This is a genomic window from Clostridium rhizosphaerae, assembly GCF_016765585.1.
In the GTDB taxonomy this organism is placed as follows: domain Bacteria; phylum Bacillota; class Clostridia; order Clostridiales; family Clostridiaceae; genus Clostridium_AT; species Clostridium_AT rhizosphaerae.
The window spans coordinates 1,384,114-1,441,784 of record NZ_JAESWC010000002.1 but is presented as its reverse complement, the minus strand read 5'-3'; the positions used below and the strand labels follow the sequence as shown (position 1 = coordinate 1,441,784).

Annotated in this window: 55 protein-coding genes and 1 riboswitch (2 of these 56 only partly in view); of the genes, 44 read left to right on the top strand and 11 right to left on the bottom strand. The window is 32.4% G+C overall.

Translation table 11 applies throughout. The annotated features are described in order from the left end of the window. From JK636_RS09815 to JK636_RS09760, 12 genes are all read left to right on the top strand, one after another. On the top strand, positions 1-831 hold the 3' portion of the coding sequence (locus JK636_RS09815; protein ID WP_202748642.1) for a 3D domain-containing protein. The gene continues 207 nt to the left of window position 1, outside the view; 831 of the gene's 1,038 nt are visible here — the last part of the coding sequence; the start codon falls outside the window, past its left edge; the stop codon is at positions 829-831. Between the two features lie 107 nt (positions 832-938). After that, entirely contained in the window at positions 939-1,475 is a 537-nt protein-coding gene (gene rnmV / locus JK636_RS09810; RefSeq protein WP_202748641.1) for a ribonuclease M5, read from the top strand. 10 nt (positions 1,476-1,485) lie between these two features. Next, on the top strand, positions 1,486-2,325 hold the full coding sequence (gene rsmA / locus JK636_RS09805; protein ID WP_202748640.1) for a 16S rRNA (adenine(1518)-N(6)/adenine(1519)-N(6))-dimethyltransferase RsmA: 840 nt from the start codon (positions 1,486-1,488) through the stop codon (positions 2,323-2,325). A 125-nt stretch (positions 2,326-2,450) separates the two neighbouring features. Continuing rightward, entirely contained in the window at positions 2,451-3,809 is a 1,359-nt protein-coding gene (locus tag JK636_RS09800; protein ID WP_202748639.1) for a DUF7922 domain-containing protein, read from the top strand. A 273-nt stretch (positions 3,810-4,082) separates the two neighbouring features. Continuing rightward, a complete protein-coding gene (locus tag JK636_RS09795) occupies positions 4,083-4,670 on the top strand; it encodes a PsbP-related protein (protein WP_202748638.1) in 588 nt (195 codons plus the stop codon). Between the two features lie 105 nt (positions 4,671-4,775). Beyond that, positions 4,776-5,552, top strand: coding sequence for a prolipoprotein diacylglyceryl transferase (locus JK636_RS09790; RefSeq protein WP_202748637.1), 777 nt, complete (start codon positions 4,776-4,778; stop codon positions 5,550-5,552). A gap of 19 nt (positions 5,553-5,571) precedes the next feature. Next, positions 5,572-6,423, top strand: coding sequence for a YhfM domain-containing protein (locus JK636_RS09785; protein ID WP_207751708.1), 852 nt, complete (start codon positions 5,572-5,574; stop codon positions 6,421-6,423). A gap of 126 nt (positions 6,424-6,549) precedes the next feature. Next, positions 6,550-7,824: an efflux RND transporter periplasmic adaptor subunit gene (locus tag JK636_RS09780; RefSeq protein ID WP_202748636.1), complete on the top strand. Its 1,275-nt coding sequence runs from the start codon at positions 6,550-6,552 to the stop codon at positions 7,822-7,824. Further along, positions 7,821-8,513, top strand: coding sequence for an ABC transporter ATP-binding protein (locus JK636_RS09775; protein ID WP_202748635.1), 693 nt, complete (start codon positions 7,821-7,823; stop codon positions 8,511-8,513). Before JK636_RS09780 ends, JK636_RS09775 begins: the two co-directional genes overlap by 4 nt. A 50-nt stretch (positions 8,514-8,563) precedes the next feature. Then, the gene (locus JK636_RS09770) at positions 8,564-9,754 is read left to right on the top strand and encodes an ABC transporter permease (RefSeq protein WP_202748808.1); all 1,191 of its coding nucleotides are present in this window, start codon (positions 8,564-8,566) and stop codon (positions 9,752-9,754) included. A 117-nt stretch (positions 9,755-9,871) separates the two neighbouring features. Beyond that, positions 9,872-10,714 (top strand): Mrp/NBP35 family ATP-binding protein, encoded by an 843-nt coding sequence (locus JK636_RS09765; RefSeq protein ID WP_202748634.1) that lies wholly within the window; start codon positions 9,872-9,874, stop codon positions 10,712-10,714. Between the two features lie 135 nt (positions 10,715-10,849). Further along, positions 10,850-11,038 carry a ferredoxin gene (locus tag JK636_RS09760; RefSeq protein ID WP_034568349.1) on the top strand — a complete coding sequence of 63 codons (189 nt, stop codon included), beginning with the start codon at positions 10,850-10,852 and terminating at the stop codon, positions 11,036-11,038. A gap of 58 nt (positions 11,039-11,096) precedes the next feature. Here the strand turns inward: JK636_RS09760 and thiT are convergent, their stop codons facing one another. The 5 genes from thiT to JK636_RS09735 form a co-directional block, all read right to left on the bottom strand. Then, entirely contained in the window at positions 11,097-11,780 is a 684-nt protein-coding gene (gene thiT, locus JK636_RS09755) for an energy-coupled thiamine transporter ThiT (RefSeq protein ID WP_202748633.1), read from the bottom strand. A gap of 97 nt (positions 11,781-11,877) precedes the next feature. After that, positions 11,878-11,978: riboswitch (TPP riboswitch) on the bottom strand. 55 nt (positions 11,979-12,033) lie between these two features. Further along, positions 12,034-12,213 (bottom strand): hypothetical protein, encoded by a 180-nt coding sequence (locus JK636_RS09750; RefSeq protein ID WP_202748632.1) that lies wholly within the window; start codon positions 12,211-12,213, stop codon positions 12,034-12,036. Beyond that, positions 12,213-12,368 carry a hypothetical protein gene (locus JK636_RS09745; protein ID WP_202748631.1) on the bottom strand — a complete coding sequence of 52 codons (156 nt, stop codon included), beginning with the start codon at positions 12,366-12,368 and terminating at the stop codon, positions 12,213-12,215. Before JK636_RS09745 ends, JK636_RS09750 begins: the two co-directional genes overlap by 1 nt. 109 nt (positions 12,369-12,477) lie before the next feature. Further along, a complete protein-coding gene (locus JK636_RS09740; RefSeq protein WP_202748630.1) occupies positions 12,478-12,933 on the bottom strand; it encodes a PadR family transcriptional regulator in 456 nt (151 codons plus the stop codon). Between the two features lie 4 nt (positions 12,934-12,937). Then, positions 12,938-13,783 (bottom strand): DegV family protein, encoded by an 846-nt coding sequence (locus tag JK636_RS09735; RefSeq protein WP_202748629.1) that lies wholly within the window; start codon positions 13,781-13,783, stop codon positions 12,938-12,940. A gap of 344 nt (positions 13,784-14,127) precedes the next feature. Between JK636_RS09735 and JK636_RS09730 the strand changes: the two genes are divergently transcribed. After that, positions 14,128-15,228, top strand: coding sequence for a sensor domain-containing diguanylate cyclase (locus tag JK636_RS09730; RefSeq protein WP_202748628.1), 1,101 nt, complete (start codon positions 14,128-14,130; stop codon positions 15,226-15,228). A gap of 310 nt (positions 15,229-15,538) precedes the next feature. On the opposite strand, the gene JK636_RS09725 is transcribed toward JK636_RS09730, so the two are convergent. Continuing rightward, on the bottom strand, positions 15,539-16,039 hold the full coding sequence (locus JK636_RS09725) for a flavin reductase family protein (RefSeq protein WP_202748627.1): 501 nt from the start codon (positions 16,037-16,039) through the stop codon (positions 15,539-15,541). A 231-nt stretch (positions 16,040-16,270) separates the two neighbouring features. Here JK636_RS09725 and JK636_RS09720 point away from each other — a divergent pair, with 231 nt between their 5' ends. The 12 genes from JK636_RS09720 (at position 16,271) to JK636_RS09665 (ending at position 33,295) form a co-directional block, all read left to right on the top strand. Continuing rightward, positions 16,271-17,485 carry a sugar ABC transporter substrate-binding protein gene (locus tag JK636_RS09720; RefSeq protein ID WP_202748626.1) on the top strand — a complete coding sequence of 405 codons (1,215 nt, stop codon included), beginning with the start codon at positions 16,271-16,273 and terminating at the stop codon, positions 17,483-17,485. 70 nt (positions 17,486-17,555) lie between these two features. Continuing rightward, entirely contained in the window at positions 17,556-18,491 is a 936-nt protein-coding gene (locus JK636_RS09715) for a carbohydrate ABC transporter permease (RefSeq protein WP_202748625.1), read from the top strand. Positions 18,492-18,493: 2 nt separating this feature from the next. Then, complete coding sequence (locus tag JK636_RS09710; protein ID WP_202748624.1) at positions 18,494-19,390, top strand: sugar ABC transporter permease; 897 nt, start codon at positions 18,494-18,496, stop codon at positions 19,388-19,390. Between the two features lie 97 nt (positions 19,391-19,487). Continuing rightward, the gene (locus tag JK636_RS09705) at positions 19,488-21,449 is read left to right on the top strand and encodes an amylo-alpha-1,6-glucosidase (protein ID WP_202748623.1); all 1,962 of its coding nucleotides are present in this window, start codon (positions 19,488-19,490) and stop codon (positions 21,447-21,449) included. Positions 21,450-22,415: 966 nt separating this feature from the next. Further along, a complete protein-coding gene (locus JK636_RS09700; RefSeq protein ID WP_202748622.1) occupies positions 22,416-23,114 on the top strand; it encodes an MgtC/SapB family protein in 699 nt (232 codons plus the stop codon). A 472-nt stretch (positions 23,115-23,586) separates the two neighbouring features. Then, the gene (locus tag JK636_RS09695) at positions 23,587-25,755 is read left to right on the top strand and encodes a sensor histidine kinase (protein ID WP_202748621.1); all 2,169 of its coding nucleotides are present in this window, start codon (positions 23,587-23,589) and stop codon (positions 25,753-25,755) included. A gap of 17 nt (positions 25,756-25,772) precedes the next feature. Further along, positions 25,773-27,353 carry a DUF3369 domain-containing protein gene (locus JK636_RS09690; RefSeq protein WP_202748620.1) on the top strand — a complete coding sequence of 527 codons (1,581 nt, stop codon included), beginning with the start codon at positions 25,773-25,775 and terminating at the stop codon, positions 27,351-27,353. A 152-nt stretch (positions 27,354-27,505) separates the two neighbouring features. Then, positions 27,506-28,513 (top strand): ABC transporter ATP-binding protein, encoded by a 1,008-nt coding sequence (locus tag JK636_RS09685; protein WP_202748619.1) that lies wholly within the window; start codon positions 27,506-27,508, stop codon positions 28,511-28,513. After that, positions 28,510-29,337, top strand: coding sequence for an ABC transporter permease (locus tag JK636_RS09680; RefSeq protein WP_202748618.1), 828 nt, complete (start codon positions 28,510-28,512; stop codon positions 29,335-29,337). Before JK636_RS09685 ends, JK636_RS09680 begins: the two co-directional genes overlap by 4 nt. Before the next feature lie 232 nt (positions 29,338-29,569). Then, a complete protein-coding gene (locus JK636_RS09675) occupies positions 29,570-30,364 on the top strand; it encodes an ABC transporter permease (RefSeq protein WP_202748617.1) in 795 nt (264 codons plus the stop codon). A 243-nt stretch (positions 30,365-30,607) separates the two neighbouring features. After that, positions 30,608-32,041, top strand: a complete 1,434-nt coding sequence (locus JK636_RS09670) for an aspartate ammonia-lyase (RefSeq protein WP_202748616.1) — start codon at positions 30,608-30,610, stop codon at positions 32,039-32,041. A 24-nt stretch (positions 32,042-32,065) separates the two neighbouring features. After that, positions 32,066-33,295 (top strand): NAD(P)-dependent malic enzyme, encoded by a 1,230-nt coding sequence (locus tag JK636_RS09665; RefSeq protein WP_202748615.1) that lies wholly within the window; start codon positions 32,066-32,068, stop codon positions 33,293-33,295. Positions 33,296-33,326: 31 nt separating this feature from the next. On the opposite strand, the gene JK636_RS09660 is transcribed toward JK636_RS09665, so the two are convergent. Beyond that, a complete protein-coding gene (locus tag JK636_RS09660) occupies positions 33,327-34,319 on the bottom strand; it encodes a DUF3048 domain-containing protein (RefSeq protein WP_202748614.1) in 993 nt (330 codons plus the stop codon). A gap of 232 nt (positions 34,320-34,551) precedes the next feature. Between JK636_RS09660 and nrdD the strand changes: the two genes are divergently transcribed. The 7 genes from nrdD (at position 34,552) to lpdA (ending at position 43,587) form a co-directional block, all read left to right on the top strand. Further along, positions 34,552-36,675, top strand: a complete 2,124-nt coding sequence (gene nrdD / locus JK636_RS09655) for an anaerobic ribonucleoside-triphosphate reductase (RefSeq protein ID WP_202748613.1) — start codon at positions 34,552-34,554, stop codon at positions 36,673-36,675. Positions 36,676-36,723: 48 nt separating this feature from the next. Beyond that, positions 36,724-37,245: an anaerobic ribonucleoside-triphosphate reductase activating protein gene (gene nrdG, locus JK636_RS09650; protein ID WP_202748612.1), complete on the top strand. Its 522-nt coding sequence runs from the start codon at positions 36,724-36,726 to the stop codon at positions 37,243-37,245. A gap of 235 nt (positions 37,246-37,480) precedes the next feature. Then, a complete protein-coding gene (locus JK636_RS09645) occupies positions 37,481-38,386 on the top strand; it encodes a C40 family peptidase (RefSeq protein ID WP_202748611.1) in 906 nt (301 codons plus the stop codon). A gap of 182 nt (positions 38,387-38,568) precedes the next feature. Further along, complete coding sequence (pdhA, locus tag JK636_RS09640) at positions 38,569-39,654, top strand: pyruvate dehydrogenase (acetyl-transferring) E1 component subunit alpha (RefSeq protein WP_202748610.1); 1,086 nt, start codon at positions 38,569-38,571, stop codon at positions 39,652-39,654. 1 nt (position 39,655) lies between these two features. After that, positions 39,656-40,633, top strand: coding sequence for an alpha-ketoacid dehydrogenase subunit beta (locus JK636_RS09635; protein WP_202748609.1), 978 nt, complete (start codon positions 39,656-39,658; stop codon positions 40,631-40,633). Positions 40,634-40,897: 264 nt separating this feature from the next. Continuing rightward, positions 40,898-42,190, top strand: a complete 1,293-nt coding sequence (locus JK636_RS09630) for a dihydrolipoamide acetyltransferase family protein (RefSeq protein WP_202748608.1) — start codon at positions 40,898-40,900, stop codon at positions 42,188-42,190. A 14-nt stretch (positions 42,191-42,204) separates the two neighbouring features. Beyond that, positions 42,205-43,587, top strand: coding sequence for a dihydrolipoyl dehydrogenase (gene lpdA / locus JK636_RS09625; RefSeq protein WP_202748607.1), 1,383 nt, complete (start codon positions 42,205-42,207; stop codon positions 43,585-43,587). Between the two features lie 42 nt (positions 43,588-43,629). Here lpdA and JK636_RS09620 read toward each other — a convergent pair whose 3' ends face one another. Both JK636_RS09620 and JK636_RS09615 read right to left on the bottom strand, forming a co-directional pair. After that, the gene (locus JK636_RS09620) at positions 43,630-44,067 is read right to left on the bottom strand and encodes a MarR family winged helix-turn-helix transcriptional regulator (protein ID WP_202748606.1); all 438 of its coding nucleotides are present in this window, start codon (positions 44,065-44,067) and stop codon (positions 43,630-43,632) included. Positions 44,068-44,092: 25 nt separating this feature from the next. Then, entirely contained in the window at positions 44,093-44,638 is a 546-nt protein-coding gene (locus JK636_RS09615) for a glutathione peroxidase (RefSeq protein WP_202748605.1), read from the bottom strand. A 173-nt stretch (positions 44,639-44,811) separates the two neighbouring features. Between JK636_RS09615 and JK636_RS09610 the strand changes: the two genes are divergently transcribed. Continuing rightward, complete coding sequence (locus tag JK636_RS09610; protein WP_202748604.1) at positions 44,812-45,153, top strand: hypothetical protein; 342 nt, start codon at positions 44,812-44,814, stop codon at positions 45,151-45,153. Then, positions 45,134-45,763 carry an NUDIX hydrolase gene (locus JK636_RS09605; protein ID WP_202748603.1) on the top strand — a complete coding sequence of 210 codons (630 nt, stop codon included), beginning with the start codon at positions 45,134-45,136 and terminating at the stop codon, positions 45,761-45,763. The genes JK636_RS09610 and JK636_RS09605 overlap by 20 nt, the downstream gene beginning before the upstream one ends. Before the next feature lie 51 nt (positions 45,764-45,814). On the opposite strand, the gene JK636_RS09600 is transcribed toward JK636_RS09605, so the two are convergent. Further along, a complete protein-coding gene (locus JK636_RS09600) occupies positions 45,815-46,807 on the bottom strand; it encodes a lipoate--protein ligase (protein ID WP_202748602.1) in 993 nt (330 codons plus the stop codon). A gap of 219 nt (positions 46,808-47,026) precedes the next feature. Here JK636_RS09600 and JK636_RS09595 point away from each other — a divergent pair, with 219 nt between their 5' ends. Continuing rightward, the gene (locus JK636_RS09595) at positions 47,027-49,246 is read left to right on the top strand and encodes a Mur ligase family protein (RefSeq protein WP_202748601.1); all 2,220 of its coding nucleotides are present in this window, start codon (positions 47,027-47,029) and stop codon (positions 49,244-49,246) included. Between the two features lie 89 nt (positions 49,247-49,335). Continuing rightward, positions 49,336-49,695, top strand: a complete 360-nt coding sequence (locus tag JK636_RS09590; protein WP_202748600.1) for an ArsR/SmtB family transcription factor — start codon at positions 49,336-49,338, stop codon at positions 49,693-49,695. A 23-nt stretch (positions 49,696-49,718) separates the two neighbouring features. Here JK636_RS09590 and JK636_RS09585 read toward each other — a convergent pair whose 3' ends face one another. Continuing rightward, the gene (locus JK636_RS09585) at positions 49,719-50,357 is read right to left on the bottom strand and encodes an MBL fold metallo-hydrolase (RefSeq protein ID WP_202748599.1); all 639 of its coding nucleotides are present in this window, start codon (positions 50,355-50,357) and stop codon (positions 49,719-49,721) included. Positions 50,358-50,610: 253 nt separating this feature from the next. On the opposite strand from JK636_RS09585, the gene JK636_RS09580 reads away from it, so the two are divergent. From JK636_RS09580 to JK636_RS09545, 8 genes are all read left to right on the top strand, one after another. Beyond that, positions 50,611-50,919 carry a PTS sugar transporter subunit IIB gene (locus JK636_RS09580; RefSeq protein ID WP_202748598.1) on the top strand — a complete coding sequence of 103 codons (309 nt, stop codon included), beginning with the start codon at positions 50,611-50,613 and terminating at the stop codon, positions 50,917-50,919. 23 nt (positions 50,920-50,942) lie between these two features. Beyond that, complete coding sequence (locus JK636_RS09575) at positions 50,943-52,250, top strand: PTS sugar transporter subunit IIC (RefSeq protein ID WP_202748597.1); 1,308 nt, start codon at positions 50,943-50,945, stop codon at positions 52,248-52,250. Between the two features lie 118 nt (positions 52,251-52,368). Further along, a complete protein-coding gene (locus JK636_RS09570; protein WP_202748806.1) occupies positions 52,369-52,674 on the top strand; it encodes a PTS sugar transporter subunit IIA in 306 nt (101 codons plus the stop codon). Between the two features lie 15 nt (positions 52,675-52,689). Further along, positions 52,690-52,995: a hypothetical protein gene (locus JK636_RS09565; protein WP_202748596.1), complete on the top strand. Its 306-nt coding sequence runs from the start codon at positions 52,690-52,692 to the stop codon at positions 52,993-52,995. An 18-nt stretch (positions 52,996-53,013) separates the two neighbouring features. Beyond that, positions 53,014-55,692 carry a sigma-54-dependent transcriptional regulator gene (locus tag JK636_RS09560; RefSeq protein ID WP_202748595.1) on the top strand — a complete coding sequence of 893 codons (2,679 nt, stop codon included), beginning with the start codon at positions 53,014-53,016 and terminating at the stop codon, positions 55,690-55,692. Between the two features lie 20 nt (positions 55,693-55,712). Continuing rightward, on the top strand, positions 55,713-56,798 hold the full coding sequence (locus JK636_RS09555; RefSeq protein WP_202748594.1) for a DUF871 domain-containing protein: 1,086 nt from the start codon (positions 55,713-55,715) through the stop codon (positions 56,796-56,798). Between the two features lie 136 nt (positions 56,799-56,934). Continuing rightward, complete coding sequence (locus tag JK636_RS09550) at positions 56,935-57,507, top strand: BadF/BadG/BcrA/BcrD ATPase family protein (protein WP_202748593.1); 573 nt, start codon at positions 56,935-56,937, stop codon at positions 57,505-57,507. A 26-nt stretch (positions 57,508-57,533) separates the two neighbouring features. Continuing rightward, positions 57,534-57,671, top strand: the 5' portion of a protein-coding gene (locus tag JK636_RS09545) for an MBL fold metallo-hydrolase (RefSeq protein WP_202748592.1). It continues 597 nt past the right edge of the window; the window shows 138 of its 735 coding nt (coding positions 1-138); its start codon is at positions 57,534-57,536; its stop codon lies off the right edge, out of view.

Genomic DNA, 57,671 nt, shown 5'->3' with positions numbered 1-57,671 from the left:
GGGCCAAAGGACAAAATGACACCAAGTATAGACACAAAGCTAAAGAAAAATGACAGGATTGACATAAAAAAAGCTGTCAATGTTACTATTGCAATTGACGGTCTAGAGAAAAAGATTCTAACAACTGAAGATACAGTATACAAGATGTTTAATGAAGAGGGGATAATAGTAAAAGATACAGATAGGGTAATACCCTCAAGGAACATACAAATAAGTGATGGTTTAAATGTAGTTGTGACAAGAATTGAATCAAAAATTATAAGTGAAAGTGTGGATTTGGATTTCTCTACAGTAGTAAAGAATGATGATGAAGCAATAACTGGTTCAAAAAAGGTACTTCAAGAAGGTGAGAAGGGTCAAAGAGTTATAACTACAGAACTTGTATACGAAGACGGAAAAGAAACAGAAAGAAAAGTACTTAATGATGTTGTTACCAAAAAGCCAGTGCAGAGAATTGTGTCGGTTGGCACACTTGCTGTTCTAAACTTATCCCGTGGAGGGCAGGTTGCATATAAAAACAGTATAAAGATGAAAGCTACTGCTTATACATCAAATTTTGCAAGTACAGGCAAGAGTCCTGGAGATAAAGGCTTTGGAAGAACTGCAACTGGAACAATTGCAAAAAGAAACCCAGACGGATACAGTTCGATAGCTGTAGATCCGAGAGTAATTCCTTTAGGTACCAAGCTATATATTGAAGGGTATGGCTATGGTATAGCAGAGGATACAGGAGGAGCTATTAAAGGTAATATTATAGATGTTTACCTTAATTCAGAGTCTGAATGCAGACAGTGGGGAGTTAGAACAGTAAATGTGTATATTGTTAAGTAAAATTAGGAGCTGCATGCTCCTAATTTTTTTATACCTTGACAATTAGGCAGGCTTGTAACAGAATAATATAAGTAGATTGTTAGGGAAAATTATTACGGGAGGAACTTATGATAAGGGAAGTCATTGTAGTTGAAGGAAGAGATGATATTACAGCTGTTAAAAGAGCTGTAGATGCAGAAATTATAGCTGTTGGAGGCTTTGGTATAAATGCTAAAGTTATAAATAGAATTAAAGAGGCTCAAAAGAGACAAGGAGTTATAGTTTTAACTGACCCTGATTTTGCAGGGGATAAAATAAGAAGAATAATATCTAAGAGAGTTCCTGACATAAAACATGCATATATAACTCAAAAAGAAGGAACTAAGGATGGAGATATTGGTGTTGAAAATGCATCACCTGAGGCTATACTCAAAGCTCTTAGCATGGCTAAATTTGAAATAAAAGAAAAAAGAGAAGAGTTCAATATACAGGATTTAGTATATTTTAAGCTTACTGGAGATACTAAATCTAAAGAAAGAAGAGAGGCTTTAGGCAGGGAGCTTGGAATTGGATATTGTAATTCAAATCAATTTATTACAAGACTCAATAACTATGGAATAACAAGAGAAGAGTTTATAAATGCGCTAAAACGTATAGAGATATAGGAGAAAGAATATGAGTGATTTATCCACAAAAGAAATTGTTAAAAAATATGGATTTAGATTTACTAAAAGTCTAGGTCAGAACTTTCTAATAGATGATAGTGTATTGATGGATATAGTAGAAGGGGCAAATGTAAGCTCAGAGGATTTAATTATTGAAATAGGTCCTGGTGTAGGAACGCTAACCAAAGAGCTTTTAAAAAGAGCAAAAAAGGTTTTCTCTATAGAATTAGATGCTGACCTTATTCCTATATTAAAAGAGGAACTTAAGGAATTTAATAATTTTGACCTTATACACAAAGACGCTTTAAAGGTTGACTTTAATTCTCTAACTGGTGAGGAAAAGTCTATAAAAGTTGTTGCTAATCTTCCATATTATGTTACAACACCTATAATAGCAAAGCTTCTAAATGATAAATTTAATTTTAAATCTCTGACTATTATGATTCAAAAAGAAGTAGCAGAAAGAATTGCAGCTGATCCAAATACAAAAGAATATGGAGCTCTTTCCATATTAGTTCAGTACTATTGTGATACAGAAATAGTAAGAAAAGTAGCTCCAAGTTCTTTCATACCTCAGCCAAAGGTTGACTCTATAGTTATAAAGCTTAATAAGCTTGAAAAACCACGAGTAATAGTAAAGGATGAAAAATTATTTTTTAGAGTTTCAAGAGAGGCGTTTAACATGAGGCGAAAAACTTTATGGAATGCTTTGAAAGCTTTAAAGATAGGCAGTGATCTAATGGAAAAGGCATTTATTAATGCAAGGATAGATTCTAAAAGAAGAGGAGAAACACTTTCTCTTCAAGAATTTGCAGATTTATCAAATGCAATATATGATTTGAATCAATAAATTACGCAGTAGAGATATAAAAGTATAATATTACTTTTATATCTCTGTTTATTTTTTGGTATTTGTTCACTTTTATGTTTAGTCTTCATATATTATAATGAATAAATTTTTTGGAGGGACAAGAGTTGGCTCAAAAAAAGAGTTACAGTAGATATTTTATAATACTGCAGGAAGATGAAAAAGGATATGCTTTGGCCTCTGACAAATTGCCTTCAGGATATACAAAATTGGAAATAAAAAATGATAAGTGTAAGGTATCTTACTATGTTCAAAACTTAAAAAAGGAAAGTGCACCTTATTACATGCTGTTAATTTGTAATAAAAAGGATGTAAAAAAACTTTTAAAGCTAGGTGAATTGAACATAGATGAACACGGCAGAGCAGAGGTATCCTATGAATATCCTGTTGAAAATGTGGCAAACTTTGGAGTCGGTGTTGACAAAATAGTTGGTGCAGCAATAGTTAGACTTATGAATTCTAATATAATACCTGTTATGAGCGGATTTGCCAGTACTGATATTCCAGAGTGGAAGGGTTTTAGTATTATAGAAAGCGAATTAAAGAGGCAGGAAGAAGCACAAGAGGAAAAAGTTGAAAAAGCTGTTGAAGTGAAAGCCGAAGCTAAGAAAGAAGAACAAAGAGAAGAGTCAAAGGAAGAACAAAGAAATATTTTTGATGAATATGAAAAGAAGATTGAAGAGGAGAAAGTTAAGGATAAGGAAGAAGAAATAAAAGTTATAGAAGAAATGCCAAGAAATGAAGCAGCGCAAATAGAAATAAGTAATAATGAAGAGAACATAGAAGAAATTGAAATTGATCCTGAGGATGAAAGACATAAGAAAAAGTGCAAGAAGGATTCTTGCGAAATAAAGCATGAAGAAAAGCATGAAGAAAATTGTGAAGAAAAGCATGAAGAAAAGCATGAAGAAAATTGTGAAGAAAAGCATAAGGAAAAGCATGAAGAAAAGTGTGAAGAAAAGCATAAGGAAAAGCACGAGGATAAGTGCGAAGAAAAGAAAGAGCATAAGCATGAATACAAGTGTGACGAAAATTATCCTAAAGATAATATAAGCATGCTGTTTATGGATGTGGCAGATGGATTTGAAGAATTGCAAGGAATATGCAGTGAAATAAAAAGATGCAAGTGGTATAAGGTCCCTGTTTATAGGCCTGAAGACATGACTAGCTGCGCTCATTATAATAAGTATACGGTTGCTTATTATCCAATGGTTAACTACTATCCGTATATAAGAAAACATGGTCACTTTATTCTTGGCTATAAGCATGATAAAGACAATAAGATGAAATATCTAGTATATGGTGTGCCAGGAACAAAGTCAAGAATTGACCAGCCTTTTGGAGGTAGAACCGGCTTTGTTACATGGGTTCCGCTGGTTGAAGGCGAAGAAGAAGAGAATAGTCAAGGCTATTGGCTTATGTTTTATGATTTTAGAAGCTCAACTATTGTTATACCTGTAAGATAAGAATTAAGAGTAAATAATTAAGAATGAAGAATTAATGTAGAAAATCTTTTAGAGATTTTCTAACATATATTTTAAAGTCTCCAGTGAGACTTTACTCTACAATTCTTCATTCTTCATTCATAATCTATTGGCTTGTACATATAATTTATAGATAGAACTATTTGGAGGTTAATGTCCTAAATGGACATTAACGGGCTGGCCAGCCGGTGAAAGCTGGCGAGAATAGACAGACCAGTGCTTAATTGTCTGTGATTCTGATTAAAGGAGGTTAGTATGAGGCTGATTATATTAAATAGAAAAAGACTAGGTGTTACTGTAATAATTATAGGACTCATGTTAGTTTTATTCGGTTTGGAAAAAAAATTTGATGGAAGACTTAGATATGTGGCATTGATGCAGAATAATATATATTCGCTTACAAAGTATGACGTGCCGGAGTTAAATTTTAGCTATAAGCTGCCGAAAGAGTGGACAACTCAGAAACAGAGTTTTGGTGGGGATGAAATAGTATATCATAATGATTTTAGTTCAGAAGATGCTTCTATACATGGCTTTGTACAAGTATGGAACATTAAGGAGGATTTAAAAAGTTTTCTGGATAAAAGCAATGAATTAAATAAGCAGTACGCTCAGTATACTGATTATAATATTACCCCTATAGTTGTTAAGAATCATGATGGTTATCTAGTAACCTATACCATGAAAACTTCAGAAACGGCAAAATATAAAGGATATGAATACTTTATAAAGGATAAAGGTAAATTTTTTAGATTTACTTTTTATGTAAGAGATGTTAACTTTAAAGAAAATATGCCAACTATATTTAAAACTATTGTTGAAACCTTTGAGTCTAATAAATAATAGATTGATTTAAATATTTCAAAGTATTATAATTTATTTTAAAGAATAAGAGAAGCTTTTGCTTCTCTTATTAATTTATGTGAAAGTAAAAGGGGGGAGCTTATTTTGAAGCCTATTTTATTCAATATTTTTGGATTAAATGTTTATGGTTACGGAGCAATGATTGCAATAGGGATAATTGCCGCAGTAATGCTTCTAAGTTATAGGGCGAGAAAGGCAGATTATGATGAAGACAGTATACTAAATATGGCAATATTGGCAGTAATATTAGGAGTAGCTGGTGGAAAGCTGCTATATATATTAACTGAATTTAAAAGTATAATTAGCTATCCAGAGCAGCTTAAAGACTTTGGAAGCGGCTTTGTTGTTTATGGATCAATAATAGGGGGAGCGCTTGGAGTTTACATATACTGTAGAAAAAAAGGTTGGGGGATTTTAAAAATATTTGATTTAGTTATTCCAAGTCTTCCGCTGGCTCAAGGCTTTGGAAGAATAGGCTGCTTTTTAGCTGGATGCTGTTATGGAAGAACTACGAACTATTTTATAGGAGTAAAATTTAAAGAGGGATCCTTAGGGCCTGTAGATACTTGTGTGTATCCAACGCAAATTTTCTCATCAGTGTTTGATTTCGCTTTAGCAATTTTTCTGCTTTGGTATGCTAAAAAGGAGAGAAAAGATGGAAGAGTTTTTTCCTTATATTTAATACTGTACAGCATAGGCAGATTTATAATAGAATTTATAAGAGATGATCCTAGAGGCAGTGTAGGAATTCTTTCAACTTCACAATTTATAAGCGTATTTGTAGTATTTCTTGGAGTTTTAATGTTTAATATTGATAAGTTTAAAGGTGTTTTTAAAACAGGCAAATCAAAACAAATGTAGAAATAAGGAGCGGAAAATATTGAGGAAAAAAAGACATTTACTGTGTTTATGTCTCTTAATCTTAATTGCTGTTTTTTTCACGGGCTGCAGTAGTATTGATCAGCTTAAAGTTAAATTTGGCATGAAAAATAATGATTTTGAATACATTAAACAGGGTAAAATTAAAAAAATTGTAATACAAAATACTAGAGATCCAGGTTTTAGATTTATTGTTACAGATAAAAAGGCTATTTCAGAATTATATGATATACTTTCCACATCTAAACAGGTTCAAACAAAATCTACCTTAGAGCCTGATTATGTGTTTGAGATGCAGGAAAGCTCGAGTAAGGTATATAAATTTAACTATATAACCGGACTAGATAAGAGCGAGGCTGGAAATTTATATAATGAAGATAAGGTTTATGTAGTATCAAAGAGAATAGACAACGACATAATAAAAAGTCTGTGGAATATTAGAAAACCAAAGGACTTCAGCAGTAAATACTATGAAACAATAATAAATCAGGTAGAGAAGTATTATAAAGAAAATGGTGCAGGAAAAACTATAGGTATTAATCTTTATGATGATGTTGATGTAGCCAAGTTTATATTGTCAACAGATCTTGAAAATTTTAAGACAAATCTTAATTCAAAAGTGCCAGGTGCCGAGTTAATGAGTACTCCAAAAGTCTCTGAGAAAGCAAAGGACTATGATATAACAGTAGGAGTAAAAACTGTAGGCTATAAAACTTTCTTATATAAAACAGAGATTACTTTTTTGGACAAAAAGAGCAATACTCAGAAGAAATATTATATAAGGATATCTGATGAATCAAAGGATGGACGGTGGACAACAAAGGTTGATACCGATAGACCAACAGGTTGGTAGGAATAAATTATTAAGTAATTGTTAATTTATTAACTATTTATGGAAATCTATAAATAAAGTCTGTATACTAATATAGTTAGTTAAAATTTAGGTGAATAGAAAATTTTCTTGTAGAAGGAGAAAAATATGAAAAAGAAAATTATTATTGGAATTATAGTTGCTGCCGCTGTGTGCGGTCTTATAGCTTTTAGATTTGCAGGAGGTAAAAAAGTAAGTTATGTTAGTGTAAAAACATCAACTATTTCTCAAGGTGATGTTAAAGCTTACCTTTCAACTACGGGAACTGTTAAATCCAAAAATACAAAGGATTACTATCCTCTTCAGGGTAAAGTAAAAAAGGTTAATGTAAAGGTTGGAGATTCGGTTAAACAAGGACAAGTACTTGTAGAATATGAAGTTCAGGATGTAAATGCAGCAGTAAAACAGGCACAGATACAATATGACAATGCAGCTTTGCAGAAAAAGATGCTTGTTAATAATAATAATGATATAAAAAGCCAAATATCAGACTTAGATAAGCAAATTTCTGATTTGGATAGTCAAATATCAAATCTTAACAATCAGGTAAATGCTCTTAAAGTTAGCAAGAATCCTGCTGATATAGCATTGCTTCAGGATGCTAAGAATCCATCTAATCCTGCAGTGCAGATACAAAATGCTGAGGCTTCAAAAGCTACACTAAAAGGAAGACGTGACGCTTTAAAACCTATATCAACTGAACAATTTAAGCAGGCAGATAATTCAGTAGCCTTAGCTCAAATTGCATTAGACAGTGCAAAATCAAATCTTTCAAAGAGCCAGGATAAAATTATATCTGATATTGATGGTGTAGTTACTGCAATTAATGTAGCAGAAGGAGCAACTTCAATGACAGCAGGCGTGCAGTCTGCCGTAACTGTACAGGATTTGTCAAATCTGAAAGTAGAACTTTCAGTTGGGAAATATGATTCTTCAAGAATTCAATTAGGTCAGGACGCAGTTGTAAAAAATGGTGGAAAAGATTATAAGTCAAAAGTATCAGAGGTTGACCCAGCTGCTAAGAAAACTGTTTCTGCAGCAGGAAGTGACACAACCTTAGGAGCTGAAGTGGATATTTTAGATAAACCAGAAGGATTAAAAGTAGACTTCGATGCAGATGTTGATATACTTGTAGGACAGGCAAACAGCACACTAAAGGTTCCAGCAGAGAGTATAAAAACAGATAAAACAGGTAAATCAGTAGTTTTTATAGTTGAAGGTGATAAAGCTGTTCAAAAGGAAGTTAAACTTGGAATTCAGTCAGATATGGAAGCGCAGGTAATTGAAGGAGTTAAAGCTGGCGATAAGGTAATATTAAATCCAGGAGAAACAGTAAAAGACGGAGCTGCTGTTAAGGAAATGGCAGGAGATGGTAAAAAATGATAGAGGTTAATAATGTAGTTAAAAGATATATTACTGGAGAAATTGATTTTACAGCTCTTAAAAGTGTAAGTTTGAAAATTGAAAAGGGTGAGTTTACATCAATAATGGGACCTTCGGGTTCAGGAAAGTCTACTATGATGAATATACTTGGTCTTTTAGACAGAATGAACAGCGGAACTTATATACTAAACAATCAAAATGTATCTAACTTAACTGATAATGAGCTTGCACATATAAGAAATAAGGAAATAGGATTTGTATTTCAAGCTTTTAATCTTCTTCCAAGAATGACAGTTCTTGAAAATGTTGAACTTCCTATGGCATATGCTGGAGTTTCCAAAAAGGAAAGAAGAGAAAGGGCGCTAAGTGCACTTGATAAGGTTGGTTTAAGTGATAGAGTGAAACATAGACCTAATGAAATCTCAGGTGGACAAAAACAGAGAGTAGCTATAGCACGTGCTATAGTAAATACCCCGGCAGTTGTTATGGCTGATGAACCCACAGGAAATTTAGATACTAAGTCATCTGTTGAAATTATGAAAATATTTCAGGATTTAAACAACGAAGGTGCTACTGTAATAATGGTAACTCATGAATCAGATATTGCTAAACACACAAAAAGAATTGTGAGATTTAGAGATGGAGAAATAGTTGATGACTATGAAGTAAAGGATAGAATAATTCTGTAGAGGAGGAAAAGAGCTTGAAATTATTAAGTGGTATTTATGAAAATTTTAAAATGGCAATCGAAAGCATACTTTCAAATAAAATGCGCTCCTTCCTCACTATGCTAGGAATAATAATAGGCATAAGCTCGGTTATAACTATTGTTTCACTTGGTCAAGGCGGGCAGAATACTATGACAGGAGAGTTTGACAAAATAGGAGCGTCAACAGTTAACCTTACAGTAAACCAAACTAAGGCAGAGCAATCGGATTATATAACCTATAAAGACATAGAACAAATAAAAAATAATGTTAGTGCTATTAAGTATGCTGTACCTGTAGTATCAAAAGCGGGAGTAGCTGTATCTGATACAAAGAACAAAAGATCAAGCATAACTGGATCAAGTGTTGAAGCATTTGCAATAGATAATACAGAGTTTTTATATGGCAGAGGCTTTAACGAAAGAGAATATGAAGCAGGAAAACCTGTAATAGTAATTGATGAAGTTTCTGCCAAAGCCATGTTTGGCTATACAGATGTAGTAGGAAAAACAATTAAGGTTGGAAACAAGAAGGCTCCTGTTAAGGCTACAATTGTTGGTGTAACCAAGTTGGATTTGGGGCCTTTTGCAGGAAGTTTTGATACAGATTCTATGCCTGCAATAATTACTGCTCCAATAACTTTTGTTGAAACAATGTATTCAGAAGAATTTGCTATTGACAGACTTACAATAATGGCAACAAGTAAAGATAAGGGTGAAGAAGCAGGAAATGGTGCAAAAAATATTCTGGAAGGCAGACATAATAAAAGAGGACAGGATATATATAAGGTAGAAAATGCATTAAAGCAATTAGATCAAGTAAAGAAAGTACTTGGCATTTTCACTGCATTTATTAGTGCTGTTGCAGCTATATCGCTTCTTGTTGGAGGAATAGGTGTTATGAATATTATGCTTGTTTCTGTAACAGAAAGAACCAGAGAAATAGGAATTAGAAAAGCAATTGGAGCAACAACTAATGCAATACTATTGCAATTCTTAACTGAATCTCTTATTATATCTCTTATTGGTGGTATTATAGGAATGATACTAGGAATTTCAGGTGCTTATGCGATAGGAAGTTTTGCAAAGATAACTCCTTCACTTTCAGTAACAGCTGTAGTGGGAGCTATATTATTTTCTTCAGCGGTAGGTATATTCTTTGGAATATATCCAGCTAGAAAAGCAGCTAAGTTAGATCCTATTGAAGCATTAAGATATGAATAAGTTAAAAGCTATAAAGCTCAGGATAATTATCTTGGGCTTTTAAATTTAAAGTTTTATGCTATAATGAAGTTATAATTTCAAAATAATAGTTTTCTATTACATAAAGGAGGACTTTTAATGAGTAAATGTGATAACTGTTCAAGCAAGGGAAAGTGCGGAAATAAAGAAAATACTTGTTCTGTATTAGTTCCAAGCTACGGCAGAATTAAAAATATAATAGGTGTAATGAGCGGAAAAGGTGGAGTTGGTAAGTCTACAGTAACAGGTATTCTTGCTACAAAGCTTAGAAGTTTAGGCTACAAAGTTGGAATTTTAGATGGAGATATAACTGGGCCTTCTATGCCTAGATTTTTTGGTATTAATAAAGAGAGAGCTCAAATACTTTCTGGAAAGACCCAAGAGGAAGCAAAGTTTCTTCCTGTTGAAACAGCAACTGGAATTAAGGTAATTTCTTTAAATCTTTTAACAGAGGAAGAAGAGCAGCCAGTAATTTGGAGAGGACCAGTACTTACAGGAGTTTTGACTCAAATGTACAGAGATACAGAGTGGGGAGAGCTAGATTATCTATTAATAGATATGCCTCCGGGAACAGGAGACTTAGCGTTAACGGTAATGCAGAGTATTCCATTAAACGGAATAGTTATTGCAGCTACACCACAGGATATGGTTACAATGATAGTTAAAAAGGTTGTAATAATGGCACAAAAAATGAACATAAAAGTTTATGGTGTGGTAGAAAATATGGCATACATAGTTTGTGGAGATTGTGGAAAGAAGCAAAACGTATTTAGCAAAAAATCTGGAGAAGAGCAAGCGAAAAACTTAGGAATTCCTTTGTTAGCTGAACTCCCAATAGATTTAGATTTGGTAGAAAAAATGGAAGCAGGAGAAGTAGAAGAATATATAAATTCATTAGAACAATATAATAGTGTATTAACTAATTTTATGAGACTGGTTTAGTTTTTTTAACAAGCTTCACATATGCAGGGGCTTGTTTTTCTATAATTTTGTAATAATTAGCTTCTTTTAGGAAACAATATATTTGTTAGAATACATAAAAACTGTGGAGTAATCCGACCGAAAGGAGATTTCAACATGAAAGCATATGTAGATAAGGATGCATGTATATCCTGTGGGCTTTGTCCATCATTGTGTCCGGAGGTTTTTGAGATGGAGGACGACGGTAAAGCAGGAGTAACAACAGATGAAGTGCCAGAAGGAGCTATAGATAGTGCTCAAGAAGCAGAACAATCCTGCCCAGTTAATGCAATATCAGTTTCTTAATGTAAAGAAGTAAGTAAAGTTTAAACTCTACTTACTTCTTTAATTTATATTATTTTAGTTAATTATTCATAGAAGGCTTGCTCATAACCTTGTATATTTGTTTTATCGGTAAAATCCCAAGTACAACAATACATAAGATTCCTTCTGGGCCAATATAACTTAAATTATATAGGAAAGAATACACAGCTGCAGATTGTCCTGGTGCAGCATAACTTCCATAAAAGACGATTCCTGAGATAAAATGAAACAAGAATCTAGCTAAGATAGCAAGTATAACTCCAAGCAGCATATAAGGTTTTTTCTTATCTTTAAAATATCCTGCAATCCCTAAAGCAGTAAACGCTAATGGATAATCAAAAAGTACTTGGACTGGATGCATTATATAAGGTGCCAAAATAAAGTCTATAATACCAAATAATAATCCAGTAAGCATACCAATTTCTGGTCCATAAAATAATGCAATTATAAGTATTGGAACCATGCTACCAAGAGTTGCGCTTCCTCCATTTGGAAGTTGGTAAAATTTTACCATTTTTAAAACTGTACCTAGAGCCAAAGCTACGCCAATTTGAGTCAAAATTGAAGTGCTTAGCTTTACTCTTCTTACTTTTAAAATAATGAAAGCCAATACCAATAGACCTATGACAGCAAATATAGCAGTTGGGTGCTTTGGAGCATCTGCAAAACCTTCTGAAATAGATTTAAAATCTATTCCTTTAAATTTAAGTATAAAATTATTCATAAAAATACCCCCTCTATGTTTATGTGCTAAGAGGTACTGTATAGAAGTTATTTAGTATAAATAAAAAACCGTATTCAGCTTTGAAATACGGTTTTAAATGCTACTAAAATCGCTTTCCTACGCTGGTATTAACCAGATCAGGTATAAGGGTTGATGAATAAAATCATCTCTCAGCCTAAGGCACCCCTAGCACAAATATTATTTGATATTATTATAATATATTTGTAAACTATTTACAACATATATATTAGATTTAAAAAAATAACTGATTTATTCTGTGATTTATCATATGAGTGGATGAATTCTGCAAGCTGACATTTGAACCGTTTTTAGTACTAGATGGCATATGAGGTACTCCAACGCATATAATCATACCATCTTCTGAAGAAATATAAGATTCAGCTGAGTAGCTATCTATAACTATACCTTTCATTAGTCTTCCTTCCTATTTTTTAGAGTTTTATCTATTTCAGGCACACTAGTAAGATTTTTTTGAATAAAATCTACTCCTTCACCAACCGGGCCTTTACGCTTACTAGCCATAGGAAACTTTCCAACAGTCCCTTTTGCACTTTTTCCAGTACCCATTTCATCATCTCCTATAAATTTGTTTTCAATATATATTTTTAAACCTTTTGTATTTAATTATTCAAACTATGATAAAAAATATGCAGTTTGCAAAAGCAAACTGCATATATTAATCGTTATATAAATCGTTATATATTATCTTAAATACATCTAAAGCCTCAGATATTTTTCTTTTTAGCAGCATTTTTTTCTCTTCAAATTCTAATAGACCTTCATTTGTAAGAGTATATATTTTTTGAATTTTCTTTTTGGGATCATCCCATTTGCCAATAACAAGGTTTTCTTTTTCAAATTTTTTCAAAATAGGATATATTCCGCCAGTACTGGGGATCCACAGACCTTTAGTTCTTTCGCCTATCTTATGAGAAATATCGTTACCGTTAGTAGAACCTAAACTTAAAATATAAAGTACATAAACAGGAAGAAGACCTTTTGCAAAAACCTGACCTACAGCTTCCTTTTCTCTTTGTACTTTTTTTAGTTCAGCAAGCTTTTTTTTATATTCCTCATAAAGGCGCTTTTCTTCAGCTTTTATATCATTATTAGATAATTCAAATTCATCCATTTCATTAGTTTTCCTTTACGACAGCTATTCCTAAAAGGCCAGGTCCTGTATGAACTCCTAATGCTGGACTAATGTCTGTAAAATAAATGGAGGTAACATTTGGCATTTTAGAAAAAAGATCATAGATTTTTTCACCTTGTTCTAAGGCACCTCCATGCATAACAAATATTTTGGCTTTAGTGGTCTCCAAAGTTTCTTTTGCTATATCAATAAGCTTTGTTATAGATTGCTTTCTTCCTCTCACCTTTGCATAAGTGAAATATTTACCTTCATCGTCTATTGAAATTATTGGTTTAATGTTTAATAAATCGCCAATAGTTCCTGCAACCTTTCCGATTCTTCCGCCCTTTTTTAGATATTCTAAGGTTTCTACAACATAGAATAGAGATATTTTTTCCTTTATAGCAGGTAACATATCAACAATTTCTTCGAAGCTTTTCCCATCACTAATAAGTTTGCCACATTCGTAAACCAGAGCTCCAAGCCCTAAAGAAAGAGATTTTGAATCGAATAAATATGATACTAAATTTAAATGATTTTCACTTACAAGTTTTAAAGCGTTAAAAGTACCAGACAAACCAGAGGAAAGGGTTATAGCTATAACATGCGTATAACCTTGCTCTTCAATTAGAGAAAATAAGTTTTCCATATCGCCCATAGAAGGCATTGAGGTAGTAGGAATTTCATTTACTAAATTATCATAAACCTCATTTGGACTAATGGTAACTCTATCAATATATTCTTTATCTTTATATATAATTCTAAGAGGCAATATTTTTATGTCATATTTGTCTATGATTTCTTTTGTTAGATCACAGGAACTATCAGTTATTAAAGCAATTTTTTGCAAAATAAATTTCTCCTCCCAATGTAAATATTGTATAACTTCATTATATCATTAATGATAGTATTAGCAATAGTGATAATGCTCAGTAGTGATAATGCATACAAATATTATATATCAAATTTAAAATTATATTCGTTAAAAAGCGATTACATCGGGCATAAAGTAGTTGTAAACTTTAATAATAACAATTATAATTTTATTTATATACAATGCAATAAAGTTCTTACATTAATGATGTCATAAAATATTCAATCTTCAAGGATTTTTAGGACATCATTAATGTATTAGAACTTTCGCATTGTATTTATGAAACCAATAGTAAAAATATATGGTATTAGGAGGAAAAAATGGAGAGCAGATTATTTGCTTTGATTACTATATTATTCATGCTTTCGATTATAATACTACAGTATTTTGAGATAAAAAGAGTAAATAACACAATAAAACTTATAGAAAAAGTAAAAAATACGCTTTATGAAGTAGCTGAAAAAATAACTAAAGCTTCTTCTGAAGATGAAACATATATGCTAATGTTGGAAGCTGCAATCAATTTAATACCAAATGCATCAAAAGGAAGCATTGTTCTCCTGGAAGGGGACAACCTATTTCACTTTAGAACTATAAAAGGATATTCAGATGAATTAAAGAAGCTGACTTTAAAAAAAGAAGAAGTTTACCTTTATAGTATAAATAATTTTAGTGAAACTGCTATAATTAAAAATCCTAATAAATTTGATGAAGATATAGTTAATTCTGAGAAAATTGATAGAATGAAAAGCTATGAAGCTTTAGATATATTTTCTACAATTAGTTCACCTATATATATTGATGATAAACTTATAGGTTTTATAAATGTTGATTGCAGCACTAAAGGTAAAAATTTTACTAATGAAGATATAGAACTTATGAATTATGTAAAAAATGAACTTCAATTAGCACTGAAAAACTTTTTTATACAGAATAAGCTTAAATTTATGGCAAACTTTGATGAACTTACTGGATTGTATAACAGAAGATACTTTAAACAATTTTTTGTTAGAGAACTTTTAAAAATTAAAAAATACAAAAATGAAGTTTGTTTAGCACTTATTGATTTAGATGACTTTAAATATATTAATGATACCTATGGTCATAATATGGGAGATAAAACTCTTAAATTATTTTCAGATGTATTAAGAGAGAATATAAGAAAAACAGATATTTATGCAAGAATGTCTGGTGATGAATTTGTCTTACTTTTTACTGACTGCAGTAAAGACAAGGCAATTGATAGATTGGAGAACATAAGAAAAGCTTTATTTAAACGAAAACTTGGAAATATTACTTTAAGTTTTAGTTATGGGGTATGCCAAATTGATCCCTATGAAGATTTAACACCAGATGATATTTTTGGTGCAGCTGATAAAGAAATGTATAGAGATAAGAATAATAAGGCTAACAGAACTTAATATAATTGCAAAATAAAATAGCCGCCAGGCTGTGATGTAAAGGCCTTAGATCCTTGTGTAGAAAATAATATTTTACTTTATGATTCCTTTGCGTATGTTCTAAGGCTTGCAATATTGAAAAGTTAAGAGCCTCTATGAATTCGCTTTTAAGAGAGAAAAAGTTAAAGCGAATTCCTAGAGGCTCTTAGTTTTATGATTTCACGAACCTTAGAACAGTAGCAAAGTAATCACTAAGATTATATATTATTGTCCATGCAAATCCCTGCGGACTTTAAAGCGTAGCTTGCGATAACTTTAGTTCGTCCTCCACTTATTTTTCATAGCAGCTTACTATTTCACCATAGTAAATAGTATGATAATCACCAGAAGCGTAGCTGCCTTTTTTAACATCTTCACTTAGAAGATCAGGATTCATATCCTGCTTATAAACTATCTTACATTCATAATGAAGACTACATTCAGAGATTATAGGTGAGGAAACAAATTTTGAAGGCTTTAAAGTTAAATTACATTCCTTAAATTTATTTGTATCCCTTCCTGATTTAGAACCACAATAGGCAAGTTCCTTTTTTAAATTATCATCTAAAGGTATGCTTACTGTGAAGTCAGTTGAATTTTTCATAAGCTCATGAGTATATCTTGAGTGTCTTACTAGCACTGTGAAAATGGGTCTGTTCCATTCAAATCCTATATTACCCCAGCTGATAGTCATTGTATTAATTCTATCATTGGAACGTACAGTTAAAAAGGCACCTTTCTTATGTAAATAGTTCATAGCATCTTCAAGTCTATGGGTAAAGTTTATAGACATTTTAATCATCTCCCAAATTTAGTGATATATATATATTATACATAAATATATATATCAAAGTACATACTAAAAATAGTATGATACCTGCAAGTAGATATATGTATAAAATTCATTGAAAATATTTTCAGAAAACATCTTGACGAGTTTGTTTTAGTAAGCTATAATTTAGATATGAAGTGCAAACGGTTGCACGATTATACAAAATATAATTTATTAAAGGGGGAAACTTTAATGAAAAGATCTAGAATTTTAGTATCAGCTTTAGCTGCTATGGTAGTTGCTACTGCTTTAGTTGGCTGCGGCAAGAAGGAAACACCTCAAAATGCTTCTGAAACTAAGGGTGGAAAGAAGATAGTTGTTTGGTCACATCTTACAGATGATGAAGTAGCAGCAGTTAAGCCTATTGCTGAGGAATGGGCAAAAAGTACAGGAAATACAGTTGACGTTTTAGCAGATAAAGGTGACTTTAATGCATTTGCTCAAGCAGCAAACAGCTCAAAAGCAGCTGACATTATGTTTGGTTTAGCTCATGATAACCTAGGAGCGTTTGTTAAGGCTGGCGTTGTTGCAGAAGTTCCATCAGGAATTGTTGACTCATCAAAATATAATCAGAACATAGTAAATGCAGTAACAGTTGGAGGAAAAACTTATGCAGTTCCTCTTTCACAAGAGACTTTAGCATTATTCTATAACCCAGATAAAGTTACTACTGCTCCAACAACTTTAGATGACTTAATAGCTCAAGGTAAAAAAGTAGGATTTAAATATGAGGCTAAAAACCTTTACCACAGCTATGCATTTTTATCAGGATTTGGCGGATATATATATAAAGATAATGGTGGTAACATAGATCCAAAGGATATCGGACTTGGAAATGAAGGCGCTATAAAAGGCTATGATGTACTTGCTACATTTGGAAAAGACCTTGGAATGAAATCTAGTGTTGATTCAGGTATAGCTGGTGGAGAATTTAAAGCAGGAAAAATTGGTATGTATATAAGTGGGCCTTGGGATGTCGAAGGTTTCAAGAAAGAAAATGTTAAATTTAAAGTTGCACCACTTCCATCAATCAACGGAAAACCAGCAACTCCATTTTTAGGAGTTCAAGCAGCATTCGTAAATGCTAAATCAAAGAACCAAACAGAAGCTTGGGACTTAATGAAATATTTAGTTGCACACTCAGAGCAGGCATTATATGACAAAGGACACAGAATACCAGCTCTTAAGGATTCAAAATTGCTTTCCGACCTTTCAAAAGGCGATTTAGCAGCATTTATTGAGCAAGCTAAGACTGCATATCCAATGCCTAATATTCCAGAAATGGGAGCAGCTTGGAAGGTTAATGATTCTTTAGTACAATTAGTTGATGGTAAAATGGATTCAAAAGCTTTTGCAACTAAGGTTGTTAAAGATATAAATGACCAATTATCACAACAAGCTAAATAGTATAATATTGGCATGACAAATTAATAGGAGGGGATTATCCCCTCCTATTTGATAATGAAAGGGGATTACGATGGAAAGGAAGAAAAAAGGTAATTTTTATGATCGTATAAGAGGTTACGTATATTTATCACCAGCACTTATTTCAATTGCAGTATTAAGCTTAATACCTATAATATATACTATATATATCGCCTTTACTAACTATAATATAAATCATATGGAAGATTTTAAAATAGTTGGCTTTGATAATTTTAAACAGATTTTAGCAGGTCCGTTGAAACCAATATTTTTACCTGTTTTTGCATGGACACTTGCATTTGCTATTATTTTAACTTTAGGTAATTATTTTATTGGACTATTTATTGCAATGTTACTAAATAATAATAATATGAAAGAAAGAGGCCTTTATAAGGGTTTATTTATTATTCCGTGGGCTTTACCAAGTGCAATAGCTATTTTATCTTGGCAAGGTCTTTTAAATCAAGATTATGGTACAATAAATCTGATGTTGACAAAACTTCATATAATATCAGCCAATATTCCTTGGCTTACAGATGTAACATGGGCTAGAGTGGGAGTAATTATGGTAAGTTTATGGTTAGGCTTTCCATATATGATGAATGTATGCCTAGGTGCCCTTGCTTCAATACCAGATAACTATTATGAAGCGGCTGAAATAGATGGTGCTAATAGATGGCAGAAATTTGTTAAAATTACACTTCCATCACTTACATCATCATCAATACCATTAATAATATCATCTTTCTCATTTAACTTTAATAATTTTGGTGCAGCATACTTAATAACTGCAGGGGGTCCTCCAAAGCCAAATACTAGTTTTGCAGGAAGTACAGATATTTTAGCAAGCTCTGCCTTTAAGATGATTGGGCAGCCTCTATTTAGATATGATTTAGCAGCTGCATTGAGTATATTAATATTCATCCTTATTGGAACGATAAGTTTCTTCCAAATGAAGATGTCTGGTGCATTTGAGGAGGTGGACTAACAATGAATACAAAAACTACTAATACGAATGAATTAGAATTAGTTTATAAGCATAGATTAAAATCAGGTGAAAGAAGAACTCTTTGGCTTAGCAGGTTATTAATATGGGTACTGCTCGCAATAACTTTATTTCCGTTGATATCCATAATAGTAGCATCTTTATCAAAAGGTAACTTCTTCTACCAAGGAACCTTTTTTCCAAAAACTATAACTTTTGAAAACTATACTGGATTATTTTCTGGAGATCCATCAAAGGGAGGAAACTTCCCAATTTGGGTTAAAAATAGTTTAATACTTTGTGTTGCTGTTGCGCTTATTCAGCTATTTATGACCAGCTTAGGAGCGTACGCTTTTTCAAGAATAAGATTTAAAGGTAGAAAGAATGGTCTTATGGCTCTTTTAATACTTCAGATGTTCCCAGCTATGATGACTATTTCAGCTATATATGCTATTCTTCTAAAGTTTGACTTACTAGATAATCTTTATGCTTTAATCTTAGTATTTGCAGGCGGAAGTGCTTATAACATCTGGCTTCTTAAAGGATACTTTGACAGTCTTCCAATAGAACTGGATGAGGCAGCTATGGTTGATGGAGCAACTCACTGGCAGGTATTCACAAAGATAATAATACCTCTTGCTATTCCAATGATGGTGGTTCAATTTTTATTTAGTTTTATAGGAACCTATAGTGAGTACATGATAAGTTCTATAGCTTTAAAATCACCTGAAAACTTCACTTTAGCGCTAGGACTTAGAAGTTTTATAAACAATCAGTTCTCAGCTAACTGGACTAAGTTTGCAGCTGCAGCAGTTTTATCATCACTTCCTATAGTTATAGTCTTTATGCTCTTGCAGAGATTTATACAAAAAGGACTTGTTGCTGGGGCTGTTAAGGGCTAGTAAAATAAATAAAAGATATTAATTGGGTATTCATAAAAAGGGACAATAAGTGCCCGGTTTATGAATACCTTTATTTTTTAAAAAGGAGATTAAAAACATGATTAGATTTGGTAAATATGATTTGAAAGATTATCAGTCCTCAATATCTAAAGAATATCTTATTACTAATGGATTAGGAGGATACTGTTCGAGTACAATTTGCGGATCAAATATTCGTAAATATAATGCACTTCTTGTTGCTTGTTTGAATCCTCCAGTGGATAGAAAAGTGCTTCTATCAAAGTTAGATGAAACATTGCTTGTTGGAGATAAAGAGATTAAGCTTTATACAAATGAATATAGTAATGGAAGTATAGATGAAGGATTCCTAAATCAAGTTAGCTTTGAGCAGGAATACTTTCCAATTCAAAATTATGAAGTAAGAGGTATTCTTATAAGTAAAAAAATTACTATGGCATATAATGAGAATACTACAGTAGTTTCTTATAAAATTATAAATAATAATGAGCCAGTAAAAATTAAAATTGAACCTTTAGTTAATAATAGAGATCATCATGGGAATACAAAAAAAGGGGATTTTAAATGTACTTTTTTAGAAGTAAATAATGGAATTAAAATAAACTATGATATAATTGATGATGTATGTTTATACTTAAAATCTGATAAAGCTGGTTTTATAGAAAATTCAAGATTGGTAGAAGATATTTTTTACTTTAATGAATATCAAAGAGGACTCGATAACTATGATAATCATTTCGTTCCGGGATACTTTGAAATAGAAGTTCAGCCAAATGAGACAAAAGAATTTAGTATAATAGCTTCCACTGAAGATATTGTAGAATTAAATGGTGAAGATTATTTTGCCGCTGAAAGACATAGGAAAGAACAATTAATTGAAAAGCTGCCTGTAAAAAATGAGCTTACAAAACAATTATGCCTAGCTTGTGATCAGTTTATTGTAAAAAGAAAATCAACTAATACTTCTACAGTAATTGCAGGTTACCCTTGGTTTACTGACTGGGGACGAGATACTATGATTGCATTTCCGGGGCTCACTTTGACTACAGGAAGATTTGAAGAAGCTAGAGAGCTTCTAATTACATTCTCAAAGTATGAAAAGCAGGGGCTTATACCTAATATGTTTCCTGATACGGGGGTAGAGCCTTTATATAATACAATAGATGCAACATTGTGGTATTTCAATGCAGTGCATAAATATCTTGAATACACAAACGATTATAGTTTTATAAAAGAGTATATATTCCCTACATTAACATCAATGATAAAGAATCATATAAATGGGACGATGCACGAAATAGAAATGGATAAAGAAGATTCATTGCTAAGGGGAGGAAATAAGGATATTCAGCTTACATGGATGGATGTAAAGATAAACGATTTAACTGTAACTCCAAGACAAGGAAAAGCTGTTGAAATAAATGCTCTTTGGTATAATGCAATCTGCATATATACAAAGCTCTGCAAGGAGTTTGGGATTGACTATAAGTATTATGAAGAACTTTCAACAAAAATTAAAGAAAGCTTTACTAAAAAGTTTTGGAATGATAATGCTAATTATTTCTACGATTATATAGATGGCAATGAATATAATGAGCAGATAAGACCTAATGGTATCATAGCATTAAGCTTGCCATATACTATGATTGATGAAGAAAAAGCTAAAATGGCAATAGAAACTGCTTTTCAAAAGCTGTATACTCCATATGGACTTAGAAGCTTAGCCTATGATGATAAAGAGTATAAAGGAATTTTTATTGGCGGTGTATTTGAAAGAGATTCTGCATATCATCAAGGAACTGTTTGGAGCTGGCTTATTGGACCATTTATTTCAGCAATAAATAGATGGTACAAAGATAAGAATTTGTGTCATAAAATAATTGAACCATTTTATGACCATTTAAGGGACAGATGTGTAGGAAATATCTCTGAAGTATTTGATGGAGACAGTCCTAATACTGCAAGGGCCTGCTTTGCACAAGCATGGGGAGCAGCAGAGCTTTTAAGAGCATACATTGAAGATGCAGCAGAACATAATTAGATTGCGTAATAAATTGCCGCAGGATGTGGCGTAAAGACCTTAGAGCTTAGTGTAGAAAATAATATTTTACTTTATGATAACTTTGCGTATGTTCTAAGGCTTGAAATGCTGAAAAGTTAAGAGCCTCTATGAATTCGCTTTGACTTCTTGTTTCTTTAATAGCAGTAGGCATTAAAATATATTTGGTAAACTTAAAATATTTTAGCTTGCTCAGGAGAGAGGCTCTAAGCTTTTCAGCATTGCTTCGCCAAGAACATGAGCAAAGTTATCAATCAAATTAAAATATTATTTTCTACACTTGCTTTCGGTCTTTACACCTAGCCTATACATCTTTTACGCAATTATAATTATATATCTATACGATTTACTCAACGATTGTTTTTATATTTAAAACTTTTTAATATTTGGAGCTGTTTAATAATAGTGCTGACATAAGCATGTTCTTTTATGTCGTAGAAAGCAAATCTACTGCAAACCAGCATGGCTCAAGTAAATATTTAAATAGACATATATTTGAATATTTTTATAAGTTTATATTTAAATATATATATGATAGAAAGGTCATTACTCGCTTTTAACAAAGCCTAATATTTTACTTGATTAACTAGAGAACAACAAAAGTGTTATAGGCCTGCTTTAAGGTCTGTAGGGCAGTGTAGAAAATAATATATAAGATTAATTGAGTACTTTGCCCATGTTCTTGGTGAAGTCATAAAACTTAGAGCCTCTCTTCTGAGCTAACAAAAATTAAAATATGATATCAACATTTATAATGGAAGCTTCGCTTTAAAGATAGCAAAAGTTAAAGCGAATTCTTAGAGGCTCTTAGTTTTATTACTTTACGAACCTTAGAACAGTAGCAAAGTAATCACTAAGATTATATATTATTTTCCACAAAAAGCCCTACAGACTTTAAAGCACAGTCTGCGGTCATTTTAGTTCGCAATTTTATTAAGGGGTGATTAAGTGGTTTGGTACGAAGTTATAATAAGACTCATATTGGCAATTATTGTTGGTGGATTTATTGGCTATGAAAGAGAATATAAAAATAGACCAGCAGGCTTTAGAACTCATATTTTGGTATGTATTGGTGCAGCTGTAACTTCAATGATACAAATGTATGCAATACAAGAAACTTCAAATATGATACTTTTGCATCCTGCGCTAGAAAGTGCATTAAAGGCTGATGTAGGCAGACTTGGTGCACAAGTTATTACTGGTGTAGGATTTCTAGGAGCTGGAACCATAATACACGAGAAAGGTTCAGTAAAGGGGCTTACAACTGCAGCAAGCATATGGGTAGTTGCGTGTATTGGGTTGGCAGTAGGACTTGGATACTATTTCTTAAGCATATTTTCAACTATAGGAGTTTTTATAGTTCTTGTTTCACTAAAGCGGTTTGAAACACGATTTTTTCAAAAATCAAAGCTTGCCAAGCTTGAAGTTCAGTATATAGATAGAGTGGAACTAGTAATGAAAATGGAAGAATATTTTAGTTTGAAAAATATTAAGGTACAAAATATAGAGTTTGAAATTGAAGAAGATGAGGAAAATCCATATAAGACCAGCTTATACACTATACTCATACCAAGGAATATTAAAACTAGTGAGATTATAAGAGATTTATGTATATATAACGAAATAATCAAGGTAGTTTCAGTGTAAGAGAGGCTGTCTCAAAATAGCTTAAACCTATCGCGTGTTATTGAATTCTATGAAACTTTCGCTTCGCAGATAAGACTAATAATTAAAAAATTTATAAAGCCTAAATCCTATAAACTCGTTTCACTCGGTTCGGGGCAGTTTAGATTACTCATTGCCATTCGTAAACTGCCCCTGAAAAGCCATTTAGGCTTTTCAGCAATATAGGATTCTTAACGGCTTTATAAATTTTTTAATTAAAGTCTTATTACTGCTTGCTCACATGTTTCTACGTATTTAAATAACACGCTAAGTTTAGTTGTTTTGAGATAGCAACTTTTAATTATAGGCTCTTCTACTTATTGATAATAGACTTGAAAATTTCGACAAAATATACATATGTAAGATATTTTCTGATATAATACTTAATGACTAAACGTTATTGATGGGAGTGAGAAATATAAAAACGAATTATAAATTTAAGTCGAAAATAAATATGTTATCCACAATAATTGCATTAGGACTTATTATTTTAGGCGGGAGTAAATTATATAATTCATTTTTTAATTTAGCTAAGACCGAGACTAAATATATTAATTCTAATAATATTAAGTATACAATAGCTAAAAATGAGGATAAGGGTTATATCTATAAGCAACAATACGATAACTTTAAATGGGACAACTATGAGAGCGTAGATGGTGTAAATGGTGAGAATATAGACAAAGAACATAATCTATTGGTAAAGATCGAATTAGGTGATATTAATTTAAATAACCCGGCAGTATATTTTGATGGAATAAAAGGCATGGAATTTGAAGCATACTTTAATGGCGCACTTATATTAAAAGAAAATGTAAATGGGATACAGTATGCAACAGATCTTGATAGAATGAAAAGAAATATAATTATTCCGTTAGTAGTTCAAAGAGAACATGATAGTTCTGCTAATGATAAAAGTATTTTGGTTTTATTAATTCACAAAGGAGATAATAGATATTTAGGACCTATTGGAACTAAAAGTGATGTTAATAAAATAATTAGTATGGATGAAAATGAAAGTATATTAAGTAATGTATTAAGAAGTACTACTCAAAAGGTTATTACTAATTCAGTTATCTTGGCTGCTGCAATTATTTTTATTATATTAAGTTTATTCTTTGAGGATAAAGACAGAAGGGTTCTTTATTCTTTAAGTATATTTTTAATACTTATGGTTATTTACGGTGTGGCTAACGGAGATGAAATAAATTTATTAATTTACAATTCGTCTATACTGTGGAATTATCTTTTCTATAGTTCTTTAAGTCTTGCGCCTATAGCTTTTGTTTATTTTTTTCAGCAGGTATTTGATGAATGTTATAAGTTTTTATTAGATAAAATTAGATATTTATTATTATGTGCGTCTATATTGTTTATATCTTTGATGTTAATTTTTACATTAAGTCACGGCAGAGTATCTGTAATGAACATTGAAATTTATGGTTATTATGGCCTTATTGGGATAACACTTTTAGTGTTGGTTACTATATCCTTCTTGAGAGCTTTTAAAGGCGATGAGGAAGCAGTGATATTTACTATGGGCTTATTAATTTACATCATTTATATAGCTGATTCAGTGATAAAGAAGACCACTATTAAAGAAGGCGGCTTAATATTATTTATTCTGTCACTAATATTATTAATTACTAGACGGTTTATTAGGCTAGCACAAAATGTAAAAGATTATTCTAAGGAATTACAAGTTAAGAATGAGTCTTTGCAGAGTGCATGGAATGAATTAAGCAAATCTAAAGAAGAGATTTCAGAGCTTAATAGAAACCTTGAGCAAAGAGTTATCGATAGAACAAAAGAATTAGAAGAGTCAAACATAGAACTTAAAGAAGCCTTGGACAAGCTAAGAGTAACCCAGGATCAACTTATTCAATCTGAAAAGATGGTCGCACTTGGTGGGTTAGTAGCAGGAGTGTCTCATGAAATAAATACTCCAATTGGGGTAAGTGTTACAGCAGCTTCATATCTTCAGGAAAAAACCAAGGAATTTTATGAGGTTTTTAAAAGTAATTCTCTAAAAAAATCAGATTTAGAAAAATATTTGAATACATCTGCTGAAAGTTCTGAGGCTATATTATCAAATCTACAAAGAGCTTCTGAATTGGTTAAAAGTTTTAAACAGGTTGCGGTTGATCAATCAAGTGAGATAAAAAGACGATTTAAGATTTATGAGTATGTAAATCAAATACTATTAAGCTTAAGACCTAAATTAAAGAAAACTAAAATTACCATAGGTATAAATTGTGATGAAAACATAGAAATAGAAAGTTTTCCAGGAGCATTTTCTCAAATAGTAACAAATTTCGTAATGAATTCTCTCATTCATGCATTTGAGGAAGGGCAAGAAGGTACTATTATATTTGATTTTGAGAAGAAAGATAATAATATAATATTTACTTATTCAGACAATGGAAAAGGAATGGATAATGATATAGTAAGTAAAATATTTGATCCTTTCTTTACCACTAAACGCGGTAAAGGGGGAACAGGATTAGGACTTAATATAGTTTACAATATAGTAACTCAAACACTTAAGGGAACTATTATATGTGAAAGTGAGCCAGCTTTAGGAACTATTTTTAAGATTACTTTTCCAATTGAAAACTTGTAAATAGGAGATGGTTATAGATGAACAGTGGTGAGGATTTTATTAATTTTAATGATGAAGATGAGCTTATTTTTGCAGATGAAAATGTAAATGAGAATAAGTCAGTTAAAGTTATGGAAGAAAAGTGGAAAGTGATGATAATAGATGACGATGAAGAGGTTCATAATGTCACTAAACTTGTACTATCTGATTTTGAATTTGATAGTAAAGGACTAGAGTTTATTTCTGCTTATACAGAAGAGGAAGCGAAATATCTTTTAAGCAGCTGTTCTAACGTAGCAGTAATTTTATTAGATGTAGTCATGGAGTATGATAACTCAGGTTTAAAACTTGCGAAATATATTCGTGAGGAGCTTAACAATAAGCTTTCAAGAGTAATACTAAGAACTGGCCAACCTGGGCAAGCTCCTGAAAAAAAGGTTATCTTGGAATATGATATCAATGATTATAAAGAAAAAGCTGAGTTAACTGCACAAAAATTATTTACAACTATGGTTGCAGCAATACGCTCTTATAGGGATATTACTATCATAGATAATAATAAAAGAGGCCTTGAAAAAATAATTGAATCATCATCTACAATCTTTGAAGTTCAATCAATGAAGAAATTTGCAACAGGTGTATTAACCCAGCTGACATCAATACTGAACTTAAACAAAAGTGCAATTTATTGCCAGACCTCAAGTTTTGCAGCAACCAAAAATGAAGATGGATTTTATATATTAGCAGCAACAGGTGAGTATTCAGAAGGAATAGATCGAAGAATAGATGAAGTTATTCCCGATAAAGTATTAGAAAAACTTGAAACAGCTGCAAAAGAGAAGAAGAGTATATTTTTTGAAGATAATTTTGTTGCTTATTTTAAAAGTGACATAGGTTCGGAAAATATGATTTATATTCAAGGATCAAGAGAACTTAATGAGACAGATATAAATCTTATTGAAATATTTTGTAATAATGTATCTATCGCTTTCGATAATATTTATTTAAATAAGGAAATAGAAAACACTCAAAAAGAGGTTATATTTACACTAGGTGAAATAGCTGAGGCACGCTCTAAAGAAACAGGAAATCATGTAAAAAGGGTTGCAGAATATTCTAAGCTTTTAGCATTAAAGTACGGACTTTCTGAGGAGGAAGCTGAGCTGATTAGATTAGCCTCACCTATGCATGATATAGGAAAGCTTGCAGTTCCAGATGAGATACTAAATAAACCAGGAAAGCTTACAGCGGAAGAGTTTGAAATTATAAAAAATCATGCATCTGCAGGGCATGAAATGCTTAAGACTTCAAATAAAGAAATAATGAAAACCGCTTCAATTATTGCCTATGAGCATCATGAGAAATATAATGGCAAAGGTTATCCTCAAGGGCTAAGAGGAGAAGATATACACATATATGGAAGGATAACAGCTGTGGCAGATGTATTCGACGCATTAGGAAGTGAGAGAGTCTATAAAAAAGCATGGCCTATTGAAGAGATTATTGAAGTGTTTAAAAACGAAAAAGGACAACATTTTGACCCGGAACTAGCTGATATTCTTCTTAACAATATCGATGAATTTACTAAAATACAGAGTAATTTTATTGATATCAAATAGAAAGTATTATGGCCGCCTCTTTTGGCGGCTACTTGTTTGCAATCAAGTATAGAAGAATAGTAAAAATCATTATTAGAACAAAAGTTCTTGAATTACCAAGTTAAATAATGTAAATTAATATAGTGAGTATTAAAAAGAAAGAGGGGATAGATTTGATACAGGTTGAAAACTTGACTAAAGAGTTTAAAATATATAAAAAGCAGCCTGGACTTAAAGGTGCAGTTAAAGGACTTTTTAGCAAAGAAGCTGATATAAAAAAGGCAGTAGATAATATCAGTTTTAATATTGGCGAAGGTGAAATGGTAGGATATATAGGGGCCAATGGTGCTGGAAAATCCACGACAATTAAAATGATGACAGGAATACTTGTGCCAACCTCAGGCAAGTGTATAGTAAATGGTATAATTCCTTATAAAGACAGACAAAAAAATGCAAGCCAAATAGGAGTTGTTTTTGGACAAAGAACTCAGCTTTGGTGGGACTTGCCTCTTACAGAGACCTTTTCAATATTAAAGGAAATATATAATGTTGGTGATAATGACTACAAAAATAGAATGGAGTTCTTTAATGAAGTATTAGAAATCAATGAGTTTATTAGTAGTCCTGTGCGAACGCTTTCACTAGGACAAAGAATGAGAGCGGACCTTGCTGCAGCACTTATCCATAATCCTAAGATACTGTATCTGGATGAGCCAACTATAGGACTTGATGTTATGGTAAAGGAGAACATTAGAAAAGCTATAAAACAGATAAATCAGGAGTTTAAGACAACAGTTATTCTAACAACTCATGACTTAAGTGATATAGAGGAACTTTGTGATAGGATAATTATAATTGATAAAGGAAAGTCTGTATACGATGGAAGTATAGAAAAAATAAAAGATACATATGGATATATGCGAACTGTACAAACGTTTGTCAAGGAAATTAATGCAGCAAAACAAATTGATATAAGCAAAGAATTTGGATTAGCTGAAGAAGATGCTGTTACTTGGATGAAAGACAACAGCTTATTTGTAAGCTTTAATAAAAATAAGATTAGCATATCAGAAATTGTAGGGCATATAATGTCCAAGGTTCAAGTCATGGATATAAATATTAAGGAAACAGATATTGAGGAAATAATTAAAAAAATATACGGTCATGAGGTGAAGCTATGACTTATATGAAAAGAAAACTAAGGCTATACTGGCCATTTTCAAGGGGAGTAATACAAAGCATAATGAGTTATAGAGTTAACTTTTTTATGTTTGTATTCGGAAATTTAATGAGGACTTTTGTTGTTTATTATCTATGGAAAGCTGTTTTTATAAGTTCAGGTAGTGGAACAATAAATGGATTTTCTTTAAACGATATGATTATTTATATATTTATGAGCAGCCTTACAGCAGGAACAATAGCAACAGGAACAGACAGTGATATAGGGCATGAAGTTATGGACGGCTCAATAGCTATGAATTTAATAAAGCCTATAAGCTATAAGGTAAGAATGTTATTTATGTCCTTTGGGTCACTTTTATATCAGTTTATTTTTATCTTACTGCCCGTCTGGATAGGGCTCATTGCAGTAAGATACTTCACAGCAGGGGAACTTCCACCTGATGCAAAAACTATAGTGCTTTATTTATTAAGTCTGATGCTTGGATTTTTTGTTAACTTCCTAATGAATTTTTCTTTTGGACTGTTAGCGTTTTATGTAACAAACATGTGGGGTATAGGGCATCTAAAGGACGCAGCACTTTTATTCTTTTCAGGACAGCTTATACCTATTGCATTTTTCCCAGAGCTTCTTCAAAAGATTATGCAGTTCTTTCCGTTTAGTTCATTAAATTATATACCAGTAATGATCTATTTGAAAAAGCTTACTGGTATGGCGCTGGTGCAGGCTCTAGGCATTCAACTTTTATGGATAGCGCTTTTATACCTTTTAAGCCTATGGTTTTGGAATAGAGCAACCAACAAGCTTGTAATTTTAGGAGGTTAAAGCCCTAAATGGGCTTTAACGGGCAACCTGCGAGTGTGAACGAGCGAGCTTAGGTTGCCCAGTGGGCGAAGCCAAAGCCCTAAATGGGCTTTAACGGGCAACCTGCGAGGTAAAAGTTCTAAATGAACTTTTACGGGTAACTTGTGAGCGGGAGCGAACATCTTAAGTTACCCAGTGCCCGAAGGGAAATGAGTGAGTTTAGGTTGCCCCGTGTTCGACAGGAGGAGAAAATATGTTAAAAAAATATACAAGACTTTATATGAAGTTTTTAGCTCAATATTTAAAATCTTTAATGGAGTACAAAGCTGACTTTCTAATAGGACTTCTTGGATTTGTTGTAGTTCAGGCAACAGGTATAGCTTTTCTATACTTGGTATTTCAGCGAATCCCCAGTTTAAATGGATGGAGTTTTAATGAAATATTATTTATATATGGTTTTGCTCAGCTTCCAAGAGGACTTGACCACTTATTTACAGATAATCTATGGCTTTTAGCAGGAAGGATTATTGTAAGAGGGGACTTTGACAGATACTTATTAAGGCCAATAAATCCACTGTTTCATCTTTTAGCAGAAAGGTTTCAGCCAGATGCCCTTGGCGAATTAATAGTAGGAATTGCTCTTGTAATTGCTTCTGTACCTAAAATAAATATAACATTTACATTTGGAAACATTTTAGCTTTTATATTGGTAGTAATATGCGGTTCTGTCATATATACTTCTATCAAATTATTCTTTGCTTCTTTTGCTTTTTGGCTTAAGTTCAGCCAATCAATTCTTTTTATGAATTATATGTTGGCTGATTTTACAAAGTACCCCATAACTATTTATTCAAAATGGATAAGAGTAATTTTAACGTTTATTATTCCATTTGCTTTTACAGCTTACTTCCCGGCTGGCTATTTTGTAGGCAAAGTTAGTATGAGTGTGGCTGTTGGAGGCACATTTTTGGCAGCTGTAATTTCTTTTGCAGTAGCATACACTACTTGGATATTTGGGATAAGAGCGTATGAAAGCGCAGGAGCATAGTAAGTTGCAGACCATATAGCTAAAAGCTATATGGTCTTTGAAATTTTTCTGTCAATAATTATAGAAAAACAAAATTTAAATTATTATAAAACACAGTTGAATTTATCATTCTAAAGTAATATAATCAAATTAATGAAACTTTTCCTTCATTTTATATAAAATTATGAATGAAACAAATAAAGTTCCATATAAAAAATACTAATAATTGTAATGTAAATATTGAAAATGCAAGGGGAGTAAGAAATGTTATTTAGACTAGAAAGTGATTCAATTGGAGAAAAACAGGTTCCTAAAGAGGCATATTATGGTGTACAAGCCTTGAGAGCAGCTGAAAATTTTAGAATTACAGGTTACAGAGTTCATCCTGAGTTTATCAATGCTTTAGCAAAGATTAAAAAAGCTTCAGCACTTACAAATATGAAGGTTGAACTATTAGATTTAAAAATAGGGAATGCCATGGTAAAAGCTTGTGACGAGATATTGCAGGGAAAGCTTCATGATGAGTTCATTACTGATCCAATTCAAGGTGGAGCCGGAACATCAATGAATATGAATGCTAATGAAGTTATAGCAAACAGAGCCATAGAAATACTTGGCGGTGAAAAAGGCAGCTATAGTATAGTTCATCCAAATGACCATGTAAATATGGGACAATCTACTAATGATGTTATTCCTACAGCAGGAAAGATAACAACAATAATATTATTAGAAAAAGCAATCAGTAAGCTTGAAGAACTATATAATGCGCTTAAACAAAAAGCTGAGGAATTTGACGATGTTATTAAAATGGGAAGAACTCAGCTTCAGGATGCAGTACCAATTAGATTAGGTCAAGAATTTAAAGCTTACTCAAGTGCAATAAAAAGAGATATAACTAGAATAAAAAGAACTTTGGAAGATTTAAGCTATGTAAACTTAGGAGCAACAGCAATTGGTACAGGTATTAATGCAGATGAAGAATATGTAAAAGAAATTGTACCAAACCTTTGTAAGGTTACAGAGATGAAGCTTTTCCAAGCTGAAGATTTGGTAGATGGTACTCAAAATACGGATAGCTTTGCAGCGGTATCAGCGTCATTAAAAACATGTGCGTTAAGCCTCTCAAAAATTGCAAATGATTTGAGACTTTTATCCTCTGGTCCAAGAACCGGATTTGGTGAAATAAATCTTCCTTCTAAACAAAATGGGTCATCCATTATGCCTGGAAAGGTTAATCCTGTTATACCTGAAGTTATGAATCAGGTTGCATTTAATATTATAGGCAATGATATGACCATTACAATGGCTGTAGAAGCTGGACAAATGGAGTTAAATGCTTTTGAACCAGTAATATTTTATAATTTGTTCCAATCTATAGAGACTTTAACAAATGGTGTTGATACATTCATAAATAATTGTATAATGGGTATAACAGCTAATAGAAAACATTGTAAGGAATTAGTTGATAATAGTGTTGGTATAATAACAGCAATATGTCCTCACGTAGGCTATAAGGAGGCAGCTAAGATTGCAAAGACTGCTATAAAAACTGGAGAGCCTGTAAGAAAGATAGTTCTTCAGAAGAAGATACTAGATGAGGCTGCATTAGATACCATATTAGATCCTTACGGAATGACAGAGCCTGGTATTTCAGGAAAACAACTGTTATTTAAAGCCAATAAGGCAGCAAATGAATAAATAATAATTTAGGAGATGATGATAATGAATTTAAGAGAGACTGCTCTAAAATTTCACAAAGACAACGAAGGTAAAATAGCACTTCACTGCAAGGTTCCAGTAAAGACAAAAGAGGATATGACACTTGCATATACTCCTGGAGTTGCTGAACCATGTCTTGAAATAAATAAAAATTATGAAACAATTTATGATTATACTTCAAAGGGAAACTGGGTTGCTGTAGTTACTAATGGAACTGCTGTATTAGGTCTTGGTGATATCGGAGCTGGAGCAGGGCTTCCTGTTATGGAAGGTAAGGCAGTACTATTTAAAGCCTTTGCTGGAGTAGATGCTTTCCCAATATGCCTGGATACTAAAGATATAGATAAAATAGTGGATACAGTTAAACTTATGGAACCAACCTTTGGTGGAATAAACCTTGAAGATATAAAGGCACCAGAATGCTTTGAGATAGAGGAAAGACTTAAGAAAATATCTAATATTCCTATATTTCATGATGATCAGCATGGAACTGCTGTAGTTTCAGCAGCTTGTTTAATAAATGCGCTTAAACTTATTAATAAAAAGATTGAAGATGTTGTAGCAGTTATAAATGGAGCTGGAGCTGCAGGTATTGCTATTTCTAAGCTTCTTCTAAAGATGGGTATGAAAGATATAATTTTATGCGATACAAAGGGCCCTATATATGAAGGCAGACCAGAGGGAATGAATAAGTATAAAGATGAAATGGCTAAAATTTCAAACAAACAAAAGGTAAAAGGAACCTTGGCAGATGCTTTAAAAGGAGCAGATATATTCTTAGGTGTATCAGTTGCAAATTGTGTTACTGAAGAAATGGTAAAATCTATGAATAAGGATTCTATAATAATGGCTATGGCTAATCCTAATCCAGAAATACTTCCAGATGTAGCTAAAAAGGCTGGTGCAAGAGTTGTTTGTACCGGAAGATCAGATTTTCCAAATCAAGTTAATAACGTTGTTGCTTTCCCAGGAATATTCAGAGGAGCGCTTGACGTAAGAGCAAAAGAAATAAATGATGAAATGAAAATAGCTGCTGCTTATGCTATAGCATCAGTTATATCAGAAAACGAATTAAATGAAGATTATGTAATGCCAGCTGCCTTTGATTTAAGAATTGCACCACTTGTTGCAAAAAAAGTAGCTGAAGCTGCTATAAAAACAGGAGTAGCAAGAAAAACTGATGTGACACCAGAAATGGTTGAAGAACATACTAAAAAGCTTTTAGGAATATAATGATAAATAAGTAGATTGCACTGCAATCTACTTATTTTATTTCAACAGGGTTGCTCTTATCAATAATATGCCACCAAGTATTACCCGGATTTAATGGAATATCAAGTCCTTTCTCATCCTTAAGTATAGTAGGAGAAGCTATATCCTTTCTGGACCAAGTCATTTTTGTGTATCTTCCATTACTGAAAACATAGCCAGTACCTTCACCAACTAAAGCAATATCTAAATGTTGGTTATCCTTTTGAAGCTTTATATTTGTTGCCTGAACAACAACATTGGTAACAGCTATTGGGCGTTTGTCATCTTTGTTCAAAGAGGCCTCTTCGTTCATAGACTTATAATATTTTCCATCTCTATAGGTATAACTAGTAGAGTAGTACTTATTAAGTATTAGTAAAATACTGCTTGCTTTTGAGCTATTATCACTTAGCCAAAAGTCTTTATTAAATTTAGGTTTATTAGTAGCTCTATCTGTATAACCTCTATTGCTTATAGCTTCTCTTAACCTTTTAGCAGAGGTATATAAATTATGTGGAGCCTTTCTTTCTTTGTCTCTCCAGTAAAAGCCTGTATATGTAAATTCATTAAGAGTCATAAGATTATCATTCTTGATCATATTTTCAGCTTCTTCACTGTAACCACAGTGAGCAAAAGGTAAGTTATATTCTCTTGATATATTTAAAAAGTAAGCACGGGCACTTCGTATTGGTCCAATCTTTTCAGGAGTATTTTTCTGAAATAATGCAATAAATCTTGGTATCCCTCCCTCAGCCATAGTTTCATAAACAATGTCGGCATCTACAAGCCCAGATTGAGGTCTTGCATCGTTAGAGTTTTCAATTATGGCCATAAAAGGTATGTTTCTAGAAGTTTTTTCATCTACTGTTTCACCAGTATAAGGAGAAATATATTTTTTGTCATTAGAAACTTTGCTTACTGTTTCAACAGCTTTTTCCTTTGAACATCCAGAAAGAATACTTAGTGTCATTATAAGACTTGTCATAAGTATTAGCTTTTTTCTCATTGAACCATCTCCAAATAACATATATAACATAATAATTATATGCGGTAATTATAAGTTTATGATTTAAAATAAAAAGCAACATAAGATTATCATTAAAAAATAGTAAAAATTAAAGGTAAAGTTATATAATGTGTGTTAATGTATCTACAATGTTATTTTTAAAATTGCCATAAAAATTTTCCTAGGGTATAATAAGCAAGATACAATATATGGTACTTGGGGAGGAAAAATAATGCTACATGTTGTTAAGAGAGACGGAAGAAAAACTGAATTTAACTCCCTTAAGATTGCAAATGCAATAAAGGGCGCTGCAGATGAGATCGCCTATAATCTTAAGGAAAGTGAAGCTGTTAAGCTCACTCAAAAAGCTATAAAAAAGCTTGAAGACTTAAATAAAGATGAAATTTATGTTGAAGAGATTCAAAACATAGTTGAACAAACCTTACTTGAAAATGATTTCAAAATCCTAAAAAGTACATATTCAAACTATAGAAAAGAAAGAACGAAAATTAGGGAAGTAAAATCAGATCTAATGAAAGCTATTGAGCAAATAGGAGTGGAGACAGACAGGGATAATGCTAATGTAGGAAATAACTTTAGTTCAAAACTTCTAAGAATAGCTAGTGAGTCAAACAAGTGGCATAACCTGGCTATGATGCCTAAACATTTGGCAAAGGCTCATGAAAACGGAGATATATATTATCATGATCTTGATTCTTACAATTTGACTACAAATTGTTTACATATACCAACAAAGGAAGTATTAGAAAGAGGCTTTAATACAGGTTACGGAACAATAAATAGACCAAGACGTATAGAATCAGCGGCAGAGCTTTCCTGTATCCTTCTTCAATCTACACAAAACGATATGTTTGGTGGACAATCTCATCCAGACTTTGATAATGACATGGGAGTTTTTGTCGAACCTACCAGACAGGAAGTAAGAAAAGAACTAGAGGAATTGGGTCTAGAGGGTACAAAACTAGAAGAAGCAGTTGAAAAGAAGCTTATAAAAACTATTCATCAGGCTATGCAGGGGATAGTTTACAACCTAAATACAATGCACTCAAGGGCTGGAAGCCAGGTACCTTTTAGCTCTATTAATTTGGGAATACCATATAATAAAGACTCTGCCTTGGTATGTGAAATATTTTTACTTGAATATGAAAGAGGATTAGGAAAAGGAGAACAGCCTATATTTCCTAATATAATCTTTAGAGTAAAAGAAGGAGTTAACAGAGAAGTTAATGATCCTTATTATTATCTATTTAAGCTTGCTGCTAGAGTTGCCAGCAAAAGAATGAATCCAACTTTTATGAATATAGATGCTGATTTTAATAAGTTATATTATGATAGAGGCTATATGCCTGCCACAATGGGTTGTAGAACATATACAATGTCAAATATAAACGGCGAGCCTGGTACGAAAGGAAGAGGAAATATAGCACCTACAACTATAAATCTTCCAAGGATCGGAATATTAGCAAAAGGTGATATCGATAAATTCTTTTCTCTTCTAGATGCTAAGTTAGAGCTTGCAAAGGAAGCACTTATACACAGATATAATGTTCTAAAAAGATTAAGGATTAAGGATTTGCCTTTCGTAGCAGGACAAGGGCTTATGAAGGGTTCAGAAGGCTTAAGTCCAGACGATTCTATAGAGCCAATCTTAAAACAGGGGACTTGGTCTATAGGTTGGATTGGACTTGCAGAAACTCTTACTGCCTTAGTTGGAAAGCATCATGGAGAAGATGAATATGCTAGAGAATTAGGCTTTAAGATAGCAACACATATCAGAAATTACACAGACAAGCTTACTGAAGAAACAAAGCTCAATTGGAGTACATATGCTACACCAGCAGAGGGGCTAAGCGGAAGATTTATTCTTCAGGATAAAAAGGTTTTTGGAGAAATAAAAGGTGTGACTGATAAGGAATATTATACAAACAGCTATCACATACCTGTAGGTTTTCCAGTATCAATTAAAGATAAAATAGATATAGAGGCTCCTTATCATAAGCTTTGTAATGCTGGACATATAAGCTATATTGAGCTTGATGATTATCCATCTGAAGATATTATAATGGATATACTAAATTATGCGTATAAACATACAAACATAAGTTATATAGGAATTAATTTTCATATTAGATACTGTAGAGATTGCGGCACATATTTAGGAAGCGGAGAACATAAATGTACTAAATGTGGAAGCTATAATATTCAAGGTATTTCAAGAGTAACTGGATACTTAAGTTTAGACGAAAGATTCGGGGCCGGAAAGTATGCTGAAAGAGCGGATAGAAAAGCTCATACTGATAAACATAATACTGTTTATAATAATGTGAATTGTTAGAAAAATATAAAACAAAATGTGGATAACTTTTAATAATGGTGAGCAATTATGAAAGAAGATAATACAATTAGATTGGCTGCAATATTGCCGGAAAGTTTGGTAAATGGGATAGGAATAAGAAGAGTGTTGTTTGCACAAGGTTGTCCTCATAATTGCAAGGGCTGCTTTAGTCCTCATACTCATTCTTATACTGATGGGGAACTTTTAAATATGGATAAAATAATAGAAGATATACGTAATAATCCATTATTAAAAGGAGTAACTTTTTCAGGAGGCGAACCTTGGGAGCAAGCTGATAAGTTCGCATATATTGCAAAGGAAGTTAAAAAATTCGGCCTTAATGTGTGGTGTTATACAGGTTATACTTTTGAGTATATATTAGAGCATCAATATCATAGACAGGGATGGAATGAATTGCTAAGTTATGTGGATATTTTAGTTGATGGTAAATTTGAAGAAGCCAAAAAAGACAGCAGTCTGAGATTCAGAGGTTCCTCTAATCAAAGAATAATTGATGTGCAGGGAAGTTTAGAAGTAATGAAAGCTGTTGCTTTAGACGTTAATAAATAAAGTTTATTAAGAAGATAAGAAGATAAGAAGATAAGAAGATAGGAAGATATCTTGTTATCTTCTTTTTTTATTATGAAACCTTAATTAACATGGGATTTTTTACTTTACATTTGGCAACTCTATAAAAGAAGAAATAAGTTTCATCTATATTGAATGCAATAAAGTTCTTACATCATGAAGGGATTAGAACTTTTGCATTGTGTATATTTGTTTTAACTTGGGGAGGCTGAATTTTATGAATTGGTACAAGGGATATAAAATAGTAAAAGATAGAAACGGATATAACCTTATAATTTATTTAAATAGTGAAAAAGCCGAATTTTCAAGTGAGATAATTGATGATGTTAAAAAAAATATTCTTACATTAAATGGTGAAGTTAATAAGCTGGTCGAGGATAAGTTTTCAAATATTAGGATTAATTCAATCAAATTGATGCTTGGAGCCTTAGTTATTGGAACTATACCTTTTGCAGGTCATGCTAAAGTACATGCAGAAACACCGACTACAAATCAAGTTCAGGCTGCACCAGCCTCTTTTGAATCAAACAGACTAGATGCTACTGGAACAGTAACAGCCTCTAGATTAAATGTTAGAAAGGGTCCATCAACTTCATATTCCATAATGCATTTACTTTGGCATGGAAACAGAGTAAAGGTCATAGGGGAATCTGGCAACTGGTATCAAATAAGACTTTCAGATGGGAGAACCGGATGGGTAAGCAAAAATTATTTAAAATTAGATGTAAACGTCAGTACAAGGCAGCAGAGAATTGATAAGATTCTTTCTTTATCTAAGTCCTTACTTGGCACACCTTATGTCTGGGGAGGAAGTTCACTACAGGACGGGGGATTTGATTGCTCTGGATTTACACAGTATGTTTTTAAAAGTGCAGGGATTAATTTGAATCGAGTTTCCTATGAGCAGGCTAAACAAGGAGTTGCAGTATCAAGGCAAAATTTAGAGCCAGGAGATCTAGTATTTTATTCGCTTGCAGGTGATGGGAGGATTTCTCATGTAGGCATTTACTTAGGCAACGGCAAAATGATTCACAGTCCTAAAACAGGTGATGTAGTGAAAATAACAGACATAACTACAGCATTTTGGGAAAGCCGATATATTACAGCAAGAAGAATAATTTAGTTAAAGTAGAAAGGGATGCTTATTAATAGCTTTCCTTTCTATTTTTTTACGTTAATTTATTAATAAAAATTATTTAATAATAATTATCAAAGGATATTGAATTTACATTGCAATTGAGTTATATTTTAGTTAATGGAAAATATTATTAATAATGGTCGGAAAAATAGAAGGAGGATTAACAAATGTTACCTGAAAAATATAATCCGCTTGAAGGAAAGATGTTTAGAATTTTAGACAAAAATGGAAACGTTTTAGATGAAAGTTTAGTTCCAGAAATTGATAATGAGAAATTAATAGGTATGTATAAAACAATGCTGTTGACAAGATGTGCAGATAATAAAGCACTACAACTACAAAGGCAGGGAAGAATGCTTACTTATGCACCAAACACAGGGCAGGAAGCTGCTCAGGTTGGTTCAGCTGCTGCCATTGAAGAAAAAGATTGGCTAGTACCAGCTTTTAGAGACTTAGGGGCATGGCTCACAAAAGGTATGTCTTTAGAAAAAGTCTATTTATATTGGTTTGGGAATGAAATGGGAAGCAATCTGCCTGAAAATGTTAAGATGCTCCCTATAGCTGTACCAATAGCAACTCAGTTTAATCATGCTGTTGGAATAGCTATGGCTTCCAATATAAAAGGAGAAGATGAAGTTACTATAGCTTATATAGGTGACGGTGGAACTTCTGAGGGAGATTTTCATGAGGCTCTAAATTTTGCAGGTGTATTTAATGCACCGGTAGTATTCATAGTACAAAATAATCAATACGCTATTTCAGTTTCAAGAAATATTCAAACTAAATCAAAAACTATCGCCCAAAAGGCAGTAGCCTATGGTATTCCTGGAATACAAGTAGATGGAAATGATTTGTTGGCTATGTATGCAGCTACAAAGGAAGCAGTAGACAGAGCAAGAAATGGAGGAGGAGCAACTCTTATTGAGGCGCTGACTTATAGATTAGGTGCCCATACTACATCGGATGATCCTACAAGATATAGAGAAGATAGTGAAGTTGAAGAATGGAAGGGAAAGGATCCGTTGAAGCGATTGAAAAAATATCTAATTGATAAAGGACTATGGAGTGAAGAAAAAGATATAGAACAAATAGAAGAATATGAAAAGTATGCCTTGGAGGTATTTAAAAAGGTTGAGGCTTCTGGTAATACTGAACCATTAGACATATTTAAATATCACTATGCAGAAATGCCCAAGCATCTTGTTGAGCAGTATGAAGAATATAAGGCATACTTAGAGAAAGGAGGAAACTAGCATGGCACTTTTAAATGTAATAGGAGCAATTAATCAAGCTTTAGATCAGGAGATGGCTAGAGATAAAAGCGTTGTTGTTTTTGGTGAAGACGTAGGAGTTGAAGGAGGAGTCTTCAGAGCAACTGTAGACCTTCAAAAAAAACATGGTAAGGATAGATGTTTTGATACACCGCTTGCTGAAGCAGCTATTATTGGAACAGCTGTTGGCATGGCGATAAATGGATTAAAACCAATTGCTGAAATACAGTTTTCAGGTTTTGTTTTCCCGGGTTATGATCAAATTGTTTCTCATGTAGCTCGTATGAGGAACAGAACTAGAGGAAGATTTAACCTTCCAATGGTTATAAGAATGCCTCATGGGGGAGGTATAAGAGCATTAGAACATCACTCCGAAAATTTAGAAACCTTGTTTGGACACATTCCTGGACTTAAAGTTGTTGTGCCATCAACTCCTTACGATGCAAAAGGACTTTTGCTTGCAGCAATTAGAGATGAGGATCCTGTGTTATTCCTAGAACCTACAAAAATATATAGAGCCTTTAAACAGGAGGTTCCAGAGGAGGACTATGTAATTCCAATTGGAAAAGCAAAGGTTGTTAAGCCTGGAAATGACATAACAGTAGTTGCCTGGGGCGCTTATTTAAGAGAGACAGAAAAAGCAGTTAAACAGCTTGAAGAAGAAGGAATTAGTGTTGAACTCATAGACTTAAGAACCATATCACCTATAGATAAGGATACAATTATTGAATCAGTCAAAAAGACAGGACGATTTGTGGTTGTTCATGAGGCATGTAAGACCTATGGTCCAGGAGCAGAGCTTATATCCATAGTAAACGAAGGAGCCTTTTTAAATCTGGAGACACCTCCAACAAGACTTGCTGGCTTTGATATAACTGTTCCTCTTCCAAGAGGAGAACATCATTATCTCTTAGATTCAAAGAGAATAGCTGATGGCATTAGAAAAGTAGCAAGATTCTAAAGGTTAAAGTCCTAAATGGACTTTAACGGGTGGTCTGCGAGCGGGAGCGAGTGAGATAGACTACCCAGTGTTCCGAGTGAAAGGAGGTTAAAGTCCTAAATGGACTTTAACGGGTGGTCTGCGAGCGGGAGCGAGTGAGATAGACTACCCAGTGTTCCGAGTGAAAGGAGGTTAAAGTCCTAAATGGACTTTAACGGGTGGTCTGCGAGCGGGAGCGAGTGAGATAGACTACCCAGTGTTCCGAGTGAAAGGAGGAAGAGTATTATGTTAGAATTTAAATTTCCGGATATAGGTGAAGGAATAACAGAAGGAAAACTTTTAAAATGGATGATAAAGCCAGGAGATAAGGTAAAAGAAGGGGATACATTATTCTTAGTTGAGACTGATAAGGTTAATGCAGAAATTCCATCTCCAGGCGAAGGTATTATTTCCGAGGTAATGGCTAAAGAAGGAGACGTAATATATGTAGGTAATGTTATAGTTAAGATTGATACTGGAGATGGTTCAGGTAAAGCTGAGGTTAAGCCTATTAATGAAAAAGAGGAAGAAAATGCTGGAGTTGTTGGTGCTATTGAGGTTTCTTCCGAGGTTATAGAATCTAGTCTTGAAAGTTATAAAAATGGAGCTTCTTCAAAACAAAAGGTTTTAGCTACTCCTGTGTCCAGAAAATTAGCTAAAGACTTAGGAATTGATATAAATGAAATAAAGGGAACTGGTCCTGTAGGAAGAGTAATGAAAGAAGACATATATAAAGCTAAAGAACAAATGGAGCTTCCTAAATCTGAGATGAAGTCTGAGACAAAACAAGAAGTAATCAACCGACCTGCGCTAGAGATACCAGAGCTAAAGGTAAGCGGGGAAATTGAAAGACAGCCACTATCTACATTGAGAAAAACTATTGCTAAAAATATGGTGCTTTCAAAAACAATAATACCTCATGCAGCAGTTATGGATGAAATAGATGTTACTAAGCTGGTAGAGTTTAGAAAGAGTGTTAAGGAGATGGCGGAAGAAAAGGGAGTTCATTTAACCTATATGCCATTTATAATTAAGGCTATAACTCTCACATTAAAAGATTTCCCTGTATTTAATTCAAGTTATGATGCTGAAAAGGAAGAGGTATTAATTAAGAAATACTATAATATAGGAATTGCAGTAGATACTCCTGACGGACTTCTAGTTCCTGTTATAAAGGATGCCGACAAGAAAGGTATACTTGATATTGCTAGAGAGATTCAAAGCTTAAGTGAAGGTGCTAGAAATAGAAATATTGCATTAGAAAAGCTCCAAAATGGAAGCTTTACTATAACTAATTATGGTGCTCTTGGGTCCAGTACAGGAATACCTGTAATCAGATATCCAGAGGCAGCAATATTAGGCATAGGTAAAATAGGAAAGAAGCCTGTAGTAAATGAAAAAGATGAGATAGTTATAAGAAGTATAATGAATATAAGTCTTTGCATAGATCACAGAATAATTGACGGCGGAGATGCGGGAAGATTCTTGAATAGATTAAGAGAATATTTAGAATCACCTATGCTTCTTCTTATGAGTTAGAGGGGGGAAGCATGATGAAAGAATATGATATTGTTGTACTTGGAGGAGGTCCCGGGGGATATGTGGCAGCCATTAAGGCTGCTCAGCTGGGAGCTAAAACAGCTCTTATTGAGAAAGAAAATGTAGGTGGGGTTTGCTTAAATGTGGGCTGTATTCCTACAAAAACCTTACTTAAAAGTGCTAAGGTTTATGAGGATATAATGCACTCAGAAAAGTTTGGTATAGATATTCTTGATAGAAGCTCTATAAATATTAATTTAGACAATCTTATGAAAAGAAAAGATTCTATTGTAAACAAGCTTACGGGAGGAGTTAAAGTTCTTTTAAAGCAAAATGGAGTAGAGGTTTATAATGGCTATGGAGAAGCTTTAGACAAAAACACATTATTAGTTAACGGTGAAACCTTAAAAACTAAAAATTTAATAATAGCCACTGGTTCATCAACTTTTATTCCAAATACCAAAGGACTAAAAGAAGCTTTCGAAAAAGGTTATGCTATTACTAGTACTGAAGCACTGACTATGGACAAAATACCGGAAAACTTTATAGTTATCGGCGGAGGAGTAGTTGGTGTAGAGTTCGCTGCTCTTTATAATGCCCTTGGAAGTAAAGTTACTATACTTCAAAGATCTCAAATATTACGTTCTCTTGACAAGGATGTAAGAGAAGCAATGGAAAAAATACTAAGGAGCAAAGGGATAAATATTGTATATGGTGTAGATATTGAGAAATATGAAAACAATAAAGTAATATGCAAGGTTAACGGGGAAAAAAAGATATATGAAGGAGATAAAATACTAATCAGCATTGGAAGAACTCCAAATCTTAAAGGTATTGAAAAGTTGAATTTAAAGCTTGATAAAAAAGGTATTGTGACTGATGAAAAACTAAGGACAAATATTGAAGGTATTTATGCAATTGGAGATGTTAATGGAAAGTATATGCTTGCCCATGTAGCTTCTGCAGAGGGAATAGCAGCAGTAGAAAATATAATGGGTAAAGAAGAAAAAATTAATTATGATAAAGTACCCTCCTGCATATATACCTTCCCGGAAGTTGGTGTGGTAGGACTTTCGGAAGAAGAGGCAAGAGAAAGAGGGCACAAAGTAATAACAAGTACATTTCCTATGACAGCTAATGGTAAGGCTATGGCAGAGGGAGAAACTGATGGTTTTGTAAAAATTGTTGCTGATGAGCAGTATGGAGAGGTACTGGGAGTTCATATAATAGCTTCTCATGCTACGGATATGATTGCAGAAGCAGTAACTACACTTGAGCTTGAAGGCACAGTTTATGATTTAGCAAAGGCAGTACATCCTCATCCAACTCTTTCGGAAGTGGTTATGGAAGCTGCTCATGGAGCTATTGGAAAGCCGATTCACATATTTAAGAAATAATAAAATTAATCCTCTCAGTAATCTTTCTGAGAGGATTAATTTTTATTCCTGCTGTCTTAAATGAAGAAGCAGTTCTTTTAGCTTTTCTCTTAAACTAACTACTTCTTCAGAGGTTAAGCCGGTGCAGCAGAAAATTTTTTGTGGTATATTTAAAGCAGTTATTTTCATATCTCTGCCTTTTTCGGTAAGTTCAACATAAACATTTCGCTCATCTTTAGTATCTCTTGTTCTTTTAACTATATCTGCGTTTTCAAGCTTCTTAAGAAGTGGAGTAAGAGTACCTGAGTCAAGATATAATCTATCACCAAGCTCTTTTACTGTTATATTATCCTTTTCCCAAAGCACAAGCAGCGTTATATACTGTGTATATGTGATGCCAAGTTCATCTAAAAAAGGCTTATATATTCTTGTTACTTCTTTGGAACAGGCATATAGTGAAAAACAGAGCTGATTATCAAGTTTAAGCATTTCTTCGTCCATTAGTTCACTTCCTAGGAAATATTTTTTAAAGTAGTTTTTCAACTTCTGGTGCGATATCCATTGGCTCTACTGGAGATTCAAATCTCGCTACCACGTTACCTTCTTTATTTATTAAGAATTTTGTAAAATTCCATTTGATTGAGTCTCCAACTAAATAATCAGGGAAGTTGTTTACAAGATGAGTATGAAGGAACTTTCCAGTAGCATCTTCTAAATCAAAACCTTTAAAAGGAGCCTTTTCAGTTAAATATTTAAATAGTGGATGAGCATTTTCTCCTCTAACCTCTATCTTTTCAAACATAGGGAACTTTACTCCATAGTTTATTTCACAGAAGGTTTTAACTTCATTGTTGCTGCCTGGTTCCTGCTCAGCAAACTGATTTGAAGGGAAACCTAAAATTTCAAAGCCCTGTGAATTATATTGTTCATAAAGTTTTTGAAGATCTTTATATTGTGGAGTAAAACCACATTTGCTTGCTGTATTTGCTATCAATAAAACCTTTCCTTTATACTCTTCTAATGATATTTCCTCTCCGTCGATAGTTTTCACTTTAAAATCATAAATACTCATAATAATATTCCTCCTATATTTTAATTTTATAAAATTCAATCTCGTGCAATTTAATTTGTGATTTAATATTATCATTTCTATATTATCATGTCAATACATTTTTAATTTTATTCCTAGATATTTGGAAAAATGTAACTTATAATTAAACTAATACGATATATATGGAGGTAAAAATGTTTAAGAATTTGTTTGGTAGGGATGATGATGAGGATGATTACAAAATATCAACTGAAGATGCTGAAGAAGAGATGCAAAGCATTAGAAAAGCAATCTTTAAGATAATTAATGTACAAGTAATTTATGATAGTGATGAATGCATATTTTATACTACTGCTACATGTATTAACGAAAATAATAAGATTGAGACTATAAATTTAGATGGGTTTACTATTGATGAAGATATTGACAGTCTGATTGGCGCTAATATTGATTATGAAGAATTTGAGGAATTTCAAGAAATAGTTGGTAGAGGAAGAATATATAAGGAGAACAAGAATGAGTCAAGAGTACTTTGATATCTATGATGCAGACATGAAAAACATAGGAACAAAACTAAGAAGCGAGGTTCATAAAAAAGGGTTCTGGCATAAATCTTTTCAGTGCTGGTTTATTGGCAGAGATAATGGAGAAGAATATATTCTATTTCAAAAGAGACAATTTGATAAAGACACTTATCCGAATCTTTTTGATATAACAGCTGCTGGCCATTTAAGTGCTGGTGAAACAGTTGAAGATGCATGTAGAGAAATTAAAGAAGAACTTGGCTTAGATGTAAAGTTTCAAGAACTAATTCCTATTGATATTATAAAAGAGCAAAAAGCCGAGCTTGATTTTATTGATAATGAATTTGCAAATGTATTTTTATACTTCTGCAGTGCTCCGCTTGAAAAATTTAATTTGCAGCAGGAAGAGGTTACAGGGCTTTACAAGGCAAATTTAAATGATATAGTAAAACTTTTTAACAAGGAACTTGATTTTGTCAATTTGAACGGATTTAAAATTAATGAGTCCGGAGATAAAGAAAAGAGCTGTATAAAAGCTTTAATAAAGGATTTTGTTCCTCATGATTTTAGCTATTATGATAAGGTGTTTAAGTATGCAAAAGAGCTTTTACAAACTGTATAGTATTATAGAAAATTATAAAAATAAGGCTGCCTAATTATGGCAGTCTTATTTTTAATAAAACATACATTCTATAAAATCATCTATACTTATTGCAGCAAAATAGTTTTCGAAATCTATAGACTTTAGCAGTTCTTTAATAGAGGATTCTTTATACTCATGGTGTACAAGTAAATTTTCTAAATCAGTAACTTCTTTCTTACCAAAGAAATCACCTGAAATTTTAATACTGCTTATTTTGCCATCTTTAACATTGAACCTTAAATCTAATTTGCCGCCAGCAAATCTTTTGTTTTTTTCAATTTCAAATTCAGGTGATTCTCCATAGTTCCATTCCCAAAGAGAATATCTTTTTCTCATAAGTTCTCTAATTGATGCTAAATCTTTATCAGTTAATACATATTCCTTTTCCTTATAGTTTTCATCTTCAATTAAGAACTTGAGTAAAGTATCTTTAAACTCTTCAATAGATATTTTATTTTGCATATAAGGATAGATATTTGTAACTCGACTTTTAACGGATTTAACACCTTTAGATTCTATTTTTTCAGGCTTTACATTTAGAGCGTCCTGGACTACTGTAAGATCAGAGTTGAAAAGTATTGTTCCATGATGTAAAAGCCTTTCACCAAAATAGTATTGGGCATTCCCCGAAAATTTTTTGCCGTCAATGGTTATATCATTTCTTCCAGAAAACTCTGCAAGCACTCCAAAGTTTCTAAGTGCTTTTATTATTGGATCGGTAAACTTGCGGAAATTGCTTACAACGTCTTTATTGTTTTTTACTATAAAAGTAAAATTTAAATTTCCAAAGTCATGATAAACTGCACCGCCACCAGATAATCGCCTTACTACATTTATATTATTTTCATTTATAAATTTTGGGTTTATTTCTTCAATAGTATTTTGATTTCTTCCAATAATAACAGAAGGTTCATTTTGCCACAATATAATGTAATCTTCTTCTAAGTTTAAAAACTTAACAGCATATTCTTCTAATGCAAGATTAAAATGAGGATCTGTACATTCATTTTTTATACTAATCATAATAAAATCTCCTAATTAATAGTTGTTATTAATTAAAATTTACACTTAAACCGTTTACTTGTCAATATTTAATACAAGAACTTTACTTCATTATATATACTTTATTTTATATTTATATAAATATATCATTGGGAATTTGGAATACTAACCATATGCGAAAATTTCAATGTATTTTTTGGGTTACTATCCATAGCTTTGTAAGAAAAGGATGTGACATATATGAAAATAACATCTATTAAAGTATATGAAGGAAATAATATTAAAAGAAGAAAAAGGATAATTCGGATTACAATTGAAAATAGTCATGATAGGCAGATTAACAGATATTTAAAGTCTTATTTTAGACTTTCTTTTTTATTAGGCTTCAAAGAGAAGTTAATTGATATAGAAATCAAAAATAATGTATATAATGTATGGGTTACATATAGTCAAGAAGAGGTATCAAAATACTTGCTAAGCAATATTTCTTATGATATGGATAATGCTGAGAAAATAACAGACAAAGCTGATAATCTTGTTAAAAAGGGATTTTTATATGATACTGTAAAAGCGTTTAGGGAAAAAAATATTCCTGTAATAGAAATAAATGAAGATTTGTTTCAAATTGGATATTGTAAGAATTCAATAATTATAGGCCGAAATTTTCAAAGCTATGAAAATATGGTTAAAGTTGAAGTTTCGAGAAATCGAAAAACGTTATGGCAATTTTTAAGGTATTCTCATATCCCTAAGGTAGAAGGAAAAGTTCTTTACAGTATTGAAGAAATAAAAGAAATAGAGGATTTTAAGTATCCTATAAACTTAAGAAATATAGATAAAACTTCTGATATAAAGATAACCATTAGTGATAAAGAAGAACTAAACAGAGTACTAGATAATATGATGAAGATGTATACTCGAGCTTTTGTATACAGTGGAACAGTAAGTTATAGAATAATCTGCTATAAAGGCGAGGTTTTACTGATTCTTAAAAAGGAAAATGGATATAAAGTTATTGAAATCAGTGACAGAACCTTGGAAATGCTTGAAATAGTAGAAACAATAAATAAGCTTAAAGCATTTTGTAAAATAGTATATAAAAGCATTGCTATAGAATTTATGTATATAGATATAATAGAAGATACAGAGCTTAAGGTTGCGGATTTAGGAAGTGTTTTTGATGTTGGCGAAGAAATTAAGGAAGTTAAGGATAAAATTATAAACAGCTTTATTGAGTGCATGATAAATGATGGAGTCGGTGTAATTCCAATATTTTCAGTTACAGGAACAAATGGAAAAACTACGACTTCCAGAGTAATAAGCTTCATATTGAATAAAATAGGATATAAGTCTGCTTTAACTTCTACTGGAGGAATATTTATTGATGGTCAAAAAGTAAGGAATGGTGATACCACTGGCTTTTTAAGTGCTAGGGAGGTTTTAACAGATAGAAATGTAGAGGCAGCTGTAATGGAGACTGCACGAGGTGGAATTTATAGAAACGGTCTTGGCTATGAAAGAGCAAAGGCAGCAGTTATAACTTCTATATCTGAAGACCATATTGGCATGGATGGTATAAAAGATATAAAAGATTTAATGGATATTAAGACTATTATACTTGACGAACTCGATGATTCCGGAAAGATTGTAGTAAAAGCACAAAAAGAATTATTACCATATATAAGTCAAAGAAAAAATGTTTGTCTATATAATATTGAAAAAAATGAAATGATTAAAGAGCATATAAATAATCAAGGTGAGGCTTTTTATGTTGAAGATGAATATATAGTTCATAATATTAATAATGTTGAAAAAAGAATTTTAGACATAAAGGATATACCATTTACATATTGCGGTTTCTCAAAAGGAAATACTCTGAATATAATGGCTGCTATTGCTTCAGTTTCAACTGTTTTTAATGAAATGAATAAGCTGGGAGACATATTAAAAGAGTTGAAATGTGATCTTTATTTTAATCCGGGAAGACAAAATATAATTGAACTAGAAGGTTTTAAACTGATATTGGATTACGGACATAATTCAGAAGCCTTCAATGAAGTATTAAGCATAGCTAAATCTTTAAAGCCTTCAAGACTTACTGCAATTATTGCTGCTCCTGGAGACAGAATGGATAAGTATATAAAAGAACTCGGAACTGTTTCAGCCAGGTTTTGTAATCATATAATAATTAGAGAACAAGAGGACCTTAGAGGAAGAAATCAGGGAGAAAGCGCCGCTCTTATTAAACAGGGAATTATTGAAGAAGGCTTTGATGAAAAGGAAATAGAAATAATATATAAGGAAGAAGAAGCTTTAGTTCATGCTATGGAAAGAGCTGTTGAAGGAGAAGTCGTCGTCTTGTTTACTCAATGCTTAGATGTTATTATACCAACTATAAACGGCTATCTGGAAAAGCTGGGTCAAATGAGTATCGCGAAGGACCTGGATTTTTCACATTAAACTATAGTTGAAGTTGTTTGTCTATAGAAAAGTTGCGTTTAGAACTTGTTAGTAATATAATATTTTTAAAAGGCACTTTGAGGTGTAGTATGGAAAACAATATAGAAGTCTGTAAATGTGAAGAAATACATAATGATTGCGTAAATTGTGTTAAAGAAAGCATGCTTAAGGATGAAGTTTTTACTGATGTTTCTGAACTTTTTAAGGTTTTTGGTGATTATACGAGGATAAAAATAATATATGCATTATTAAAAAAAGAACTTTGCGTTTGTGATATAGCTGAGGTTCTCAATATGAGTCAATCGTCAATATCACATCAACTTAGGGTTTTAAAGGCTGCGAGACTTGTTAAGTTTAGAAAAGAAGGCAAGGTTGTATATTATTCATTAGATGACGAGCATGTTGGAAGTATTTTTAATGCGGGACTTTCACATGTAGAGCATAAATAGAGGAGAGTGATACTCTCCTCTATTTATGCTTTAAAATCTAAAATTTTAACAGTATTATTACCTTCAAGTTTACCTTCAAGTTTTAAGGTATTTCCATGAATCTTCTCACCATTTTTCATATGGAGTAGAAAAGTTTCTGCTCCCTCTATTGGAATATTTACAGCAGAAGTTTTAAAATGCATAGGAATAACTACTTTAGGATTTAATAGCTTACAAACAGCTGTTGCTTCTTTTCCATCGATTGTATAGTTCCCGCCAACTGGAATTAGCAGCACATCAATCTCTCCAATTTGATCTGCATCGTGAAGTGAAAGCACGTGTCCTAAATCTCCAAGATGACAAATTCTGAAGTCATCCATTTTGAATACATAAATAACATTTTCTCCTCTTTTAGCTCCCTGAACATTGTCATGATAGGAAGGAATTCCTTTGATGTCTATATCGCAAACATTAAAAAAACCAACCTTATCAATAACTTTAGGATCTCCAGTTATTTTTTCGATATAGTCATGATCAAAATGATGGTGGCTTACTGTTACTACATCTGCATGACCTTGAAATATATTATAACCTACTGTGTCATCAAAAGGGTCAGTAAGAAGAGTTCTGCCCTTGCTGTCTTTAAATAAAAAAGATGAATGTCCAAGCCATGTTATTTCCATATGTTACACTCCTTTGTGGATTGGAATTTTGGTATTCTATTATATTATACCCCAAAATTATATATCATAACTTATTAACCTTCAAAATAGTGTATCAAAATAGTATCAAGTATATAAATAAAATAGTGTATCAAATAATATTTTCGATGACACACTAATGTAAACCATTTAAATTTCAATGGTTTTAAATGTTGGCATGATATTTGCTTAGAATTATTGTGTAAGAAAAAATTTAAGATAGGAGGAATCATATATGAAAGTTTTAATGGTATGCTCCGGTGGAATGTCCAGCTCTATAGTAGTTAAAGCTATAAAGCAAGAGGCAGATAAGAAAGGTTTTCCACTAGAAATAAAAGCAGTAGGTACCGGGGAGTTTGAGGACGAGCTTAAGGCAGGAGGATATGACTTAGCTATAGTTGCTCCACAAGTTAAACACAGATTAGCTGTATTTACAGAGCAGGCTAATGCAGCAAAGGTTCCAGTAGAACTTATAGTACCGATGGGATATACTCCAATAGGAGCTCCAAAGGTATTGGAACAAATAAAAAAATATGCAAAATAAAAAATAAACGGGAGGGTTCTTTTATGGAAATGTTTCTAAAATGGATAGAAGAAAAATTCATGCCGCCTATGGCAAAACTATCCGAGCAAAGACACTTAAGAGCTATAAGAGATGGAGTTATCTCAACGCTATCATTAATTATTGTAGGTTCATTCTTTTTAATTATTGCACAGCCTCCAGTTAAGGCTTGGGCAGATGCAATAGCACCAAATGTTGGAAAGATAATGGTTCCATACAGATTAACAATGGGACTAATGTCGCTTTATGCAGCTTATGGTATGGGGTATAGCTTGGCTAAATCCTATAAGTTAGACGGGGTGAGCGGTGGAGTTCTTTCACTAGCAGCTTTCCTTTTAGCAACTATACCAGTAAACGCTGATGCTTTCATCACAGCTGCAACAAAAGCAGGAGTTAAAGGCGGAGCACCAATGGGTTGGGTATTACCAATGGCTAACCTTGGCGGAGCAGGTATGTTTGTAGCAATTATAACTATGATATTTGCGGTAGAAACCTTAAGATTACTAAAAAAATATAATGTTACTTTAAAAATGCCAGAACAAGTTCCAGAATCAGTTTCAAGATCCTTTGAGGCTTTAATTCCAGCAGCTGTTATTATTACTGTAGTTTGGTTTATAAGAGTTTGGTTAAATTTTGACATTCAAACAGCTATAATGAATTTATTCAAGCCTTTAGTAAATGTAGCAGGTAATAGCCTTGGTGGAGTTTTAGTACCAGTAATATTCATTACTGTACTTTGGTCAGCAGGTATCCATGGAATGTCTGTTATTGGCTCTATAGTAAGACCTGTATGGCTTGTATTGCTTGATGCAAATACTGCAGCCGTATCCGCTCATCAAGCGCTTCCTAATATTGCACCAGAACCATTTTTCCAATGGTTTATATGGATAGGTGGAGCTGGAGCAACACTAAGTCTTGCATTATTAATGTGTTTCTCTAAGTCAGAATACTTAAAGAGAGTTGGAAGATTCTCTATAATTCCTGGTATATTCAATATTAATGAACCTTTAATATTTGGTACACCACTTGTTATGAATCCAATATTAGCAATACCATTTATCCTAGGACCAGTTGTTTCAGCTATAATAGCTTATGCAGCAACAGCAGCAGGACTTGTAGCTAAAGTATCAATTATAGCTCCATGGACACTTCCAGCACCAATAGGAGCAATGCTTGCAACTGGCGGAGACTGGAGAGCTGCAGTTCTTGTATGTATTAATATCGCTGTGGTTACAGTTATTTACTATCCATTCTTTAAAGCATATGAAAAGAAAATGATTAAAGAAGAACAACAAGAAGTTGAAGTTGCTTAGTAACGAGCTGTAGTTTTTTAAAAGTAAAATAGCACCGATGGATAATTTAAAGCCGCGGTGCTATTTAAAAATTGAATATTATGTGATAAATGCTATAATGGAGGAATTAACAATGAATATGGAACTAGAAATATTTGAAATAATATCACATGGAGGGGATGCTAGAGGCTTTGCTTACGAGGCATTGAAAGCAGCAAGACAGAATGAAATGAAGAAAGCTGATGAGCTTTTAGTAAAAGCTCAGGAAGAGTTGGATTTAGCTCATAACACACAAACTAAGCTTATACAAGCAGAATTAAATGGCGAAGATTTAAAAATGTCACTACTTATGGTACATGCTCAGGACCAATTAATGACAGCAATTTCTGAAAAAAATCTTATTGAGCAGATGGTAGAAATGCTAAAAATTATACATTCTAAATAAAGAGGGTGAAAGTAGATGCTTTCAAAAATTTTATATATAATGTTTTTAATAATATTGCTTTTAGCATCCGTTGCATTAACTAAATTCTTAATGAAAAAATTTAAGCTTAACAGATGGATTATTGCTGGTATTGCTCCATTTGTACTGATAATACCATCGTTATTATTTGAAAATATGAGTGCTGCGGTTTGGAATATACTTTCCATTATATTTGCTGTTATGTGCATAATGTTTTTTGAAATAACTAGAACAAAACTTGAGAAAAATGAAATTAAAGGTATAGTTAATTATAGTAATACAGATTATAAAAAGAAAAAGTAATTTAGGTTGTGATTATTTATGAGGTACGAAATAGTCTATGAGACACTCAAAAAGTTGTGCTTAAGGCAGCTAAAAGAAGAAGGAAAAATAAAAGGCTTTAGCGCAGAGGATATTGCTCTTAAGCTTAATATGCATAGAAGTAATGTAGCTAGGGAGTTTGGCAAGCTGTATAAGGAAGGTATATTAGATAAAAATGATGGCAGACCTGTTTTGTACTTTATCAAAGATATAAAAAGGGAAGAAAAAGTCAGCGAAAATATAAATATATCTCCGGAAAAGCCTTCAATTTTTAATAATATTATTGGGAAAGATCTAAGCTTAAAACACCCCATAGCATTAGCTAAGGCTGCTATAGTATATCCGCCAAGGGGTCTTCATACTCTTATAGTAGGGGAAACAGGTGTAGGAAAATCATACTTTGCAAAGTGTATGTTTAAATATGCCTTAGAGGTTAATATAATTAGAGACAGCGGCAGATTTGCTATTTTTAACTGTGCAGACTATGCAAATAATCCTCAGCTTTTAGTGTCCCACCTATTTGGTGTTAAAAAAGGTGCTTATACAGGAGCTAATGAGGATAGGGAAGGAATTATTGAAAAAGCTAGAGACGGCATTTTGTTTTTAGACGAAGTTCACAGACTTCCGCCTGAAGGCCAGGAGATGCTGTTTACTCTTATTGATGAAGGAAAGTTTATACAACTCGGAAGCACTAAGGAAACAAGCATAAACGTTATGATAATATGCGCTACTACAGAAAACATAGACTCTTCTTTATTAAAGACTTTTACTCGAAGAATACCGGTTAATATTTCTCTTCCAAGTCTTCGCGAAAGAACAAGCGATGAAAGACTAAACTTAATAAAGGCTTTTTTTCAAGAGGAATCAAAAAGGATTGGCAAGAAAATAGAAGTTCATGAGGATGCTTTAACAGCACTATTAAATTACGAATGTCCAAATAACATTGGTGAATTAAAAAGTACTATTCAAATTGCAAGTGCTAAAGCCTTTCTAAGAAGTATGTTCAAAGATGAAATAGTAAAAATTAAGCTCGAGGATTTTTCTAATGAAGTTAGGGCTGGACTTTTATTATCTAAAAAGATAAAAGGAAATAATTTAAAGCTTAATATAAGAGAAAATGAAGAAATTACTGATGATGGAGTAGAGGATAAGTACAGCGTATCTGAAAATATATATGAATTTATAGAGACGCGGACAGAAAACTTAAAAAATAGAGGTTTAGACGAAGAAACAATTAAAAATAAAATATCTAATGAAGTTGAAAGTTTTATAAATAATTATCTTTTAAGTATTGATAATCATCAAAGAGAAGATGACATAAAAAGAATAGTTAATAATGATTTATATAACTTTCTAAATAGTTTTATGTATTTGGCAGAATATAGGCTCAAAAGAAAAATAACGAAAAATACTTTTTTAGGATTATTAATTCATATAGATACTTTTTTAGGCAGAATAAGAGAGAATAGAATTATTGAAAATCCTAAAATAGATGAAATAAGGAAAAAATATTCTGAAGAATTTAAATTAGCTATGATTTTGGCAGAAAAGCTTGAAGAGAAGTATGATGCAGCTGTGCCGATGGATGAAATAGGTTTTATAACTATGTTTTTTGCTGCAGATGTGGAAGAAGTAAATGGAAGAGTAGGAGTTATAGTAGCAATGCACGGAAACAGCACTGCTTCCTCAATGGCAGAGGTGACAAATCAGCTTCTAAACACAAATCATGCTTTAGGCTTTGATATGCCTCTTTCCATGAAACCTGACACAGCTCTTGAAAAGATTGAAGAACTTGTTAAGGAAAGAAATGAAGGTATGGGAGTAATACTTTTAGTTGACATGGGTTCGCTTAAATTCTTTGATAAAATAATAAAAAATAATACAGGGATAGAAGTCAGGGCAGTTGATATGGCCACCACTGCTACTGTTATTGAAGCTACAAGAAAGGCTCTAATGAATACAAGCCTTGATGAGATTGTAAAATCAGTAGATTTGGAAAGCAGATTTTTAGGAAGTTTTTTAGAGGAAAATATAAAATCTAAAAAAGATGTTATTATAACAGCTTGCTCAACTGGAGAAGGTACAGCACAGAGAATAAAGGAAATTATATACAGCAAGTTTGATAAAGAAAAATATGAGGTAATAAATTTAAGTATTAAAGATGAGCAGGAATTTAAAAAAGCTGTTGATGATATAAGAAAAAATTCAAAAATAGTAGCCATAATAAGTGCCTTTAATTTAAATATTGAAGGTATAGATTATATATCTATGGATAAATTCTTCAAGGATTTTATGGGCGAAAATTTTGAAGAAAATATAAAAGATGAAATGCTTATACAAAACATAAAAATTGTTTATAAAGATTACTTAGAACTTAAGCAGCATGACTTTATAATTAACAGTTTAGTAGAAATTATTTCAACTATAAAATATGTCTTTGAAATTCACATAGACAGTGAAAAACTGCAAGGTCTATTGATGCATATGGGATGCTTAATTCAAAAGCTTATGAATAAAGAAGAGACAAGTGCTTGTAAAAATTTAACTATTATATTATCAAGGCATCAAGATATATTTAAATATTTACAGGAATCACTTAACAACCTGGAAGAAAAGCTTAATATAAGTTTTAGCGAGGATGATTTAGCAAATATAGTAGAGATACTTATTAATTTGTAATTGAAAGGAAGTAAAAAAATATGAGACAGTTGGGAATATCAGTATATCCAGGCCACGCATCTATGGAAGACAATATAGCATATTTAAGGATGGCTGCAAAGTATGGCTTTACCAGAGTTTTTACCTGCCTTTTGTCAGTAGAAGGGGATAAAGAAAAGATTGTAAATGAATTTAAGGAAGTAATAGCTGAAGCTAATAAATTAGGGATGCAGGTAATAGCTGATGTAAGTCCAAGGGTTTTTGGAGATCTTAAAATAAGTTATAGCGATTTATCCTTTTTTAATGACCTTGGAGCTTATGGAATAAGATTGGATTTAGGATATACAGGTTCAGAGGAATCACTTATGACCTTTAATCCTTATGGTTTAAGTATAGAAATCAACATGAGCAATGGAACAAGATATCTAGAAAATATAATGAGCTACAAGCCAAATACTGAAAAACTTTTAGGCTGTCATAACTTTTATCCACATAGATATTCTGGTTTAAGCTATGAGCATTTTATGTACTGCAGCAAACAGTTTAAGCAGTTTGGCATAAGAACAGCTGCTTTTGTATCTTCAAATGATGCAACCTTCGGGCCTTGGCCTGTAAGAGAAGGGCTATGCACACTTGAAATGCACAGAGAAATGCCTGTTACAGCACAGACTAAACATTTATTTGCAACAGGGATAATAGATGATGTTATAATAGCTAATGCCTTTGCCTCAGAGAAAGAGCTCAAAGCTTTAAGCAAGATAAATAAAGAAAAATTAACCTTTGATGTTGTTCTTGAAGAAAGCATACCAGAGGTGGAAAAGAAAATAGTTATAGAAGAGCTTCATTTCAATAGAGGTGATGTATCTGAATACTTAATTCGCTCAACTCAAAGCAGAGTTAAATATAAAGGTCATGAATTTGTACCTTTTAACACACCTCACATTAAAAGAGGAGATATACTGATTGACACTTCACTTTACGGACATTATGCAGGAGAGCTTCAATTAGCATTAAAGGACATGGAGAACTCAGGAAAAACTAATGTAGTAGGGCATATTGTAGAGGAAGAATTATTCCTTTTAGATTATATAGAAGCTTGGCAGAAGTTTGGACTAGTGGAGAAATAAAAAGTTAGGACGGTTAACAATAAGTGTTAGCCGTTCTTATTTTTTACTTGATATTTGTAATGTAACATTTGCTGCTGTCATATGTATTTAGTATGTATAACTAAATATGCGGGCGGTGTATGAGAAAATGGAGGACATGTTTTACTATTACTTAGATAAAAACTCTGGCATTCTACTTATGTGTGATAGATTTTCTTATGCAGTAGGAGTGAATAGCGAAGGAGAAAGGCTTACAATTGGAGGATGGGGATCAAGGTTGATTGAAGATGGCAGTGAATATTATATAGGATTAAGTGCTATAAAAGCTGCTATTTCTGAATATGAAATGCTGGGAGGAAGGACTCAGCTTACTGAAGCAATAAAAGATAAATTGAAAGTGAAAAATTTAAACGAGCTTAAATACATTTTATATTATAAAACCCTGAATGACAAAAAAATACAATCCTTAAGTAAAGAAGTTTTAAAATGTGCAAGACAAGGGGATAGAATAAGTTTGAACATTATAAATTCTGCCGCAGATAAGCTTTTTAATATGGCTGATATATTAATAAGAAGATTAAATATGTATGATAAAAAATATAGTTTGTGCTTAACAGGAAGTATAGTTTGTTTTGATGAGTATATTACAAACCCGCTTTGTGATAAAATATATAATAGATACGATAACATAGAAGTTTTTACTCATAAAATTATGGTAACAAAGGAATAAGTTAACCTTTGAAAGGAGGCAAACATATGAAGCTAACGGTACTTGGAAATTATGGGCCTTTTCCAGGCAAAGATGGAGCCTGTTCAGGCTTTTTACTTCAAGATGATAATACAAATATACTAATAGACTGCGGCAGCGGTGTTATTTCAAGGCTTCAAAGATAC

What these genes read in the sequence shown, in the direction of transcription:
- rnmV (WP_202748641.1), top strand. Translation starts at nt 939, where the DNA reads ATGATAAGGGAAGTCATTGTAGTTGAAGGAAGAGATGATATTACAGCT.
- rsmA (WP_202748640.1), top strand. Translation starts at nt 1,486, where the DNA reads ATGAGTGATTTATCCACAAAAGAAATTGTTAAAAAATATGGATTTAGA.
- JK636_RS09795 (WP_202748638.1), top strand. Translation starts at nt 4,083, where the DNA reads ATGAGGCTGATTATATTAAATAGAAAAAGACTAGGTGTTACTGTAATA.
- JK636_RS09780 (WP_202748636.1), top strand. Translation starts at nt 6,550, where the DNA reads ATGAAAAAGAAAATTATTATTGGAATTATAGTTGCTGCCGCTGTGTGC.
- JK636_RS09775 (WP_202748635.1), top strand. Translation starts at nt 7,821, where the DNA reads ATGATAGAGGTTAATAATGTAGTTAAAAGATATATTACTGGAGAAATT.
- JK636_RS09770 (WP_202748808.1), top strand. Translation starts at nt 8,564, where the DNA reads ATGGCAATCGAAAGCATACTTTCAAATAAAATGCGCTCCTTCCTCACT.
- JK636_RS09765 (WP_202748634.1), top strand. Translation starts at nt 9,872, where the DNA reads ATGAGTAAATGTGATAACTGTTCAAGCAAGGGAAAGTGCGGAAATAAA.
- JK636_RS09760 (WP_034568349.1), top strand. Translation starts at nt 10,850, where the DNA reads ATGAAAGCATATGTAGATAAGGATGCATGTATATCCTGTGGGCTTTGT.
- thiT (WP_202748633.1), bottom strand. Translation starts at nt 11,780, where the DNA reads ATGAATAATTTTATACTTAAATTTAAAGGAATAGATTTTAAATCTATT.
- JK636_RS09750 (WP_202748632.1), bottom strand. Translation starts at nt 12,213, where the DNA reads ATGAAAGGTATAGTTATAGATAGCTACTCAGCTGAATCTTATATTTCT.
- JK636_RS09745 (WP_202748631.1), bottom strand. Translation starts at nt 12,368, where the DNA reads ATGGGTACTGGAAAAAGTGCAAAAGGGACTGTTGGAAAGTTTCCTATG.
- JK636_RS09740 (WP_202748630.1), bottom strand. Translation starts at nt 12,933, where the DNA reads ATGGATGAATTTGAATTATCTAATAATGATATAAAAGCTGAAGAAAAG.
- JK636_RS09730 (WP_202748628.1), top strand. Translation starts at nt 14,128, where the DNA reads ATGGAGAGCAGATTATTTGCTTTGATTACTATATTATTCATGCTTTCG.
- JK636_RS09725 (WP_202748627.1), bottom strand. Translation starts at nt 16,039, where the DNA reads ATGTCTATAAACTTTACCCATAGACTTGAAGATGCTATGAACTATTTA.
- JK636_RS09720 (WP_202748626.1), top strand. Translation starts at nt 16,271, where the DNA reads ATGAAAAGATCTAGAATTTTAGTATCAGCTTTAGCTGCTATGGTAGTT.
- JK636_RS09715 (WP_202748625.1), top strand. Translation starts at nt 17,556, where the DNA reads ATGGAAAGGAAGAAAAAAGGTAATTTTTATGATCGTATAAGAGGTTAC.
- JK636_RS09710 (WP_202748624.1), top strand. Translation starts at nt 18,494, where the DNA reads ATGAATACAAAAACTACTAATACGAATGAATTAGAATTAGTTTATAAG.
- JK636_RS09705 (WP_202748623.1), top strand. Translation starts at nt 19,488, where the DNA reads ATGATTAGATTTGGTAAATATGATTTGAAAGATTATCAGTCCTCAATA.
- JK636_RS09695 (WP_202748621.1), top strand. Translation starts at nt 23,587, where the DNA reads ATGTTATCCACAATAATTGCATTAGGACTTATTATTTTAGGCGGGAGT.
- JK636_RS09690 (WP_202748620.1), top strand. Translation starts at nt 25,773, where the DNA reads ATGAACAGTGGTGAGGATTTTATTAATTTTAATGATGAAGATGAGCTT.
- JK636_RS09680 (WP_202748618.1), top strand. Translation starts at nt 28,510, where the DNA reads ATGACTTATATGAAAAGAAAACTAAGGCTATACTGGCCATTTTCAAGG.
- JK636_RS09675 (WP_202748617.1), top strand. Translation starts at nt 29,570, where the DNA reads ATGTTAAAAAAATATACAAGACTTTATATGAAGTTTTTAGCTCAATAT.
- JK636_RS09670 (WP_202748616.1), top strand. Translation starts at nt 30,608, where the DNA reads ATGTTATTTAGACTAGAAAGTGATTCAATTGGAGAAAAACAGGTTCCT.
- JK636_RS09665 (WP_202748615.1), top strand. Translation starts at nt 32,066, where the DNA reads ATGAATTTAAGAGAGACTGCTCTAAAATTTCACAAAGACAACGAAGGT.
- JK636_RS09660 (WP_202748614.1), bottom strand. Translation starts at nt 34,319, where the DNA reads ATGAGAAAAAAGCTAATACTTATGACAAGTCTTATAATGACACTAAGT.
- nrdD (WP_202748613.1), top strand. Translation starts at nt 34,552, where the DNA reads ATGCTACATGTTGTTAAGAGAGACGGAAGAAAAACTGAATTTAACTCC.
- nrdG (WP_202748612.1), top strand. Translation starts at nt 36,724, where the DNA reads ATGAAAGAAGATAATACAATTAGATTGGCTGCAATATTGCCGGAAAGT.
- JK636_RS09645 (WP_202748611.1), top strand. Translation starts at nt 37,481, where the DNA reads ATGAATTGGTACAAGGGATATAAAATAGTAAAAGATAGAAACGGATAT.
- pdhA (WP_202748610.1), top strand. Translation starts at nt 38,569, where the DNA reads ATGTTACCTGAAAAATATAATCCGCTTGAAGGAAAGATGTTTAGAATT.
- JK636_RS09635 (WP_202748609.1), top strand. Translation starts at nt 39,656, where the DNA reads ATGGCACTTTTAAATGTAATAGGAGCAATTAATCAAGCTTTAGATCAG.
- JK636_RS09630 (WP_202748608.1), top strand. Translation starts at nt 40,898, where the DNA reads ATGTTAGAATTTAAATTTCCGGATATAGGTGAAGGAATAACAGAAGGA.
- lpdA (WP_202748607.1), top strand. Translation starts at nt 42,205, where the DNA reads ATGAAAGAATATGATATTGTTGTACTTGGAGGAGGTCCCGGGGGATAT.
- JK636_RS09620 (WP_202748606.1), bottom strand. Translation starts at nt 44,067, where the DNA reads ATGGACGAAGAAATGCTTAAACTTGATAATCAGCTCTGTTTTTCACTA.
- JK636_RS09615 (WP_202748605.1), bottom strand. Translation starts at nt 44,638, where the DNA reads ATGAGTATTTATGATTTTAAAGTGAAAACTATCGACGGAGAGGAAATA.
- JK636_RS09610 (WP_202748604.1), top strand. Translation starts at nt 44,812, where the DNA reads ATGTTTAAGAATTTGTTTGGTAGGGATGATGATGAGGATGATTACAAA.
- JK636_RS09605 (WP_202748603.1), top strand. Translation starts at nt 45,134, where the DNA reads ATGAGTCAAGAGTACTTTGATATCTATGATGCAGACATGAAAAACATA.
- JK636_RS09600 (WP_202748602.1), bottom strand. Translation starts at nt 46,807, where the DNA reads ATGATTAGTATAAAAAATGAATGTACAGATCCTCATTTTAATCTTGCA.
- JK636_RS09595 (WP_202748601.1), top strand. Translation starts at nt 47,027, where the DNA reads ATGAAAATAACATCTATTAAAGTATATGAAGGAAATAATATTAAAAGA.
- JK636_RS09590 (WP_202748600.1), top strand. Translation starts at nt 49,336, where the DNA reads ATGGAAAACAATATAGAAGTCTGTAAATGTGAAGAAATACATAATGAT.
- JK636_RS09585 (WP_202748599.1), bottom strand. Translation starts at nt 50,357, where the DNA reads ATGGAAATAACATGGCTTGGACATTCATCTTTTTTATTTAAAGACAGC.
- JK636_RS09580 (WP_202748598.1), top strand. Translation starts at nt 50,611, where the DNA reads ATGAAAGTTTTAATGGTATGCTCCGGTGGAATGTCCAGCTCTATAGTA.
- JK636_RS09575 (WP_202748597.1), top strand. Translation starts at nt 50,943, where the DNA reads ATGGAAATGTTTCTAAAATGGATAGAAGAAAAATTCATGCCGCCTATG.
- JK636_RS09570 (WP_202748806.1), top strand. Translation starts at nt 52,369, where the DNA reads ATGGAACTAGAAATATTTGAAATAATATCACATGGAGGGGATGCTAGA.
- JK636_RS09565 (WP_202748596.1), top strand. Translation starts at nt 52,690, where the DNA reads ATGCTTTCAAAAATTTTATATATAATGTTTTTAATAATATTGCTTTTA.
- JK636_RS09560 (WP_202748595.1), top strand. Translation starts at nt 53,014, where the DNA reads ATGAGGTACGAAATAGTCTATGAGACACTCAAAAAGTTGTGCTTAAGG.
- JK636_RS09555 (WP_202748594.1), top strand. Translation starts at nt 55,713, where the DNA reads ATGAGACAGTTGGGAATATCAGTATATCCAGGCCACGCATCTATGGAA.
- JK636_RS09550 (WP_202748593.1), top strand. Translation starts at nt 56,935, where the DNA reads ATGTTTTACTATTACTTAGATAAAAACTCTGGCATTCTACTTATGTGT.